Here is a 55,737-nt window from a genome sequence, read left to right as displayed (position 1 = left end):
CGCGGGTGACGCCGAGGACGAACAGCACCGCGTCCAGGTACGGGTGGGACAGCGCGGTGTCCGCGACCTCGCGTAGCGCCGGCTTGGCGTTGAAGGCGATGCCGAGCCCTGCCGCGCCGAGCATGTCGATGTCGTTGGCGCCGTCGCCGACCGCGACGGTCTGCTCGATCGGCACGCCGGCCTCGGCGGCGAACTCCCGCAGGGCACGGGCCTTGGCGGCGCGGTCCACCACCTCGCCGACGACGCGGCCGGTGAGCTTGCCGTCGACGATCTCGAGCGTGTTCGCCCGGACGAAGTCCAGTTCGAGTTCGTGGGCGAGGCCGTCGATGACCTGCCGGAAGCCACCGGAGACGACGCCGCATCGGAAGCCGAGCCGGCGCAGCGTGCGGATGGTGGTCCGGGCGCCGGGGGTGAGCTCGAGGTTCTCGGCGACCTCGTCGATCACCGACGCGGGCAACCCGGCCAGGGTCGCCACCCGCTGGTTCAGCGACTCGGTGAAGTCGATCTCCCCGCGCATCGCGGCCTCGGTGACGGCGCGGACCTTGTCCTCCACGCCGGCGTGCGCGGCGAGCATCTCGATGACCTCGCCCTGGACGAGGGTGGAGTCGACGTCGAACACGATCAGCCGCTTCGAGCGGCGGGCGAGACCGGCGCGCTCCACGGCGATGTCGACACTGAGGCCCGCGGCGACCTCGGCGAGCCCGGCGCGCAATCGGACGTCGGCCTCGGCGCCGGGGTCGGCCGCGGTCACCATGAGTTCGAGACCTGTCACCGGATAGTCGGCGATGCCCCGGATCGAGTCGATGTTGGCGCCCTGCCGCGCGAGCTCACGACCCACCGAACGCAGCGCCCGGGCGCTGACGGGACTGCCGAGGACCACAACGGCGTGGGTGGACACGGTCGAGCCGATACCCGGCTCGACACCGGTCTGCACCTGGGCGTGCATGCCGATGGTGGCCATGGCGGCCTCGATCTCGTCCTGCAGGGCATCGGGATCGGCGGGGCAGGAGACCAGCACACCGAGGGTGAGCCGGCCCCGGATCACGACCTGCTCGACGTCGAGCAGATCGACCTCGTGCCGGGTGAGCGCCGCGAAGAGCACAGAGGTCACGCCGGGATGGTCCGGCCCCGTCACAGTCACCAGCATCGCGGTGTCAGACGCCACCTACGTCTCCGATCCTTCGTCCGTCGCGGCACATGCTCACTCATTGTGCCAGGTGAACGGGGTGCCGAACGAGCAGGGGTCCACCCCGGAAGAATGCGCGAGGCCCCGCCCGTCGGGACGGGCGGGGCCTCGGGAAGCGTCGATCCGGTGTGCGGATCAGCGGTCGGCGGGGGTCCTCTCGGCACCCTCGCTCAGCGCCACATGGTTGTGCTTGTTGCTGCCCGGACCGACGTGCGCCTCGGCGCGGATGCGGTCCACCATGTGGGGGTAGTGCAGCTCGAACGCCGGGCGCTCGGAGCGGATGCGCGGCAGCTCGGTGAAGTTGTGCCGCGGCGGCGGGCAGCTCGTCGCCCACTCGAGGGAGTTGCCGTAACCCCACGGGTCGTCGACGGTCACGACCTGGCCGTACCGGTAGCTCTTGAACACGTTCCACAGGAACGGCAGGGTCGAGGCGCCGAGCACGAAGGCACCGACGGTCGAGATGATGTTCAGGGTGGTGAACCCGTCCGAGGGCAGGTAGTCGGCGTAGCGGCGCGGCATGCCCTCGTTGCCCAGCCAGTGCTGCACCAGGAACGTGGTGTGGAAGCCGAGGAAGGTCAGCCAGAAGTGCCACTTGGCGAGACGCTCGTCGAGCATGCGTCCGGTCATCTTCGGGAACCAGAAGTAGATGCCGGCGTAGGTGGCGAACACGATGGTGCCGAAGAGCACGTAGTGGAAGTGCGCGATGACGAAGTAGGAGTCCGTCACGTGGAAGTCGAGCGGCGGGCTGGCGAGGATGACGCCGGACAGGCCGCCGAACAGGAAGGTGACGATGAAGCCGACCGAGAACAGCATCGGCGACTCGAACGTCAGGTGGCCCTTCCACATGGTGCCGATCCAGTTGAAGAACTTCACGCCGGTGGGCACCGCGATCAGGAACGTCATGAAGGAGAAGTACGGCAGCAGCACGGCGCCGGTGGCGTACATGTGGTGCGCCCACACCGCGATCGAGAGCGCCGCGATGGCCAGGGTCGCGTAGACCAGGCCGGTGTAGCCGAAGATCGGCTTGCGCGAGAACACCGGGAAGATCTCCGAGACGATGCCGAAGAACGGCAGCGCGATGATGTACACCTCGGGGTGGCCGAAGAACCAGAACAGGTGCTGCCACAGCATGACGCCGCCGTTGGCGGGATCGAAGATGTGCCCGCCCAGGTGGCGATCGACGAAGAGGCCGAAGAACGCGGCGGTCAGCAGCGGGAACGCCAGGAGGATGAGCACGCTGGTGATGAGGATGTTCCAGGTGAAGATGGGCATCCGGAACATCGTCATGCCGGGGGCGCGCAGGCACACGACGGTGGTGATGAAGTTGACCGCACCGAGGATGGTGCCCAGACCCATCACGCCGAGGCCGAGGACCCAGAAGTCACCACCGACGCCGGGCGAGTGCAGCTCACTGGTGAGCGGGCTGTAGGCAGTCCAGCCGAAGTCGGCCGCACCACCGGGGGTGATGAAGCCGGCGGTCACGATCGTCGCGCCGAACAGGTACAGCCAGTAGCTGAACGAGTTCAGACGCGGGAACGCGACGTCGGGCGCGCCGATCTGCAGCGGCAGGATGTAGTTCGCGAAGGCGAACACGACCGGGGTCGCGTACATCAGCAGCATGATCGTGCCGTGCATGGTGAACAGCTGGTTGTACTGCTCGTTCGACAGGAACTGCAGACCCGGGACCGCGAGCTCGGTGCGGATGAGCAGAGCCATCACGCCACCGATGAGGAAGAACGCGAACGAGGTGACCATGTACATGATCCCGAGCATCTTGGGATCCGTGGTCGTGATCATCTTGTAGAAGAACGAGCCCTTGGGTCCCTGCCGCGGCGGGTACGGCCTCGCTGCAGCTATCTCCGGGACTGGCTGGGGCGCTACGGCAGTCACTAATCCTCCTGATTGCGCGCTCGACTCGCAGTGCGAGACGAACGTTCTCTGGCTTGCGCTGATCGAATCGTAGACGGTGCGACCACCGCACGCTCACCGGGTCCTACTCAGTGTCGTACTCGGCGGTCGAGCATACCGGCGGGGGTCTGTGACCCACGCAACCCGGGGCCGTGGCACACCTCACCGAGCACACGGTTTCGCCCGCACACTAAGGTAAGCGTTCCCTAACTGTTTGCGATCCCGAGAGACGAGGTCCACCGTGTATCCCCTCCCCCTGCGCCGCGGCATCGCCGCCCTGGCGGCGTCCCTGACCGCGGCCGTGCTGCTCGCGGGCTGTTCCTCCGGCGAGACGGCCGAGCAGACCCCCGCCACCGCGGGCTTCCCACGCACCGTCGAGCACTTCCGCGGAACGACCACCGTCGAGTCCCAGCCGCTGCGGGTCGTCGCGCTCGACACCAGCTACGCGGACGCGACGCTGCTGCTCGAGTCCGACCTCGTCGGCTACGTCGACTACCGCACCGAAGGACTGCCCGACTACCTCGGTGACAGCCGCCGGCAGTTCGCCGCCGAGGCCACCTCCGTCGGTGCGGTCTCCGACGCGAGCCTGGAGAAGATCGCCGCGCTGCACCCCGACCTGATCCTGTCCGCCGACGTGCGCGACGGCGAGAACTACGACAAGCTCTCCGCCATCGCGCCCACGGTCTTCTCCGAGAGCACCGGGCCGACGTGGAAGGACAACATCCGTCTCGCCGCGCGGGCCCTCGGCAAGGAGGACCTCGCCGAACAGAAGATCGCCGACTACGAGGCCCGGGCGAATGCCATCGGCGACGAGATCAACGCCACAGCCGGCAACCCCACCGTCTCGGTGGTCCGCTTCGCCGGTGAGCCCACCGCCCGCCTCTACCGCACCACGTCGTTCAGCGGCATCGTCCTCGAGGACGCCGGCCTGGCCCGCCCCGCGAGCCAGGGACCCGACCCGGCCGATCCGAGCAGCATCATGAACGCGATCAGCCCCGAACTCATCGGCGAGGCGGACGCGAATGTGATCTTCGTCAGCATGTACCGCGACGGGGAGGGCAAGTCCGAGGCGGCGGCGCAGCCGTTCCTCTCCAACCCGCTGTGGCAGAACCTGCGCGGCCGGAAGGTGGACGTGGACGACAGCCTGTGGATGACGCCGGTGTCCATCCAGGGCGCGCACGAGATCCTCGACGACCTCGCCGAGGCGTTCGGGGTCGATCCGCACACCAGTTAACCTGGACCGTCCCCTAGACAGGAGTGGTCGTATGCCCGCAGCGTCCCGGTCTCGCGCCGTCACGTGCACCGTCGCCCTCGCCGCCGTCGCGGCACTCGGGTTGGCGGGATGCGCGGAGGCGACGGACGATCCGGCGAGCAGCATCGTGCGCACCACCACCCGCATCGCCGGGGCGGCCGTCGTCGGGATCGAACGCGACACGACCACCGCGTGCGCGCTCCCCAGCCCCCCGGACCCGGGGCAGCCCGCCGGCGGCACCCGGTCGGTGATCCACACCGGCGGCGTCTCCGAGGTGCCCGCCGACCCGCAGCGGATCGTCGTGCTCGACGCCGCCGCGATGGACGCGGTGTGCGCCCTGGGCCTGTGGGAGCGGGTGGTCGGCACGACCACCGACGTCGCCCGGGCCGAGTACCTGGGCACGGGGATCGCGACGCTGCCGTCGGTGGGCACCACATCGGCGCCCGACGTCGCGCTCATCGACGGCGTGGAGCCGGACCTCATCCTCGGCTCGTCCGCCGACCCGGAGCTCTACCGCCGGCTCGGCACCGTCGCGCCGACGGTGCTCGTCGGCTCCGACCCGGTGTTCTGGCGGCAGCAGTTCCTCCGCGCCGGCGAAACACTCGGACGCTCGCAAGCGGCCGGCCGCGTGCTCGACGACTACCGCGCGACCGCGACGGACGTCGGCAAGGCGGTGACCGCGTCGCAGACCCAGGCGTCGATCGTGCGGTTCACCGGCGACGGCGCCGTCGTCGAGGGCACCGCCTCGTTCGCCGGACAGGTCCTCGCCGACGCCGGCGCCGCGCGCCCGCCCGCACAGCGGTTCGGTGTGCAGGACGGGCGCGCGGACGCCCCGCTCGACGAGGCCGACCCGGCCGCCGCGGAGGGCGACCTGATCTACGTCCGCTTCGCCGGCGAGGACGGCGTCGCGCACGGCAGCGAGGTGATGGACTCCGAGGCGTGGCTCGAGCTCGGGGCGGTCACCGACAGCCGGCTGTTCGCGGTGGACGACCTGGTGTGGTCCACGCCCGGCCCGGTGGCCGCGAAGGCCGTCCTGACGGATGTGCGCAACACCCTCAACGGCTATTCCAACTGAGTCGACCTCGTCGAAAGGCGCCCGGGGACATGCCTATTCCGGAGTTCGTCGCGCAACTGCGCGCACAGGTCGGTCCCGCGCCGCTGTGGCTGCCCGGCGTCAGCGCCGTCGTCGTCGACCCCGACGGACGGGTGCTGCTGACCCGTCGCGCGGACAACGGCCTGTGGGCCGTGGTCTCGGGCATCCTGGAACCCGGCGAGGAACCCGCCGTCGCGGCCGTGCGCGAGGTGCGGGAGGAGACCGGCATCGACGCCGAGATCGTCCGGCTCACGAGCGTGGACGTGACCGCTCCGATCACCTATCCCAACGGGGACGTCGCGCGGTACCTGGACGTGTGCTTCCTGATGCGCCCGACGGGTGGCGTGGCCCACGTCGCCGACGACGAGAACCTCGAGGTGGCCTGGTTCGCGCCGGATTCGTTGCCGCAGAACATGACCGCCACGTCGGTGCTGCGCCTGGAGAAGGCGCTGCGGGACGTGCCGGAGGCGTGGTTCCGCCGCCCCTGACGGTGCGCCTGACGCCCACCTGACGGCCGAATGTCACACGTGCTCGATCAGATCGAACGCGTGTGACATTCGGCCACAACAGGTGGACCGTGGGGTCAGAAGTCCCAGTCCTCGTCCTCGGTGACGACGGCCTTGCCGATCACGTACGAGCTGCCCGAGCCGGAGAAGAAGTCGTGGTTCTCGTCGGCATTCGGGGACAGCGCGGACAGGATCGCCGGGTTCACGTCGGTCTCGTCCTTGGGGAACAGCGCCTCGTAGCCGAGGTTCATCAGGGCCTTGTTGGCGTTGTACCGCAGGAACTTCTTGACGTCCTCGGTGAGCCCGGCCTCGTCGTAGAGGTCCGCGGTGTACTGGGTTTCGTTGTCGTACAGCTCGAACAGCAGATCGAAGACCCAGTCCTTGAGCTCGTCGCGCTCGGCCTGGGTGACCTGCTCGAGGCCGCGCTGGTACTTGTAGCCGATGTAGTAGCCGTGCACGGCCTCGTCGCGGATGATCAGCCGGATCATGTCCGCGGTGTTGGTCAGCTTCGCCCGCGACGACCAGTACATCGGCAGGTAGAAGCCCGAGTAGAACAGGAACGACTCGAGCAGCGTCGAGGCAGCCTTGCGCTTGAGCGGGCTGTCGCCCTGGTAGTAGTCGAGGACGATCTGCGCCTTGCGCTGCAGGTTGTCGTTCTCCTCCGACCAGCGGAACGCGTCGTCGATCTGGCGGGTGGAGCACAGCGTCGAGAAGATGCTCGAGTACGACTTGGCGTGCACCGACTCCATGAACGCGATGTTGGTGAGCACCGCCTCCTCGTGCGGGGTCACCGCGTCCGGGATCAGCGACACCGCGCCGACGGTGCCCTGGATCGTGTCGAGCAGGGTCAGACCGGTGAACACGCGCATGGTCAGTTCCTGCTCGTACTCGGTGAGCGTGCCCCACGACGGGATGTCGTTGGACACCGGGACCTTCTCCGGCAACCAGAAGTTGCCGGTGAGGCGGTCCCACACCTCCGAGTCCTTCTCGTCCGGAACGCGGTTCCAGTTGATCGCCGAGACGCGGTCGATCAGTTTGACGTGGGCGCCGTCGGCCGGCGAGTGCGCGCGGGGTGCGGAGGTCATCTGTCTTTCCCTACCTGAGTTTCGATGTGTACCGGCAAGATTCGTCACAGCATGCAGGAGACGCAGCCCTCGACCTCGGTGCCCTCGAGCGCCATCTGCCGCAGCCGGATGTAGTACAGCGTCTTGATTCCCTTGCGCCAGGCGTAGATCTGCGCCTTGTTCACGTCGCGGGTGGTGACGGTGTCCTTGAAGAACAACGTCAGCGACAGGCCCTGGTCGACGTGCTGGGTGGCCGCCGCGTACGTGTCGATGATCTTCTCGTACCCGATCTCGTACGCGTCCTGGAAGTACTCCAGGTTGTCGTTGGTCAGGTAGGGAGCGGGGTAGTAGACGCGGCCGATCTTGCCCTCCTTGCGGATCTCGATCTTCGACGCCACCGGGTGGATGGAACTGGTGGAGTTGTTGATGTACGAGATCGACCCGGTCGGCGGCACGGCCTGCAGGTTCTGGTTGTAGATGCCGTGCTCCTGGACCGACGCCTTCAGCGCACGCCAGTCGTCCTGCGTGGGAATCGCCACGTCGGCGTCGGCGAAGAGCTGCCGCACGCGGGCGGTGGCCGGCTCCCACACCTGGTCGGTGTACTTGTCGAAGAACTCGCCCGAGGCATACTTCGACTCGGGGAAGCCCTTGAAGTACGTGCCCCGCTCGATGGCGAGCCGGTTCGACGCGCGCAGCGCGTGGAACAGCACGGTGTAGAAGTAGATGTTCGTGAAGTCGACGCCCTCTTCGGAGCCGTAGAAGATGCGCTCACGGGCGAGGTAGCCGTGCAGGTTCATCTGTCCGAGGCCGATCGCGTGGGAGTCGTTGTTGCCCTGCTCGATCGACGGCACCGAGTAGATGTGGGTCTGGTCCGACACGGCGGTCAGCGCCCGGATCGCCACCTCGATGGTGTGCGCGAAGTCCGGCGAGTCCATCGCCTTGGCGATGTTCAGCGAGCCGAGATTGCACGAGATGTCCTTGCCCACATGGCTGTAGGACAGGTCCTCGTTGAACGTCGACGGCGTGGAGACCTGCAGGATCTCCGAGCACAGGTTCGAGTGGGTGATCTTGCCCTGAATGGGATTGGCCCGGTTGACGGTGTCCTCGAACATGATGTACGGGTAGCCGGACTCGAACTGCAGTTCCGCAACCGTCTGGAAGAACTCGCGCGCCTTGATCTTCGACTTGCGGATGCGCTTGTCGTCGACCATCTCGTAGTACTTCTCGGTGACGTCGATGTCGGCGAACGGCACACCGTAGATGCGCTCGACGTCGTACGGCGAGAACAGGTACATGTCCTCGTTGCGCTTCGCCAGCTCGAACGTGATGTCGGGGATGACGATGCCCAGCGAGAGGGTCTTGATGCGGATCTTCTCGTCCGCGTTCTCGCGCTTGGTGTCGAGGAAGCGGTAGATGTCGGGGTGGTGGGCGTGCAGATACACCGCGCCGGCGCCCTGGCGGGCCCCGAGCTGGTTGGCGTAGGAGAAGGAGTCCTCGAGCAGCTTCATGATCGGGATGACGCCGGAGGACTGGTTCTCGATCTGCTTGATCGGCGCCCCGTGCTCTCGGATGTTGCTCAGCAGCAACGCAACCCCGCCTCCGCGCTTGGACAGCTGCAGTGCCGAGTTGATCGAGCGGCCGATGGACTCCATGTTGTCCTCGATGCGCAGCAGGAAGCAGGAGACGGGCTCGCCGCGCTGCTTCTTGCCGGAGTTGAGGAACGTCGGGGTCGCGGGCTGGAACCGGCCGGAGATGATCTCGTCGACGAGGTGGGTCGCGAGCTGCTCGTCGCCGGCGGCCAGGGTCAGGGCGACCATGCAGACGCGGTCCTCGAACCGCTCCAGGTAGCGCTTGCCGTCGAACGTCTTGAGCGTGTACGAGGTGTAGTACTTGAACGCACCCAGGAACGTCGGGAAGCGGAACTTCTTCGAGTAGGCGTGCTCGAAGAGCTGCTTGACGAACGGGCGGGAGTACTGCTCGAGCACCTCGGGCTCGTAGTAGTTCTCCTCCACGAGGTAGTCGAGCTTCTCCTCGAGGTTGTGGAAGAACACCGTGTTCTGGTTGACGTGCTGCAGGAAGTACTGGCGCGCGGCGGCGACGTCCTTGTCGAACTGGATCTCGCCGTTGGGCCCGTAGAGGTTCAACATCGCGTTGAGCGCGTGGTAGTCGAGTCCCTTGAGGGATTCGTCGATCTTGGCGCTCGCTGCCGGCGCGGCATCGGTGACGGTCACGGTGCTTGCTCCCACTGTGAGTAGACGGGTTCGCCGCGCACCCGTATCCCCGACGGTGACGCAGCGTTGATGGAGTGGACGAGTGTGGGTGAGGTCGCGGTTACGCCGACTGCAACGCCTGCGCCCAGAACTGTGCCAGGCCCTCGCGGACGCGCTCGACGTCCTCGGCGGTACCCATCAGTTCGAACCGGTAGAGGTACGGGACCTTGCACTTCTGGGAGACCACATCCCCGGCGTAACAATAGGATTCGCCGAAGTTGGTGTTGCCGGCGGCGATGACCCCGCGAATCAGCGCACGGTTGCGCGGATTGTTGAGGAACCGGATGACCTGCTTGGGCACGAAGTTCGTGTCCCGGCCGGTCGCGGTGGTGCCGCCGCCGTAGGTCGGCAGGATCAGCACGTACGGCTCGTGCACCTCGAAGGTGCCGTCACGGTCGTGCAGCGGAATCCGGGTGGCCGGCAACCCCAGTCGCCGGACGAATCGGTGCGTGTTCTCCGATGTGCTCGAGAAGTACACCAACGAGGTCATGGATGTCTCACATCACTTCGCTCGGGTCCGGCGACCGGCCGCAGGGGCGGTGGGTCGGCGCGCGACGGGTCAGGCGGCGACGGCGAGGGCCTTGATCCGGTCCGGGCGGAAGCCGGACCAGTGCTCGTCACCGGCGACCACCACGGGGGCCTGCAGGTAACCGAGGGCCATCACGAAGTCCCGCGCTTCCGGGTTCTCCGAGATGTCGACGACGGCGTACTCGATACCGGCCTTGTCGAGGGCACGGTAGGTGGCATTGCACTGAACGCAGGCAGGCTTGGTGTAGACGGTGATGTTCATGGTTTCCCCTTTTCGACAACCTGACGACTGACTGCACAGCAGTGCCTCGAGGCCCGTCGTACCAGCACGATCCCGCTTCCCCGAGGGACCGGAAACGATCAAGCCTTCCAGCGCTCTAGACACTACACCTAGTGGCCGACAGATTCATAGAACGCGAGATGTTGTGAGTTACAGCCGTGATATTCCCAGGTCGTTATTCACCGCGCGGGGCTGTCGGGCAGGTACGGGAGCACGTCCTCGAGGTGCACCGGAAGCCGGCGCACCCGCGCCCCGGTGGCGTGCCGGAGGGCATTGACGACCGCCGCGGCGCTGCCGACGATGCCGATCTCCCCGACCCCGCGCGACCCCATCGGTGTGGCGTGCAGGTCGTCCTCGTCGAGCCAGGTCGCGTCCACGTCGCCGACGTCGGCATTGGTGGGGATGTGGTACTCCGCAAGGTCGTGGTTGACCACGTGGCCGGTGCGGGGATCGCGGATGCTCTCCTCGTGCAGGGCCATGGAGATGCCGAAGCACATCCCGCCGATCAGCTGCGAACGGGCGGTGCGGGGGTTGACCACCCGGCCCACGGAGAACACGCCGAGCATCCTCGGCACCCGGATCTCGCCCGTGTCGACATCCACCCGCACCTCGGCGAAATGCGCGCCGAACGACTGGATGCGGTAGTGCTCGAGCGCGGGATTCTCCTCGGCCGTCGCCGATGCCTCGGCACCCGGCTCCGGTCGATCCCCGTGCCGCTTGCGGAACGCGTGGGCCGCGGCGACGATCGCGGTGCCCCACGACGAGGTACCGGAGGATCCGCCGGCGACGGTGGCGTTCGGCAGGGCCGAGTCACCGATCTCGAGATGGATGTCCTCGGGCCGGCAGCCGAGCGCGTCGGCCGCGACGAGGGTGAGCGTGGTCCATGCTCCGGTCCCGATGTCCGCGGCGCCGGTGCGGACGGTGAAGCGCCCGTCGCCGTCGTGCCGGACCGCGACCTCGGTGCCGGGGTTGACCAGGTGCGGGTAGCTCGCCGCGGCCACTCCGGTCCCCACGAGCCACCGGCCGTCGCGGCGGGTGCCGGGCGTGCGGTCGGCGGCGTCCCAGCCGAAACTGCGACTCCCCTCCCGCAGGCACTCCACCAGCCGGCGCGAGGACCAGGGCCGGCCGGACTCGGGATCGGCGGGCGGGTCGTTGCGGACCCGCAGTTCGATCGGGTCCATGCCGCACGCCACCGCCAGCTCGTCCATCGCGACCTCGCCGGCGAACATCCCGGGGGCCTCCCCCGGCGCACGCATCCAGTAGGGCGCGGGCACGTCGAGCGCGACGATGCGGTGCGAGGTGCGCCGATACGGCGAGGCGTACATCCCCCGTGACGACACCGCCGTCTGCTCCGCGTACTCGCGCACGTGCGAGGACTGCGAGAAGGCCTCGTGCACCATGGCTTCGAGACGCCCTTCCCGGCTCGCGACGAGGCGGACGTGCGAGACGGTGGGCGGCCGGTAGCCGACGTACCCGAACATGTCCTGCCGGGACACGGCGAACTTGACCGCCCGACCGGGCAGCAGGCGCGCCGCCATCGCCGCCACGACGTCGTGCGCGTGCGGCGCCCCCTTGGACCCGAAACCACCCCCGACGTAGGGACTGATCACCCGCATCTGCTGGGGGCGCAGACCGAGCACGGGAGCCAGCGTGGAGACGACGCCGTGGGCGCTCTGCGTGGAGTCGTACAACGTCAACGACTCGCCGGACCACTCGGCCACGACCGTGTGCGGTTCGAGGGGGTTGTTGTGCTCCTCCGGGGTGGAATACCAGCCGTCGACCACGACGCCGTCGCGCTCCGCGGCCTCGGCCGCTGCGGCATCGCCCTGTTCCGTGTCGGTCGGATATCCGCCGTTGGCCTGTTCCGGGGCATAGCTGCGCGGGTGGTCGTGCCGGAACGCGACGTCGTGCGGCGCGGACTCGTACTCCACCCGGACCAGTTCGCTTGCGTGTCGCGCGATCTCGGGCGTCTCGGCGACCACGGCGGCGACGATCTGCCCCCGGAAGGCGACGTCCGGGCTCTGCAGGACCGCGTACTCGGCCTCCGAGGTGTCCGCCAGGCGGGGGGCACTCCACGGGGTGAGAACGACGAGCACGCCGGGCAGGGCCTCCGCCTCCGCGGTCTCGATGCGGGTCACCGTTCCCCGCGCCACGGTTGCCGTGACCGGGACGAGGTAGGCCGGGTCGTCGACCGGATGCTCGTACGCGTAGGGCGCGGTTCCGGCCACCTTCTGCGGGCCGTCCACCCGCGGCGTCGACGTGCCGATCGGGCGCTGGGCCGAGTGGGTCATGCGACTGCCTCCGAGGTGAGTTCACGCAGTACCGAGACGAGGGTGCGGCGCAGCAGCGGCACCTTGAACTCGTTGCCGTCGAGGGGCCGGGCATCGGCGAGTTCCGCGTCGGCGGCCGCAGCGAAGACGCCGTCACCGGGGGCGCTCCCCAGCAGGACGTGCTCGGCGCGATGGGCGCGCCACGGCCGGTGCGCGACGCCGCCGAGGGCGATGCGGCATCCGGTGACGACGCCGTCGGCGACCGTCAGGTCCGCCGCCACCGAGACGAGCGCGAACGCGTACGACGCCCGGTCGCGCACCTTGCGGTACGTCGAGACGGCGCCTTCGGGCGCCGGGATCTCGACGTCCAGGATCAGCTCGTCGCGCTCGAGCACCGTGTCGTACTCGGGGCTTTCGCCGGGAAGCCGGTAGAGCTGCTCGACGGGGATGCACCGCTCCCCCTGCGATCCGAGCACCGTCACCTGGGCGTCGAGCGCGAGCAGCGCCACCGCCATATCCGACGGGTGGGTGGCGACGCACTGTTCGGAGGCGCCGAGGATGGCGTGGTAGCGGGTGTAGCCACCGATCGCGGTGCAGCCGCTGCCCGGGGTGCGCTTGTTGCACGGGGTCGACGGGTCCCGGAAGTACACGCAGCGGGTGCGCTGGAGCAGATTGCCGGCGGTGGTGGCCATGTTGCGCAGCTGCGGGGAGGCGCCGGCCAGCAGGGCCCGGGCCAGGACCGGGTACCGGCGGCGGACGATCGGGTGGGCGGCCAGGTCGCTGTTGCGCACGTTGGCGCCGACGCGCAGCCCGCCTTCGGCGGTCTCCTCCACGATGTCGAGCGACAGGCGGGAGACGTCGACGAGGACGTCGGGCGCGGTGACGCCGAGCTTGAGGTGGTCCACCAGGTTCGTGCCGCCGGCGAGGAAGGCGGCACCCGGGTGGCCGGCGACCGCGGCGACCGCGGCGGCGGGATCGGCAGGCGTCTCGTAGCGGAACGTCTTCACGAGCAGTGCCCCTCCCCGCGCGCGACGTGGCGGAGCGCTTCGACGATGTTGGGGTAGGCCGCGCAGCGGCACAGGTTTCCGCTCATGCGTTCGCGGATCTCGTCGTCGGTCAGTTCCGGGTCCTGTGTGAGGTCCGCGGTGACGTGGCTCGGGGAACCCTTGGCGGCCTCGTCGAACATCCCGACGGCGGAGCAGATCTGGCCCGGTGTGCAGTAGCCGCACTGGAAGGCGTCGCATTCGACGAACGCCTGGGGCAGGTGCGAGGGACCGTCGTCCGCGATGCCGGCGGCGGTGACGACGTCGGCGCCGTCGTGGGCGACCGCGAGCGACAGGCAGCTCACGATGCGCCGGGAGTCGAGCAGGACCGTGCACGCGCCGCACTGGCCGTGGTCGCAGCCCTTCTTCGGGGAGTAGATCCCGAGCCGGTCGCGCAGGGCATCGAGGAGCGTGGTGCGCACGTCGACGGTGCAGCGGCGCTCACGGCCGTCGACGCGCAGGGTGATCGTGTGCTCGTGTTCGCCGGGACTGTCGCTCTCGTGCGCCATGGGCTCCTCCGTCGCGGTGGGGACTGGCGAGGTATTCCCCGCAGCATGCCCCGGCAATCACGGCTGCGGGCGCGAATGGGGTACGGACGGTGACGGCCCCGGACCTGGCGTGGTCCGGGGCCGTTCGGTGTGCGGCCGGCTCAGGCGTCGACGAGTTCCCGGCGGGCGTCGGCGAGCTGGGCGAGCAGCGCGGAGATCTGCTCGGCGACCTCGGCGTTCTCCTTGGGGTGGGCGTCGCCGAACTTGTCGATGGTGCCGCCGATGGACAGCTGCAGGCCCGTCCGGCTGCCGGCGATGCCGAGCGCCTTGACGGTCTCCTCGAGCGCCCACTTCGCGCCGTTGCCGCTGGGCGAGGCGCTGATGACGGCGACGGGCTTGCCGGCCAGGGCGCCGGCGCCGTACGGGCGGGAGAGCCAGTCGATGGCGTTCTTGAGCACGGCGGGGATGGTGCCGTTGTACTCGGGGGTGACGAGCAGGAGGGCGTCGGCCTCGCTCGCCGCGACGCGCAGCGCCCCGGCGGCGACGGGCGCGCCGGTCTCGCCGTCGAGGTCCTCGTTGTAGAAGGGCACCTCGCCGAGGCCTTCGTACACGGAGACCTCGACGCCCTGCGGCGCGACGGCGGCCGCGGTCTCGGCGAGGCGGCGGTTGACGGAGGCGGAGCGCAGGCTGCCGACGAGAGCGAGAACGCGGGTCTGGGACATGGGGGTGTTTCCTTCGGTTCGGGTGTCCGGGTCTGACTCCACTCTAAACGGACCGCGGTCCACTTCCATTCCCGGGCGGTACTGTGACGTGGTGAACATTCCGCTGCTGCCGCTGGTCGGGGACGAGGGCGTCGAACGGTGCGACGCGGCCCGCAACCGGCGCCGGCTCCTCGAGGCGGCCTCGCTCCTCGTCGCCGAACGCGGCGTCGACGCGGTCACGATGGACGCCGTGGCCGCGCGCGCCGGGGTCGGCAAGGGCACCGTCTTCCGCCGCTTCGGCTCCCGTGCGGGACTCATGCGCGCCCTGCTCGACCATTCCGAACAGGCCCTGCAGCAGCAGTTCCTCACCGGTCCCCCGCCGCTCGGACCCGGCGCCGATCCCGTCGACCGGCTCGTCGCGTTCGGTCGTGCCCGCATCCGTCTCGTGGAGGTGCAGGGCGAGGTGCTCCGCGCCGCGGAGAGTTCCGCCGAGGCCCGGTTCAATGCCCCGGCACGGGCCGTCAGCCTGACCCACATCGAGGTCCTGCTTCGCGCTGCGGGTGTCGACGGCGACCTCCCGCTGCTGGCCCAGGCCCTGTTCGCCCCGCTCGAGGCCACCCTGGTCCTGCATCAGTGGCGCGATCTGGGGTTCTCGCTCGACCGGCTCGCCGACGGGTGGGCGGACCTGGCCCGCCGCGTCGTCACGGCGCCGCCCGCCGCCGGGCGGGCGGTACCGTGACCGGCATGCGGCGGACTCTCGGGCTCTCGATTCTCCTCGCGCTGGCCGCGACGACGGCCGCCTGCGCGGGCGACGGCGCCGCCGCCCCGCCCCAGGACCCGGCCGTGCTCGTGGGGCGGGCGTTCGTCTCAACCGCCGTGTCGGGCCCGCAGATTCCCGGCGGCGGCCCACTGGTCGTGGAGTTCCCCGATGCGGGCCGGATCGCCGCCACCGCCGGCTGCAACCGTTCGTTCGGGTCGGTGGAACTCGGTGACGGCGTGCTGCGCGCCGATCGGCTCGGCAGCACTCTCATGTCGTGCCCGCCGCCGCTCGACCGCGCCGACACCTGGCTGTCCGATCTGCTGGCGTCGGAACCGCGCTGGCGTCTCGACGGCGACGTACTCACCCTCGACGGCGGCGAAGTGTCCGTCTCACTGCTCGACCGCACGGTCGCCGACCCCGACCGTCCCGTCGTGGACACGCACTGGGTGCTCACCGAACTCGTCACGGCCGACGCGGTGTCGACCTCCCGCGCCCTCGAGGACGCCGCGCCCACCCTGACCGTCGCCGGCGACGGCACGGTCTCGGGCAGCACCGGCTGCAACCGGTTCACCGGTACCGCCACCGTCGGAGACACCGTGGTCACGTTCGGGCCGCTGGCCACCACCCGCGCGGCGTGCCCCGACCCGGAGCTCGCGCGGATCGAGTCGGCCGTCCTGGGAGTGCTGTCCGGCGAGGTGCGGTACACGGTCGAGGGTGCGGCGATGCGGCTGACCGCCGCCGACGGTGTCACCGGTCTCGGATACACCGCCCGCTGACGAGCCGGCTTCGGCTCAGTACCGCTCGACCAGCCACTGCGCGAGTGCGCGGGCACTGGCATCGACCTTGGCCGGCCAGTCCAGGGCGGTCTCGTCGGCGTGGTCGCTCACGTGCTTGACGAGCCGGCACTGCGCGCCCATGCGGGATGCGGCGAGCGCGACCGCGAAGCCCTCCATGTCGACGAGGTCGGCGCGGGCGGCGAGCGCGTCACGCACCTGCGCGTCCGAGACGAAGGAATCGCCCGTGGCGAGCACCGTCCCGTCCCCGTCGTCGAGTTCGAGCACGTCCTCGACCGGGTAGCCGAGGCTGCGCAGCACCTCGCTGCTGATGTCGTGATTGATCACCGCCGAGGGGACGTAGAGGCCGCCGTGGTGCAGGTGTAGCGCCCCGGCGGTCCCGATGTTGACCACCACCGGCGGGGTCCCGCGCCGGTGCCGCGCCAGCGCCTCGGTCACCGCGACGGCCGCGTGCACCTTGCCGATGCCGGTGATCACCGTCTCGTAGTGCGCCGGCACGTGCGCTGCCTCGGACTTCGTGGCGGCGACGACGAGGATCTCGGTCAACTCTTCTCTCCCAGCGCGAGGGTCGCGAGCGCCGCCCGGTGCAGCGCCCGCCCGTACCCCGCACCGTAGCCCGCCGCGTGCACCGCCAGCGGATGCAGCTGGTGCATCGGCACGCGCTCGCGCCATCCGGAACGCAGCGGGCACGTGGCGTCGTAGGCCGCGACGATCTCGTCGAGCCGGGGGCAGCCGAACAGTGCCAGCATCGCCAGGTCCGTCTCGCGATGACCGCCGTGCGCCGCCGGGTCGATCAGCACCACCCCCGCGGCGGTCCACAGCACGTTGCCGTTCCACAGGTCGCCGTGCAGGCGGGCGGGGGGTGCACCGTCGTCGAACTCCCCGGCGGCGACGCGCGCGCAGGCCCGCTCGACGTCGGGCAGCTGCGCGGCGGTGACGCTGCCGGCGTCCACCGCGATCCGCAGGAACGGCTCGACCCGTTCCACCACGTAGAACTCGCCCCAGCTCGCGTGGACCGTGCTACTCATCGGCCGCTTGCCGATGAACAGCTGGCCGTCGAATCCGTCCGGTGCGCAACCGAATCCGGCGGCGCCCGCGGCGTGCATACGCGCCAGGCGAGCGCCGAACTCCCGAGCCGCCGCGGCGGTGGGGGCCGCCTCGGTCAACCGCTCGAGGTCGATGTGGTCCACCCCGACGTCGCGGACACCGGCAACGGGCATGCCGGCGTCAGCGAGCCAGGCCAGCCCGGCGGCCTCGGCGCGGAAGAAGTCGGGGTGAGCCCCGGCCCGGTGCTTGCGGAAGACGTCGCTGCTCATCGCCACGAGTGTGCCCGCGGCGCGCCGCGCATGTCACCCGAGCAGACCGTCGGGCGTCCCGCTAGGGTTCGGAATATGGCGAACCTTCGCGAGCAGATCATCGAGGAACTCGGCGTCCGGCCGACGATCGACCCCCGGGCGGAGGTCCGGTCCCGCGTGCAGTTCCTGAAGGACTACGTCGTGTCGACCCCCGCCAAGGGGTTCGTTCTCGGCATCAGCGGCGGTCAGGACAGCACCCTCGCCGGCCGGCTCGCCCAGCTCGCGGCGGAGGAGCTGCGGGCCGAGGGCCGCGAGGCCGAGTTCGTCGCGGTGCGGCTGCCCTACGGCGAGCAGGCCGACGAGCACGACGCGCAGGTCGCGCTGGGGTTCATCGGTCCCGACCGCTCGTTGCGGATCAACGTCAAGCCCGGTGCCGACGCCTCGGCCGCCGAGGTCGGGCAGGCCATGCACGAGATCTACGGCAACGGATCGCAGCTGAGCGACTTCGTGCGGGGCAACATCAAGGCCCGCGAGCGGATGATCCTGCAGTACGCGATCGCCGGCGAGCTCGGCTACCTGGTGGTCGGGACGGACCACGCCGCCGAGGCGGTGACCGGGTTCTTCACCAAGCACGGCGACGGCGGGGTGGACCTGACCCCGCTCGCCGGCCTGACGAAGCGGCAGGGCGCAGCGCTGCTGCGCGAACTCGGGGCTCCCGACAGCACCTGGCAGAAGGTGCCGACCGCGGATCTCGAGGAGGACCGGCCGGCCCTTCCGGACGAGGTGGCCCTGGGTATGACCTACGCGGAGATCGACGACTACCTCGAGGGCAAGGACGTCACCCCGGAGCTGGCCGAGAAGCTCGAGCGGACGTTCCTGAACACCCGGCACAAGCGGACGGTGCCGGTGTCGCCGTTCGACACCTGGTGGCGCTGACAGCCACCCCGCCCGGCGGCCGGGCCGATCCGCTCAGCCCGGCGGCCGGGCCGATCCGCTCAGCCCGGCGGCCGGGCCGATCCGCTCAGCCCGGCGGCCGGGCCGATCCGCTCAGCCCGGCGGCCGGGCCTGATCCCGTCAGCCGCCGGCGAACGGCGGGAGGACGTCGACCGTAGGTCCGGCGGCGCGTCCGAGGTCGCGGGTGAGTTCGGAGTCGATGAGGAACGCGGCCACCGACAACACCCGCGCCATCTCGGCGCCGTGACGGTCGATCAGGGCGGTCTTGAGGGTGCCCAGATCCACCGACGGCGCCAGCGCCACCGTCTCCTTCTCCACTCCGGCCGCGTCCGCCGCCGCCGCGAAATACCGCACCTCGATGCCCGTCACGGTCTCACCCACCGATAGCTCCCATGCTGCGCTGCGGCGGGGTGAAGTCCGCCGCGTCGATGCCGTGTCCGGCCCACTTGTTCCACATTGCACCACGCCACAGCGCGGCGAGCTCGTCGTCGTTCGCGCCGCCGCGCAGCGCCGCCCGCAGGTCGGTCTCCCGGTCGCTGAACAGGCACGAGCGCACGGTGCCCTCCGACGTCAGGCGGGTGCGGTCGCAGTCCGAGCAGAACGACCGGGTCACCGACGCGATGATGCCGACCGTCGCGGGCCCGCCGTCGACCGCCCAGCGTTCGGCCGGCGCCGACGGGTCCTCGCGGCCGACCTCGGTGAGGGCGAAGCGGGCGGAGAGCACGTCGAGCAGCCGCTGCGCGGGCACCATGTTCGCCCGGGCCCACTCGTGGTCGGCGTCGAGCGGCATCTGCTCGATGAACCGCAGCTGCACGCCCTCGTCGAGGCACCAGGCCAGCAGGTCCGCGGCCCCGTCGAGGGTCTGCGGCATGAGCACCGCGTTGACCTTCACCGGCGCGAACCCGGCCGCCTTGGCCGCGCGGATCCCGTCGAGCACCGAATCCAGCCGATCGCGCCGGGTCAGCCGGGCGAACCGCGCGCGGTCGACCGAGTCCAGGGAGATGTTGACCCGGGTCAGGCCCGCCTCCGCCAGCGCCCGGGCGCGATGGGCGAGTCCCACCGCGTTGGTCGTCACCGCCAGCGGGATGCCGGGGACGGCGCGCGCACACCCGGCGACGATCTGCTCGAGGTCCCGCCGCATGAGCGGCTCCCCGCCGGTGAAGCGCACCTCCCGGACCCCGAGCCGGTGCACCGCGACGGCCACGAGCCGCACGATCTCGTCGGCGCTGAGCAGCAGCTCGCGCGGGATCGCCGGCAGCCCCTCCTCGGGCATGCAGTACGTGCAGCGCAGCGAGCACTTCTCGGTGATCGACACCCGCAGGTCGCGCGCGACACGCCCGAACCGGTCCAGCAGTTCGGGAGTGTCGGGCCGGTCGGAGACGTCGTCGACAGCGGCAGGGCGCACCGCCGGGATCCCCACGTGCACCGCGGTCATCGGGCCTCCGTCCTCATGACCCTCAGTATGCCGTCGCGGGCCCCGTCGTGCGGGAGGAGCAGAAACCACGACCCGGACGAGGACGCACGGCGCCGCGAGCGATGTGCCTAGGATTGGCCCATGGCGGGCGGCAGGCGGTCGGTGGAGGAGCATGCGCGACACGTGGCGACGTTGCTCTCCCCGTTGCTGATCCGCGGTACCGAACCGGTGCCGCTGCTCGAAGCGCTCGGCCGGGTGCTGGCCGAGGAGGTCGTCGCTCCGATCGACCTTCCCACCTTCCGCAATTCGCAGATGGACGGCTACGCGGTCGACACGGCCTCGCTCACCGCGGCGCCCGCGACCCTGCCCGTGCGTGCCGTCCTCGCGGCCGGCGACGGGGTCGTCGCGCACGTGCCCGGGACCGCCACCAAGATCATGACCGGCGCGCCACTGCCCACCGGTGCCGACGCCGTCGTTCCCGTCGAGGACACCGTGCCGGTCGAGGACACCGTGCCGGTCGAGGACACCGTGCCGGTCGAGGACACCGCGGCCGAGGGGCGGGGACTCCGGGTCACGGTGTGCACGCTGCCCGAACCGGGGGCATACGTGCGCGAGCGCGGCAGCGACATCCACCGCGGTCGCACGCTGCTGCCCGCGGGCACCGTCGTCGCGGCCCGGCACGTCGCGGCGCTCGCCGCCGTCGGCCTGACCCACGTGTCCGTCCGGACTCGGCCGCGCGTGGCGGTGATCTCGACCGGCAGCGAACTGGTGCCCGGAGGAAGCGTTCTCGCCCCGGGCAAGATCCACGACTCGAACGGGCCGGCCCTGGCCGCCAGCGCGGCCGCCAACGGGGCGCTGGTGGTCTCGGTGGATCGCAGCGGCGACGATGCGGAGGTGTTCGCGGCGAAACTCGCTCGCGCCGCCTCCGTCGCCGAGGTGGTGTTCACCTCGGGCGGGGTGTCGAAGGGCGACTTCGAGGTCGTCAAGGACGTGCTCGGCCCGCGAGGGGCCGAATTCGTGTCGGTGGCGATGCAGCCGGGCGGTCCGCAGGGCACGGCACTGGTGGATTCCGTGCCGGTGCTGACCTTCCCCGGCAATCCGGTCAGCGCGCTGGTCTCGTTCGAGGTGTTCGCCCGGCCGGTACTGCGGGCCGCCGCGGGGCTGCCCGCCGTCGAGCCCGAGACCCGGCCTCTGTCAACAGGTCTCAGCTCCGTGCCGGGCAAGCGCCAGTTCCTGCGCGCTCGCCGCGACGGCGGCGCCGTGGTGGCGATCCCCGGCGCCGGGTCCCACCTGATCGCCGCGATGGCCACCGCGGACGTACTGCTCGACATCCCTGCCGACACCTCGGACCTCGAACCCGGAGAACTCGTGAAGGTACTACCGCTATGACCGAACCGCACGACCTCACCCCGCCCGACGGCGGGGCCCTGAGTCACCTCGACGACCGGGGCCGCGCCCGCATGGTCGACGTGTCCGGCAAGGCCGACACCGCCCGCGTCGCGGTCGCCGCCGGCGAACTCGTCACCACCGCGGAGGTGGTGTCGCTGGTGCGGGCCGACGACATGCCCAAGGCGGACGTGCTCGCCACCGCGCGGATCGCCGGGATCGCGGCGGCCAAGCGCACGTGGGAGCTGATTCCGCTGTGCCACCAGTTGGCGCTGTCGTCGGTGAAGGTCACCTTCGGGTTCACCGACACCGCGATCACGATCGAGGCGACGGCAAAGACGAAGGGCCCCACAGGCGTCGAGATGGAGGCCCTCACCGCCGTCGCGGTGGCCGGGCTGACGTTGCACGACATGGTCAAGGCCGTCGACCCCGCCGCGGTGCTGAACGGAGTGCGGTTGGTCTCGAAGGAGGGCGGCAAACGCGGGCACTGGCAGCGCGACGAGGCGGAGACCGCCGCACCGGCGGAGGACGAGACCGTCACGCCGGACGAGGACGACATCCTGGAGCAGGCCGGCGTGCCGGCGACGGTGCTCGTCGCGTCCACGGGTGTGGCTGCCGGTACGCGGGAGGACAGGACGGGCCCGCTGATCGCGGACTTTCTCGAGGCGCGCGGCTTCACGGTGCGGGGTCCTCTGGTGTATGCCGACGCGGACATCGCGTGGGGCCTCGAGGACGCGCTCGCCGGCGACCCGGCCCTGGTGATCTCCACCGGCGGGACCGGCGCCTCCCCCACGGACGCGACCCCGGAGGCGACGCTGGCGCTGCTGGACCGCGAGCTGCCGGGGGTCGCCGAGGCCATCCGCCTGCGCGGCCTGCAGGCCACCCCGCACGCCTCGCTGTCACGCGGCGTGGCCGGGCTGGTGGGCCGCACGGTGGTGGTCAATCTGCCCGGCTCACCGGGTGGCGTGAAGGACGGGCTGGCGGTGCTCGAGCCGATTCTCGGCCACCTGCTGGCCCAGGTCGCCGGAGGAGGCGCGCATGAATGAGCTGCTGGCACGGATCTCGGCCGAGCCGCTCGACCCGGCGTCGGTGGACGCCGCGGTCGCCGGCCCCCAGCACGGGGCGGTGGTGCTGTTCAGCGGGGTGGTGCGCAACCACGACGGCGGGCGCGCGGTGAGCGCGCTCGAGTACCGGGCGCACCCCGAGGCGGAGCGATTCCTGCGTCGCTGTTGCGAACAGGTGGCGGCGGAGTCGGGACTGCCGGTCGCCGCGGTCCACAGAGTGGGCGATCTCACCATCGGCGATCTCGCGCTGGTGGCGGCGGTGGCGGCACCGCACCGGGCCGAAGCCTTCGCTGTGTGCGCCGAACTGGTCGAACGCATCAAACGCGAGGTCCCCATCTGGAAGCGGCAGCGATTCGAGGACGGTCTGTCCGAGTGGGTCGGCCTCGACGCGTGCGCCGACGAGCATCCCGGCGTGGGGTAGGCTGCGGTAGTTCGGGCATCACGACGATGCTCACCGTCGTGGGATACCGGCGGGCCGGGATCGTGCCCGGTTCCGCATGCAATACCGGCATCGGCTTTCCTTGCGGCGATCCACTGCGCCCTCCGAGATCGTCTCGGGGTGCGTGCACGCTGCATCGAAAGGCAGTTCTGTACCTATGACCGTTTCCTTCTCCGACCTCGGCGTCCCCCGGACCCTGGTGGCCTCCCTGGGCGACAGCGGCATCACGAGCCCGTTCCCGATCCAGGTCGACACGCTGCCCGACACGCTGGCCGGCCGTGACGTGCTCGGCCGGGGCCGCACGGGCAGTGGCAAGACGCTGGCGTTCTCCATTCCGCTCGCCGCGCGCCTGGCCGGCCGCGCCACCCGCGAGGCCGGCCGCCCGCGTGGGCTGGTGCTGGCTCCCACCCGCGAGCTGGCCACGCAGATCGCCGCGGTCGTCGAGCCCCTCGCGCGGGTCGCCGGGCTGCGGGTGACCACCATCTTCGGCGGAGTGTCGCAGAACCGGCAGGTCGACGCGCTGCGCCGCGGCGTGGACATCGTGATCGCCTGCCCGGGCCGCCTCGAGGACCTGATGCGGCAGAAGTTCGTCACGCTCGACGCGGTGGAGATCACCGTGCTCGACGAGGCGGACCACATGGCCGATCTCGGCTTCCTGCCCGGCGTGACGCGCATCATGAACGCGACCCCCAAGGACGGTCAGCGCCTGCTGTTCTCGGCCACGCTGGACAACGGCGTCGACAAGCTCGTCAAGCGGTTCCTGCGCAACGAGGTGCTGCACTCGGTCGACGAGGCGCACTCCCCGGTGGCGGCGATGACCCATCACGTGTTCGACGTCGACAACGCCGACACGAAGAAGGACCTCGTGCGGACCCTGGCGTCCGGTACGGGCCGGCGAATCCTGTTCATGCGCACCAAGCATCAGGCCCGCAAGCTCGCCCGTCAGCTCACCGAGTCCGGCATCCCGGCGGTCGATCTGCACGGCAACCTGTCGCAGAACGCGCGCGACCGCAACCTCGCGGCGTTCTCCTCCGGTGAGGCGCGTGTGCTCGTGGCCACCGACGTCGCGGCCCGCGGCGTCCACGTCGACGACGTGGAACTGGTGGTGCACGTCGACCCGCCGGCCGAGCACAAGGCGTACCTGCACCGTTCGGGCCGTACGGCCCGCGCCGGGAGCACCGGCGACGTCGTGACCGTGGTGCTGCCCGAGCAGCGCAAGGATCTGGCCGTCATCATGCGCAAGGCCGCGATCAAGGTCACTCCGGTGCGGGTGACGGCGAAGTCGGAGCACGTGCTGGACCTGGTCGGCGAGATCGCCCCGCACGTGAGCCCGTCGGTCAAGCAGGCCGCACCGGCCCCGTCCGGCGGTGGATCGCGACGGCCGGCCCGGCGCAGCGGCAGCGGGGCCGCCGCTCAGCGCGGCGCCCGGCAGCACGGCGGCGGGGCCGCCCGGCAGCACGGCGGCGGGGCCGCCCGGAAGCAGGGCGCGTCGCGGCAGGAGCAGCCGGCGGCCCGGCAGGAACGCGCCGGCCAGGCCGGGGGGCGCCGGCGTCGCCCGAATCACACGTCGGCGACCGCCGCACGGTAGGTAGGTCCCCGCTTCCGGACCCGCTCAGCGCGGGGTGAACCGGTGCACGGCCAGCATCGCGTCTGCCGGCACCGGTTCGGTCGGGACACATTCGGCGAGCCGGGCGCGTACCGCCTCGGGGTCCAGATCGGCGCCGATCACGACGAGCCGGGTGGTGGCAGGGACGTCGCCCGTGCGCCGGACGGGGTCGAAGCGGATGTGGTCGCCGACGGTGTGCAGCAGGTAGGTGCGCGTGCGTCCCCCGGCGACGACGTGGACGTACCCCTTGATGCGGAACACCCCGGCCGGCTGGTCCTCGAGGAAGTCGACGAGGGCACGCGGGTGCAGCGGGACGGGGGACTCGAAGTCGACGGCTTCGTAGCCGTCGTGCAGGTGCGTGTGGTCTCCGTCCTCGTCGTGTTCCTCGTACAGCAACCGGTCGAGGCTGAGTTGTTCGCCGGGTTGCGGCTCGGGGCGTTCGGGGATGTCGAACAGCAACGCCGGGTCGATGCGCCCGTGCACGGTGGACACGATCGCGGCGCGGTCGTTGAGGCGGCACAGCAGTTCGAGCAACTCGTCGTGGGCGTCGCCGTCGATGCGGTCGGTCTTGTTGAGCAGCACGAGGTCCGCGAGCGCGACGTGCTGATCGAGTTCGGGATGCCGGTCCCGGACGGTGCCGAACTCGGCGGCATCGACGACGAGGACGAGACCGCCGTAACCCACGTATTCGTTGCCCGAGCCGACGACGAGCCGGATCATGTTGCGCGGCTCGGCGAGTCCGCTGGCTTCGACGACGATGACGTCGATGCCGGAGGTACGGTGCGCGAGCCGGTCGAGCATCGCGTCCATGTCGGCGACGTCGACGGCGCAGCACAGGCAGCCGTTGCTCAGCGAGACCATGGAGTCGACCTGCCCGGCGACCATCATCGAGTCGATGTTGACCGAGCCGAAGTCGTTGACGATCACGCCGATTCGCGCGCCGCGGTTGTTGCGCAGCAGGTGATTGAGCAGGGTGGTCTTCCCGGAGCCCAGGAATCCTGCGACGATCACCACGGGGATCCGCTTGTTCGCCATGAGGCGAGCCTAGCGGTGCGTCCCGCCGGCCGGTCCGGGACGGGACGCACCACGGGCCTCGTCAGTTGCCCCGGCGGATCCATTCCTCGAGATGCGGGGACTCGGTGCCGATCGTCGTGCCGTCGCCGTGACCGGTGTGCACCTTCGTCTCGGCGGGCAGGGCGAACAGCTTGTCGCGGATCGAGCCGATGATGGTCGGGAAGTCCGAGTACGAGCGTCCCGTCGCACCGGGACCGCCGGAGAACAGGGTGTCGCCGGTGAACAGCTCGCCCGCCTCCGGCAGGTACAGGCACGTCGAGCCGGGCGAGTGCCCGGGGGTGTGGATGACCTGGATGTCGGTGCCCGCCACCGCGATCCGATCCCCGTCCGCGAGCGGCCGGTGCGCGACACCGGGGTGGGTCATCTCCCACAGCACGTCGTCGGCGGGGTTGAGCAGGATCGGGGCGTCGAGCTTGTCGGCCAGCTCGGGGGCAACGGTGACGTGGTCGTTGTGCCCGTGCGTGCACACGATCGCCACCACCTTCCGGCCGCCGACGGCGTCGATGATCGGCTGCGCGGTGTGCGCGGCATCGATCACGACCACCTCGTCGTCGTCGCCGACGAGCCAGATGTTGTTGTCGACCTCCCACTCGCCGCCGTCGAGGGCGAAGGTGCCGTGGGTGACGACCCGATCGATACGCAGGCGGTGCCTATCCCCCGTCGCTCCGCTCGCCCCGGTCACAGGACCACCACCGAGCGCAGCACCTCGCCGCGGTGCATGGTCTCGAACGCCTTCTCCACCTGGTCGAGGGCGATGCGCTCGGTGACGAACTTCTCGAGCGGCAGCCGGCCCTGCTGGTAGAGGTCGACGAGCATGGGGAAGTCCCGCTCGGGCAGGCAGTCGCCGTACCAGGACGACTTGAGGGACCCGCCGCGGGAGAAGAAGTCGATCAGCGGCATCTCGAGGGTCATCTCCGGGGTGGGCACCCCGACGAGGACGACGGTGCCGGCCAGGTCGCGGGCGTAGAACGCCTGCTTCCACGTCTCCGGGCGGCCGACCGCGTCGATGACCACGTCGGCGCCGAAGCCGCCGGTCAGCTCCTGGATCGCCTCGACCGCGTCGACCTCGGCCCCGTTGATGGTGTGGGTAGCCCCGAGGTCGGTGGCCCACTCGAGCTTCCTCGGGTCCCGGTCGACCGCGATGATCTTGTTGGCGCCGGCGAGGCGGGCGCCCATGATCGCGGCGTCGCCCACGCCGCCGCAGCCGATCACCGCGACGGAGTCGCCGCGGGTCACCCCGCCGGTGTTCACCGCGGCACCGAGGCCGGCCATCACCCCGCAGCCGAGCAGGCCGACGACGGCCGGGTCGGCGCTGGGGTCGACCTTGGTGCACTGCCCTGCGTGCACGAGGGTCTTGTCGGCGAACGCGCCGATGCCCAGGGCCGGGGTCAGCTCGGTGCCGTCCTCGAGGGTCATCTTCTGCGTGGCGTTGTGGGTGTCGAAGCAGTACTGCGGGCGGCCGCGCTTGCAGGCGCGGCACTGCCCGCACACGGCCCGCCAGTTGAGGACGACGAAGTCCCCGACGGCGACCGAGTCGACGCCCGCACCGACGGACTCGACGACACCGGCGGCCTCGTGCCCGAGCAGGAACGGGAACTCGTCGTTGATGCCGCCCTCCCGGTAGTGCAGGTCGGTGTGGCACACGCCGCACGCGGCGATCGCAACGACGACCTCCCCCGGCCCCGGGTCGGGGATGACGATCGGCACGACCTCGACGGGAGCGCCCTTCGCGCGGGCGACGACGCCCCGGACCTGCTGTGGCATGACGGTGTCTCCTTCTTCTCGTGCGGTGCTCGCGCGACGTCGGCGACGTATCGCGGTATGCGCACACGCTATCGGCGGCGCGGCGCCCCGGTACCTGATCGAAGGAGTGGATCGACCTGACCGAAAGACCAGTCCCGCACTTTCGACCCCGAAATGCCGAAGTGTCGTTGATCGAGTACGGAAGTCCGGCTAAGCTTCGGTATGACCGCCCTCACAGGGCGCAGCGTCCAGGCGAGGCGACCCCTCGCAGGCCCGAGGAGTGCAATGTCGATCGCCAACACGGTGACCCTCCCCCACCCCCGCAGCGAAAGCTGGGACTGGCAGCTGCACGCGGCGTGCCGGGGCCACGAGTCGTCGGCCTTCTTCCATCCCGAGGGGGAACGTGGCCGCGCACGCGAACTGCGCGAGTACCGCGCCAAGCTCGTCTGCGCCCGGTGTCCGGTTCTCGAGCGCTGCCGCACCCACGCACTGGAAGTCGGTGAGCCGTACGGCATCTGGGGTGGCATGTCGGAGTCCGAGCGCCGCTCGCGCCGCGCCGCCGTGGATCGGTCGGCCCGGTGGGGCATGCTGGGGCGCTGACGCGACCCGCCTGCGCCGCGACGCGACGCAGGCGCCGACCAGGGAGGCACGAATGGACTCACCCGGCCACCCCGGCCCGCCGATTCTCGTCGTCATGGGGGTGTCCGGCTCCGGCAAATCGACCGTCGCGGCACTCGTCGCCGAGGCCACCGGATGGGACCTGCTCGAGGGCGACGACCTGCATCCGCGTGCCAACGTGGAGAAGATGGCCGCCGGCCGGCCGCTCAGCGACGCGGACCGGGCGCCGTGGCTCGCGGCGGTCGGCGCGTGGATCCGGGACCACACCGGCCGGGGCAGGCCGGGGGTGGTGACGTGCTCGGCGCTGCGCCGCCGCTACCGGGACGACCTCGCCGGCGAGAACGTGGTCTTCGTGCACCTGGCGGGCACGCGCGAGCAGATCCGGGAACGGCTCCGCACGCGGCGCGGCCACTACATGCCGGCCGACCTGCTGGACTCGCAGTTCGACACGTTCGAGCCGCTCGAACCCGACGAGGCGGCGATCGTCGTCGGCATCGACGCCGAGCCCGCCGACGTCGCCGCCGAGATCGTGGCGCGGGCGGCCGAGTGGACGCGCGGGACGGACGTCAGCCCGCGGCCTTGATCCCCGCCTCGGCGCCGAGCGCGGCCGCCTCGCCGCGGGTGCTCACCCCGAGCTTGCGGAGCACCGAGGCCACGTGGAACTTGACCGTCGACTCGCTGACACCGAGCCGCTCGGCGATCACCCGGTTCCGCCGGCCCGCGACGAGGTGCTCGAGCACCTCCACCTCGCGTGGCGCGAGGACCGCCAGCGCCTCGAGTGCGGGGCTGCCGGCCACGGGTGCGGGCATGTCGAGCGGTAGCCGGGCCGCGACCCGGCAGCCCCAGCCGGGCGTGGACTCGGCCTCCACGGTGCCGCCGAGGGTTTCGGCCCGGTCCCGTAGCTGCCGCGCGAGGTCGGCGGCGTCGGCCTCGCCGTCACCGTCGTCCCGGATGTCGATCAGCAGGTCGGTTCCGTCGCAGTTCCAGGCGACCCGGACGCGGCCGAGGTTCGCCTGCGCGGACATCGCGAGGACCGCGCCGCGGGCGAGGGCCCGGGCCGCATGCGCGACCTCGCCCGGCAGCGCCCGCCCGTCCACCGGCGGGGCGACCATCTCGAGGACCACCTCGCGGTGCCGGAGCAGACCGCGCAGTTCACCGTGCAGCCTAGCGAAGGCGGTGGTCACCGCCTCCTCGGCGAGTTCGCGGTGCCGGTCGACGGCCGAGCGCAGCCCGATGAGGGCATTGGTGGCGGTTTCGCGTGCGGTGATGCGGGCCCGGGTGTCGTCGAGGTCCCTCGACCGCAGCGTCGCGAGGATCGACTCGAGCGTCATCGCATGGGCCTCGGTGAGCTCGGCAACGGTCCGTGCGCGTTCGGAGGAGGCGGCGCGGGATTCGGCGAGGTACGCCGGGCTGGCGTTGCGGACCTGCAGCTGGATGCCGGTGGCCACCACGGCGAACAGGGCCCGGACCAGCTCGAGGGGAATCGAGCCGGTGCGGGCACCGCCCGGGACGAGCACGAGCAGCGTGTCGGTGGCGTCGAGGATCGCCCACACGTCGCGGTCCCGGCCCGCGATCCGGGCCGGGCCGCGACGGATCTGCCCGGTCGCGAGTTCGCTTCGGACGCGGTCGAGTTCGGCGATGGTCACGCGGTCGACGATCGCCGGGTCGCCGGCCACCTTGCGGGGCCGGCCGGTGCATTCCCGCGTGAAGATCACCAGGGCGGTGTGCGGGACCAGGTCGGTGAGCAGCGCCGAGAAGCGCTGGCCGATCTCGGTGAGCGGCCCGACCAGTACGTCCCGCAGATTCGTGATCAGCGTGTCGGGGGCCGGGATCGGGGTGTTCACTCCGGTCACGATAGCGCGCGCGGCCCGGCGACCGGCCCCGCCGATCAGTGTGTGGCCACCGAGGCGGGTGTGTCGGCGGACCGGGCGTCGGCGGTGTGCGCCTCGAACCGCAGCCGTCCCACGGCGACGGCGGCGAGCACGAGGGCGCCGGCGACGAGCAGGTAGAGCTGGGTGGGCGACCAGTGCAGGTCGAGCAGCGCACCGGCGACGATCGGCGAGGCGATGGCCCCGAGCCGGCCGACGCCGATGCCCCAGCCGACGCCGGTCGCCCGCACCGACGGCGCATACACCGAGGGCGTGATCGCGTACAGGCCCGCGATGCACCCGTTGACGAACACGCCGATGAGGGCGCCGAGGGCGAACGCGACGACCACCGCGACGGTGGCGGGGACGAAGACCACGAGCAGAGCGCCGGCGATCACCATGTACGACGCCAGGACCCGCTTCAGCGCGAATCGCGCGGACAGCGCGCCGAGCAGCGTTGCGCCGAAGATGCCGCCGAGGTTCAGCAGCACGCCCCCGGTGATGCCCTGGTCGGCCGACAGGCCCGCTTCGACGAGCAGCTTCGGCGTCCAGCTCGTCACGAAGTAGAAGGCGAACATGGTCAGGAAGAACGCGGCCCAGACGAGCAGCGTCGAGCGACGCTGCCGCGGTGCGAGGAGGCTGCCGACCCTGACGCCGGACCGCGGCCCGGAATCGTCGGCCTGTCGCGGCGCGGGCAGCGCGGCGAGCGGCTGGTGCCCGGCGCGGACCGCGAACGCGTTGATGCGGGCGAGGGCGTGGGCGGGCCGCCGGGCGAGCAGGAAGTCGAGGGATTCGGGCAGGCGGAGGTACACGACCGGGATGATCACCGCGGTGCAGACGCCGCCGAACAGGAAGACGGATCGCCATCCGTAGGAGTTCTGCAGCACGACGGCGATGATGCCGCCGACGGTGGCGCCGACGGCGTAGCCGGTGGAGTTCAGGCTCACCGCCAGCGCGCGCCACCGGTTGGAGGCGTACTCGCTGGCGATGACGTTGCTGCTGGCGAGGATTCCCCCGATGCCGACGCCGGTGAGGGCGCGCAGCAGCCCCAGCTGCAGGGCGCTCTGGCTGACCGCGGAGGCAAGCATGCCGATCGACGCGATCCCCAGGCAGAGCAGGATCATGCCGCGGCGGCCGATCGTGTCGGCCCACGGCGCGAGGAACAGCGAGCCCGCGGCCATGCCGAACAGGCCTGCGCTGAGCAGCAGGCCGAGCGCCGAACCGGACAGGCCCCACTCCTGGGACACCGACTGGGCGGTGAAGGCCATGACGAGCACGTCGAAGCCGTCGAGGACGTTGAGCAGCACGCAGATCGCCACCGCGCCCCATTGGAAGCGCGTCATCGGGCTGGTGTCGATGCGTTCACGTAGATCGATTGCCATGTATCGGGCCCCTGTTCGAAGGATGTGAGGCGAGTCACCTGCGAGGAGCGTGATGGATCGGATCACAACGAATCCACCCTCCTTCCGGATACCGGAAGGGCACCGCCCGACTTTCCGCCATCCGGAAGTCGGGTGGCGCCCGTCACGTGCCGCCCGTCACGGTGGAGGCATCCGCCGGTCGCTCGGACCGGAACCATCCCCGTGGAGACGAGACAACCATGACGAAGATCGCCCGGAACCAGTGGTATGTGGCCGCCTACGGCCGCGAGATCGACCGGGAACTGTTCGCCCGGACCATCTGCGACGAGCCGATCCTGTTCTGGCGCACCGAATCCGGTGAGGTCACCGCAATGTCGGACCGGTGCGTGCACCGCCGCTTCCCGCTCTCGCAGGCGCCGAGCCGCCTCGCGGGCGACACGGTCGTATGCGGCTACCACGGCTTCACCTACGGGTCCGACGGCGGCTGCGTGGCCGTGCCGGGCCAGAAGCGGGTGCCCCGCACCGCGCGACTGAAGTCGTACCCGGTGGTCGAGCAGGACTCGTTCGTGTGGATCTGGATCGCCGACCCGGACCGTCCGGCCGAGCCCGATCCGACCCGCATCCCCCGGGCGCCGTGGCTCGACGCGCCCGGCTACGCCGTGGCCTCGGGCATGGAGCCGCTGCGGGCGCGCTACAGCCTGCTCGTCGACAACCTGATGGACCTCTCCCACGAGACGTACCTGCACGGCGGCTACATCGGCACCCCCGAGGTGGCCGAGACCCCCATCACCACCGAGGTCGACGACGAGGCCGGGATCGTCTACGTCTCCCGGCACATCGCCGACGCGGAATGCCCGCCCTTCTACGCCGAATCGACCGGCCTCGAGGGCCGCATCACCCGGTGGCAGGACATCGAGTACCACCCGCCGTGCCTGTACCTGCTGCACAGCCGGATCGCGCCCGTCGGCGTGCTGCCGCCCGAGACCGGACCCGACAGCGACGCGTTCCACGTCGAGGTGGTCTACGCGATCACCCCGGAGACCGAACACTCCACTCACGATTTCTGGTCGGTGGCAAGGGATTTTGCGCTCGAGGACGAGAAGGTCACCGAGTTCCTGCGCGAGAACAACCGCACCGTCGTGCTGCAGGACGTCGTCGCGCTCGACCGGCTCGAACAGGTGCTCGCCACCGAACCAGAGGGGTACCAGGAACTGAGCATCAACATCGACGCCGGCGCTCTGGCCGCGCGGCGGATCCTGCAGGCGATGACGGCGGGCGGCACCCTCGCCGAGACGAGGTAACCGATGTCCTCGCAACCGAACCGGATGCTGCGCGGGCCCAACGTGATGCGCGTCGTGTGGCTGCCCGGCTCCGACCGCCTCGAGGGAACGTGCCATTGCGGTGCCCGGCACGTCGCCGAGGATCCCGTCACGCTGTGGGACTGGCTGCTCGCTCATCCCGTCGGCCACGCCGACGCCCTCCCCCGGCCGCCCGAACCGACCCGCGAAGTCGCTCACGCGTAAGGACCCGACCATGACATTTCCGGAAAACAACTCCCCGGCAAACGAATTCGGCACCGACCTCGAAATCGTCGAGCGGACGGAACCCGCGGACGGCGTCGTCGCGTTGCGCCTGCGGCACCCGGACGGCGGGCCCCTGCCGCCGTGGAGTCCCGGCGCGCACATCGATCTCGTGCTCGACGAGGACCTCGTCCGTCAGTACTCGCTGTGCGGCGACCCGGCCGACACCGGGACGTGGCGCATCGCCGTCCTGCGCGAGGCCGACGGCCGCGGCGGCTCGCAGTACGTGCACGACAAACTCGCCGTCGGTGACCGCGTCCGCGTTCACGGACCCCGCAACAACTTCGACCTCGCCCCGGCGCCGCGCTACCTCTTCCTCGCCGGCGGGATCGGGATCACCCCGATAGTGCCGATGATCGCCGCGGCCGAGGCGGCCGGCGCCGACTGGTCCCTCGTCTACGGAGGCCGCCGCCGCGCCTCGATGGCGTTCGCCGACGACCTCGTCACCCGCTACCCGGGCCGGGTCACCCTCGTGCCGCAGGACGAACGGGGCCGGCTCGATCTGCCGTCGCTGCTCGGGGACCCGCGTCCCGGCACCCTCGTCTACTGCTGCGGCCCCGCCGGGCTGCTCGACGCCGTCACCACCGCCTGCGCCGACCGGCCCGCCGGGTCGCTGCGGATCGAACGGTTCGCCGCGAAGGAACAGTCCGCTCCGGTACGCTCGGACGGCTTCGAGGTGGAGCTGGCCCTGAGCGGTACCACCGTCACCGTCGCGCCCGACGAGAGCGTCCTGGACGCCGTCGCCGCCGCGGGTGTGCAGGTGCTCTCGTCCTGCCGCGAAGGTACCTGCGGCACCTGCGAGACCACCGTGCTCGCCGGCACGGTGGACCACCGCGACTCGCTGCTGACCCCCGAAGAACAGGCCGCGCACGACACCATGCTGATCTGCGTGTCCCGCGCCGCCTGCCCCCGCCTGGTTCTCGAACTCTGACTGCCCGAATCCCGAGGTGACCGCCGTGACCGTCGCAATGCACCCGCCCACCCTCGACGACGACCCGTTCGACGACGCCGTCCTCGCCGACCCGTACGAGTTCCACGCCCGGCTGCGCGCCGCCGGACCGGTGGTGTACCTGCCCCGATACGACGTGTACGCGATGGGCAGGTTCGAGGAGGTCCACGCCTGCCTCACCGACTGGCGCACCTTCGTCTCCGAACGAGGGGTCGGCCTCGCCGACTTCGCCCACGAGACGCCGTGGCGTACCCCGAGCCTGCTGCTCGAGGCCGACCCGCCGGACCACACGGTGGTGCGGGCGGCCATGGGGGCCGTCGTCTCGCCGCGCACCGTGCGCGCGCTACGCGCCGGGTTCGAAGCCGAGGCCGACGCCCTGGCCGACGCGCTCGTGGCCCGTGGTGAGTTCGACGCCGTCACCGATCTCGCCGAGGTGTTCCCCCTGCGGGTGTTCCCGGACGCGGTGGGGATCCGGGAGGACGGCCGCGAGCATCTGTTGCCGTACGGCGCCATGGCGTTCAACGCCTTCGGGCCCCGCAACGACCGCGTGGAGAAGGCACTCGCCGCGTCCGGGCCGACGCAGGAGTGGGTCGCGGAGTCGTGCCGGCGGGAGAATCTCGCGCCGGGCGGGTTCGGCGCGCAGATCTGGGCGGCCGCCGACCGTGGTGACATCACCGCCGAACAGGCGCCTATGCTCGTTCGATCCCTGCTCACCGCCGGCGTGGACACCACCGTTCACGGCATCGCCAACACCGTCTACGCCATGACGCGGTTCCCCGGGCAGTGGCAGGCGCTGCACGCCCGGCCGGCGCTTTCGAAGTTCGCATTCGACGAGGCGCTGCGCTGGGAATCGCCCGTGCAGACCTTCTTCCGCACCACCTCCACCGACACCGAGGTGGCCGGCGTCCCCATCGGCGAGGGCCGCAAGGTCCTGCTGTTCCTCGGCGCCGCCAACCGCGACGAACGGCGATGGGGACCCGATGCGCACATCGTCGACATCCACCGCTCCGCCGGCGGACACGTCGCGTTCGGCATGGGCATCCACCAGTGCGTCGGTCAGCCGATCGCGCGGCTCGAGGCCGAGGTGCTGCTCACCGCGCTGGCACAGCGGATCCGGCGGATCGAACCGGCCGGGGATCCGGTGCCGCAACCGAACAACACGCTCAAGGGCTGGGCTAGCATTCCGCTCAGAGTCGAACCGGCCTGACCGGAGCAGTTCCCGAGGAAGGGGTGAGCACACCGTGACCCCCACCGGCGCCGCCCGCCCGGCCACCGGTTCCGTCACGGTACGCGCGCTCACCCTCCTGGAGGCGTTCACGCGCGAGCAACCCAACCTGACCCTGAGCGAGATTTCCCGGCGCACCGGCCTGCCGCTCACCACGGTGCACCGGCTCGCCGGGGATCTCACCGAGTGGGGCGCGCTGGAACGCGACTCGTCCGGCCGATTCAGCATCGGCCTCCGGCTGTGGCAGGTCGCGGCGCTCGCGCCGCGCGGCACGCTGCTGCGTGAGCTGGCGCTGCCCGTGATGGAGGACCTGTCGCAGATCACCCAGGAGAACGTGCAGCTCGGTGTGCGTGAGGGGACCGAAGTGGTGTTCGTCGAACGCCTGCGCGGTCAGCGGGCGGTGAAGACCCTCACCCGGGTCGGCAGCCCCTTTCCCATCCACGCGTCCGGCCTGGGACTCGTGCTGCTCGCGTTCGCACCGCGCTCCGTTCAGGAGGAGGTGCTGGCCCGGCCGCTGGAGCGGTTCACCGAACGCACCCTCACCTCCCCCGCCGAGCTGCGCCGGGTCCTGGCCGAGGTACGCCGCTCCGAGATCGCGGTGAGCGACCGGCAGGTGACGATGGAGGCGGTCTCCGTGGCCGCACCGATCTTCGAGCGGCCCGGCGTCGCGATCGCGGCGCTGTCGATCGTCGCCGCCGCGGACACCGCGCAGGTCACCGCACTGTCCCAACTGGTCCGCACCGCGGCCCGCGCGATCGGCCGCTCCCTGCGGCCCGGCGGATTGACGAGCAGCGATGGGTGAACCGGCCCGCACCGTGCCGCGGCTGCTGCTCGACAGGGTGGCCCGCACGCCCTACGCGGAGGCATTCCGGCACCCCAGCGGCGACGACTGGACGAGCGTGTCGTGGACCGAGGTGGCCGGCCGGGTCACCGCCCTCGCCGCCGGGTTGATCGGCCGTGGAATTCGCCCGGGCGCGCACGTCGCCGTCTGCGCCGCCACCAGCTACGAGTGGATCCTCGCCGACCTCGCGATCGTGTGCGCCGGGGCGGTCACCGTGCCGGTCTATCCCGCCACCCCGCCGACGGAGGTGGTGGCACTGCTCCGGCACTCGGGCAGCGTGCTGACCTTCACCGACCGGCCGCTGCCCACCGCGCCGGTGCTGCACCTGGACCGGCTCGGCGAACTCGAGGCCGAGGGCCGACGGCTCCTGGCCGCCGATCCCGGAGCGGTCGCGGCCCGCATCGCGGGCGTGACGCCCGACCACCTGGCCACCCTGATCTACACCTCCGCCTCCGACGGCACCGCCAAGGGCGCGTGCCTGCCGCACGCCGCCGTCACCTACGAGGCCCGGGCCATGGCCCGCCTGGGCATGCTCACGCCCTCGGACCTGCAACTGCTGTGGCTGCCGCTCTCCCACGTCTTCGGACGTGCGCTGCTGTTCGTGGGCGTGCACCTGGGCGTGCCGACGATCGTCGACGGCCGTGCCGATCGGGTCGTGCAGCGCCTCGGCGAGGTCCGGCCGACATTCCTCGGGTCCGTTCCCCACGTGCTGGGCAAGATCCGCGCCGGCGTGGAGTCCGGTGCCGCGGATCTGGGCCGGTTGCGGTTCGTGATCTCCGGCTCGGCGCGGCTCGACCGTCCGCTGGCCGAGTGGTTCGAAGGGGCCGGCGTGCCGGCACTCGAGGGATACGGCCTCACCGAGACCGCGGGTCCGTGCTGCGTCAACCGCCCGGACAGCCGGCGCCTCGGTTCGATGGGCCGGCCGCTGCCCGGCACGCAGGTGCGCATCGCCGCCGACGGGGAACTGCTCGTCCGCAGCCCCGCCGTCATGTCCGGATACCACGACGACGCCGAGCGCACCGCCGCGGTCCTCGACCGCGACGGGTGGTTCCACACCGGCGATCGCGCCGTCGTCGACGACGACGGTTTCGTCACCCTGCGCGCCCGCAAGAAGGAGGTGTTCAAGACCTCCACCGGCAAGTACGTCGCGCCGGTCGCCGTCGCACGCCGGTTCCGGGCACTGTTGCCCGGCGCGGACCTCGTCGTGGTGGGCGAGCACCGCCCCTACTGCGTAGGACTGGTGGTCCCCACCTCGGGCCGGGCGATCCCCCCGGCCGAGGCCGCGGCCGCCGTCGCCCGGCTCAATGCGGAGCTCGGCCGCTGGGAACGCATCCGCCGGTTCACCGTGCTGCCCGCACCGCTGCCGCCCACGGAGGTCGACGCGCACGGACGCCCGCTGCGGGAGCGGGTGCTCGCGCGCTGCGCCGAGGTGGTGCGCCGGCTGTACGAGGGTTGATCAGGGGCGGTAGCCCGGCTCGGTGCGACCGGCGTCCCAGGTGCGATCGGCGTCCCAGGTGGACACCGCCCAGATCACCACCACGTCGATCGCGATGATCGCGAGCGACCATCCCGGGTAGTAGGGCAACCACAGGAAGTTCGCGATGATCGACAGCGCCGCGATGACGATCGCGGCGACGCGCGCCCACGTGGCTCCCGTGACGAGAGCGAGACCGATCACGGCCACGAGGATGCCCAGGATCAGATGCACCCAGCCCCACGCCGAGACGCTCCAGGAGAAGGTGTACTCCTGGCCGACCACGATGATGTCGTCCTTGGCGATCGCGGCGATACCCTGCAGAACCTGCAGGACGCCGACCGTCGCGAGCAGGATGCCGGCCGCGATCGACGTGCCCGCGGCGAAGCCCTGCTTCAGGCCGGACCCCGTTGCAGGTCCACTGTCGTGGCGGACCGCGGCGGGGCCGCCGGCCTCGTGGGCACCACCACCGTGGCGCGCGGACGCACCCGCCGCTGCCGTGGAACCTGCACCGGCGGTGGCACCTGCACCAGCCGTCGAACCTGTGCCGGCCGTCGAACCTGCACCGGCCGTGGCACCCGCACCGGTTGGAGAACCCGGGGTAACGCTCGAACCTTCGGACACGACAGCTCACCTCTCCCGTTTTCGAAGCGATCCTTCACAGTGTGCGCCGCCGGACGAGAGCGTGGAGCAGGTTCCGAGGGTGAAAAATGTCGGCATTGCCCGGAGAAGGGGGCCGCCGCGGTGGGAGAAGAATCCGGAGAGAGCCGGAGGGAGTGGAGCTAAGGGGACTCGAACCCCTGACCCCCACACTGCCAGTGTGGTGCGCTACCAGCTGCGCCATAGCCCCGTGCAGAACAATCGGGCCACCCGCGGTGGCCTCTCACGACGAGAGGCGAGAGCATTCACTCTCGCCTCTCGCGGTGATGGTGGAGCTAAGGGGACTCGAACCCCTGACCCCCACACTGCCAGTGTGGTGCGCTACCAGCTGCGCCATAGCCCCGTACTTGGATCGTCACCCGGGATTCACTCCCCGGTGCGAGAAGAAAATTACACCATCGCCGTCGACGACAACAAATCGCCTGGTCAGCGGCGACAGTGCGGGCGACGGTGGTCGGACGGCCGACCACCGTCGCCGCCGCCTCAGCCGAGTTCGGCCACCCAGTTGTCGTTGCCGAGGGCGTCGATCACCGTGCCGTTGTGCACCACCGCGGGGGTGCCGGACGCGCCCGCCGCCGCGAGCGCCTGCCGTCCCGCCTCCGCGTCGACGGCGGCCTGCTCGACGCGCGCGCCGTCGGCGACGCACTGCGCCGCCTCGTCGGACGCCCCGGCGTCCCGCGCCATCTGTGCCAGCTCGGCGTTGGTGAGGTCGCTGTCGCTCCGCTCGGCGGGCTGGTTCTCCGGCGAGAGCAACGCGGCGTGGAACGCGGAGAACGCCGTCGCATCACCGGTCTGGGCGACACACTGGCCGGCCGCGACCGCGCGGGTCGAGTAGTCGCCGCTCGCGGAGAGCTGATCGAGGAACGCGAGCATGTGGTACCGCACGGCGACGTCGCCGGCGTCGACCGCCTGCGCGAGTTCCTGGCCGTGCTTGTGCTCGAGCTCGGCGCAGTACGGACACAGCGGATCCTCGAACAGGTCGATCGTGGTCGCGGCGTCGGGAAGACCGAGCACGATGACACCGTCGTCCTGCAGCTCCACCTGCACCGCGGTGTTCTGCACCGTCCCGTAGCCCTCGTTGCGGGCCTTGCCCCGGTTCGACTGCCACAACACCCCCCCGATGACCAGCACCGCGATGACCAGGACCGCGATGCCGCCGAGGATGAAGGTGGACTTGCTCGACGTCGGCTCCGGCGTGTACTTGACCGGTTTGACCTTCTTCGCGCTCACGGAATCTGCCCTTCGCTGCTCGGGGATCGATGCGGGATCACTCTGCCATCGCGGGCTGAGTGCGTGCTGAGAGCCTCGCCCGTGAGCCGAGACCGAGCGCGAACGGACTGCGTGGGAACACCGTCAACCACCCGGCCAGGGCGAGGAAGCCGAGGTCTCGTGCGATCTCCCCGGCGTAGTCCCAGCCGTTCACGTCCGCCGCTCCACCGCCGCCGAAGCATCCGCAGTCGATGGACAGGCCGCGGGCCCAGACCGAGGCGATCACCGCGATCAAGGTCAGCAGCGCAGCCGCGCCCACGACCGCTGCGGCGCGCACCGCGAGTCCGATCAGCAGCAGCAGGCCGAGCACGAGTTCGAGGATCGGCAGACCGGCCGCAACGGGCCGTACGAGCGCCTCGGGCAACAACTGGTATGCGCGGACGGCCACGACGGTCTGTGACGGATCGGCGAACTTGATCCATCCGGAGATCAACCACACGGCAGCGAGACCGAGCCGGGCGATCAGGCTGAACAGGGGAATCCACACCCCTTCGACAGTACCGACGACTGGGGTCAGATCTCCGTGGCTTCGGTCACTGTGGGTTTCCGGGCGGGCCGCGGCGCCAGCGCCCAGGGCACGGCGACGAGCAGCATGACGGCGCCGGTCACGGCGAAGGCGGCCCCGTACGACACCTGCTGCGCCAGGATCCCGGCGGCGACCGGTCCGATCACCGCCCCCACATCCGCGGTCATCTGGAACGTCGCCAGCACCGGGCCCCCGCGCGCCCTGCTGCCGACCACGTCGGCGACGGACGCCTGCTGGGCCGGGTTCATCAGGCCGGACCCGACGCCGGCCAGCAGCGACGTCGCGAAGAACAGCGCGAGGTTCGTGGTGAGGCCCATCGCGATCGTGCTGGTCCCGCACACCACCAGCCCCAGCAGGACGAACGGGCGGCGGCCGAACCGGTCGGACAACCGCCCGGAGACCATCAGGACCAGGGCATTGCCCACGGCGAACACCGTCAGTGCCACCCCGGCGAGGCCGGCATCGCGCCCGAGGACCTCCACGACGAACAGCGGCACCATCGCCACCCGCACGCCGAAGACGACCCAGCCGTTGGCGAAGTTCGACCCGAGCGCGGCCCGGTACACCGGCGACCGCAGAGCCTCCCGCAGCCGCATCACCGGCATGGCGCCGCCGGAGTCCGGCACGGCAAGCGCGGAGTGACGCAGGCTCACGAACACGACCGCCGCCGCGACGAGCAGCGCCACCGCATAGATGAGGAACGGTGCCCGCAGGCCCAGCCCGACCAGGGCGCCCCCGGCGAGGGGGCCACCGATGTTGCCGAGCAGGAAGCTCGTCGCGTAGAGCCCCGACACCCGGCCCCGCGCGTTCGGCGGCGAGATGCGAATCAGCAACCCGAGCGCCGAGACGGTGAACATGGTGGAGCCGATGCCGCCGAGCGCCCGGAACAGCAGCAGCTGCCAGTAGTCCGTCGCGAAGGCGCAGGCGCCGGTGGACAGCGCCACGATGAGCACACCGGCGGTGTACACCGGCCGCTCCCCCAGCCGCTGCACGAGGTTTCCGCTCGCGGGGGCGAACAGCAGGCGCATCGCCGCGAACGCCGAGATGACGACGGACGCCGCGGTGACCCCCACCCCGAAGCTGCGCGCGAACTGCGGCAGCGCGGGTGCGACGAGACCGAAGCCGAGGGCGATGACGAAGGCCGCGCTGACCAGGACCCAGATCTCCCGCGGCAGGGCGGCGTCGCGTGTTCGCATGATGGCCTGATGTTAGCGACGCGCACGACCGGGAGGGCGGGCGCGTCCCGCCGGTGCGGGCTCAGCCGAGGACGTGGGACACCAGGTCCCGCGCCGCGTCCTGGACGCGGGCGAGATGCTCCGGGCCGAGGAACGATTCGGCGTAGATCTTGTACACGTCCTCGGTGCCGGAGGGCCGGGCCGCGAACCACGCGTTCTCCGTCGTGACCTTCAGGCCCCCGAGCGCGGCACCGTTGCCCGGCGCGGCGGTGAGGGTCGCGGTGATCGGCTCGCCGGCGAGTTCGGTGGCGTCGACCTGGCCGGGCGAGAGCTTCGCCAGGACGGCCTTCTGCTCGCGCGTCGCGGGCGCGTCGACCCGGGCGTACGACGGGTCGCCGTAGCGCTCGGCGAGCTCGGCGTAGCGCCGGGAGGGGGTCGTGCCGGTCACGGCGGTGATCTCGGACGCGAGCAGGGCCAGCAGGATGCCGTCCTTGTCGGTGGTCCACACCGAGCCGTCGCGCCGCAGGAAGGAGGCGCCGGCGCTCTCCTCTCCACCGAAGCCGAGGCTGCCGTCGAGCAGGCCGGGAACGAACCACTTGAAGCCCACCGGCACCTCGAGCAGACCCCGGCCCAGGCCCGCGGCCACGCGGTCGATCATCGACGAGCTCACGAGGGTCTTGCCGACCTTCGCCTCGGCCGACCATCCGGACCGGTGCCGGTACAGGTAGTCGATGGCGACCGCGAGGTAGTGGTTCGGGTTCATCAGCCCCCCGTCGGGGGTGACGATGCCGTGCCGGTCGGCGTCGGCGTCGTTGCCGGTCGCCAGGTCGTAGCGGTCGCGGGCGCCGATCAGCGACGCCATCGCGTTGGGCGACGAGCAGTCCATCCGGATCCTGCCGTCGGTGTCGAGGGTCATGAACCGCCAGGTGGCGTCGACGAGCGGGTTGACGACGGTCAGGTCCAGCCGGTGCCGCTCGGCGATCTCGCCCCAGTAGTCGACGCTGGCGCCGCCGAGCGGATCGGCGCCGACGCGCAACCCGGCGTCGCGGACGGCGTCGAGATCCACGACGTTCGGCAGGTCGTCGATGTAGGCGGCGAGGAAATCGTGCCGGCCGGCGTCGGCGAGCGCCCGGACGGCGGGCACCCGGCGCACCCCGTTCAGCCCCGCGGCGAGCAGTTCGTTGGCGCGCGCCGCGATCGCCGACGTCGCATCGGTGTCGGCGGGCCCGCCGTGCGGCGGGTTGTACTTGAAGCCGCCGTCGCGGGGTGGATTGTGCGACGGGGTGACGACGATGCCGTCGGCGCGGGCACCGGATCCAGCGCCGGCGTTGTGCCGCAGGATCGCGTGGCTCACGGCCGGGGTCGGCGTGTAGCGGTCGCGAGCGTCGATCACCACGTCGACGCCGTTGGCGGCGAGCACCTCGAGTGCGCTCGTCCACGCCGGCTCCGACAACGCGTGGGTGTCGCGGCCGAGGAACAGCGGACCGGTGATCTGCTGCGCCGCCCGGTACTCGACGATCGCCTGGGTGGTGGCGAGGATGTGCTGCTCGTTGAAGGCGCCGTCGAGGCTGGAACCGCGGTGACCGGAGGTGCCGAAGGCCACCTGCTGCATCGGATCCTGCGGGTCCGGCGTCACCGTGTAGTACGCGGTGACCAGGTGCGCGAGGTCCTCCAGATCCTCCGCCGCCGCCGGTTGTCCCGCTCGTTCGTGCGCCATGTGACCTCCTCGTCCACCCGACCTTGCCCTGCTCATCTTGCCCGCCCGGCGTGCCCGGCGCGCGCCGATCGCCGTCGTTCAGGACGTGAGGGCATACCCGGCCCAGGCCGCGGCCGTGCCGGCGAGCACGCTCACCGCCGCATACACCGTCGCGGTGACCGGGCGGCGCACCCGGACGAGACCGACCGTCTCGACGGCGAACGTCGAGTAGGTGGTCAGGCCCCCGCAGAACCCCGTGCCGAGCAGCGCGAACGTCGAGGGCGCGAGCGCAGCCCCGGACAGCACACCGAGCAGCAGGCAACCGAGGACGTTGACGGTCAGGGTCGCCACCGGGACGCTGCGGTAGGAGCGGACGTGCCGGCCGGCAAGATAGCGCAGGACCGCTCCGGCACCGCCGCCCAGGGCGACGAGCAGGACGGTCATCGGGCCGTCCGGTGCCGCCACGCCTCGCCGGCCGCCATGCCGGCGCGCGCCGCCGCGAGTGCCCCCACGAGCGTCACGGCCACATAGACGACGGCAGTCGCGGGGTGGCGGACCGCGTCGACGGCGAACGTGGAGAAGGTGGTGAACCCGCCGAGCACACCGACGCCGAGGAACAGGCGCCACAGCCGGTCGGGACCGAGCATTGCTGCGACGACGCCGAGCAGCAGCGAACCGGCGATGTTGATCGCCGCGATCGTCCAGATGCCGGGGAATTGCACGGACAGCGCGTATCGGGTGACGGCACCCACCGCGCCGCCCGCGGCGACGACGGCCGTCGGCTTGTACTCCATGCCGGTAACCGTAGAGGTCCGGCATATGCGAAGGACCCCGGCCGGGTGGCCGGGGTCCTTCGCGTTTCCGGTGGAGCTGCCGGGAATCGAACCCGGGTCCTCCGCCGCCTCGCCAGGGCTTCTCCGTGTGCAGTTCGCTATGTCTCTACTTGGATCTCCCGGTCCCGCGAACAAGCCGAGATGACGATCCCAGTCGCTGTTTGTTGTCCCGTCCGGCTCCGCGACCGAGCCGTACGGTGGAGCTCCCTAGTCGATGCCAGGATCCGGGGCGGGAGCACACCCGGTCTGACAGAGACGCACTCGCTTAGGCAGCGAGGGCGTACTCGCGCTGAGTAGACTCGGCGCTTATTGGTTTGCAGCGACGCTTACGGTGGTCTCTTGCCTGCACCGACACGCTTCCCCTAGCTCAACGTACGCAGTCGAAACCGTTCAGCCCCGTACGTACCTGCGGCCTTCGCAGGACTACCCACTCTAACGCGCGGACCCCCCTCCGTCATTCCCATTTCCACCGTGATGCGAATGACGTGGCTCACAGCCCTCAGGCGGCCGCGGTGATCATGCCGACGGCGGTGAGGGCGAGCACCATTCCGGTCATCTGGCCCCGCCCGATGCGCTCGCCCAGCACGACCATCGCCAGCAGCACGGTCGCCGCCGGGTACAGCGCGCCGATGACGCTCACCAGCGACAGCATGCCGCCCTGGAAGGCGAACATCAGCGCACCGTTGGCGATCACGTCCAGCACCGCGACCGCGATGATGTGCGGATAGACCCGGCTCGGCGGCCGGATCATCTGCCGCACGCCCAGGGCCACCGCCCACACGACGAGTGTCGCCGTGAGCCGGGACATGCCGAGGGGCCACAGGCCGGTGCCCGCGGGGACGCGGTGCAGCGCGACGAACATCAGCGCGAACGCGACTCCGGAGCCGACGGTCAGCCACGCCACGGTCGCGGTGAATCGGGGTTGCTCGTCCCCGGCGACGCCTTCCTTCGATTCGCGACTGACCAGCACGACGGCGACGAGGGCGATCGCGATGCCGGCGTAGGCGACCGGTCCGGGCCGCTCCCCCGCCGCGATCCCGACGAGCACCGGGATACCGGCCACGAGCACGGCGGTGAGCGGGGACACCACCGACATCGGGCCCGCGGCGAGCGCGAGATAGAACCACCAGATCGCGAGCCCGCCGGCGACACCGGCCGCCGCACCCCAGCCGAGGGACTCGGGGGTGAGGTCGCCGCCCACGAGCGGCGCGACGGCGAGCACCAGCAGCAGCGACAGCGGGTACGAGACGATCACGAACCGCAGCGCCGCCACCCGGCGGGACGCGACCCCGCCGAGGAAGTCGCTCACCCCGTAGCCGACCGCGGCCACCAGGGCGAGCACGATCGCCGTCAGCGCATGCCCTTCACCCGCCGGCCGAGCTCGCGGGTCACCTCGCGCTCGGCGGTGCGACGGGCCAGGTCCTGCCGCTTGTCGTAGTCCTGCTTGCCCTTGGCCAGCGCCAATTCGACCTTCACCTTGCCGTCGGAGAAGTACATCGACAGCGGGACCAGGGTCTGGTTGCCCTCGCGGGTCTTGCCGACGAGGTTGTCGATCTCCCGGCGGTGCAGCAGCAGCTTGCGGGTGCGCCGGGGCGCGTGGTTGGTCCACGTGCCGTGCCCGTACTCGGGGATGTGCAGCCCGCGCAGCCACACCTCGCCGTCGTCGACGGTGGCGAACGCGTCGACGAGCGACGCCTTGCCCTCGCGCAGGCTCTTGACCTCGGTGCCCAGGAGCGCGACTCCGGCCTCGTACGTGTCGAGAATGGTGTAGTTGTGCCGTGCCTTGCGATTCGTGGCGATGACCTTGCGGCCCTTTTCCTTCACTTTCGGGCCCCTCCGGTCCTCGATGCGTCCGACAGATCTGTGTACAGCATAGGTAGCGGACGCAACGAGATATTCCCGCGCACCGACGCGCGGCTATTCACGCACGTACAGGCGCAGGGTGACGTAGGCGGTCAGGGCCGCCATGCCGACGCCCACCAGCACCAGGATCGGCGAGACCAGCAGCACGTCGCTGTTGGAGATGCGGGCGACGATGTTGGCCTCGTAGACCTCCGAGAGCACCTCGTCGACGAAGGCGCCCTTCGCGACGAACAACCCCGCGATCGCCAGCGCCGCGCCGATCACGGCCGCCACGACGGCCTCGAGCAGGAACGGCAGCTGGGTGTACCAGCGGGTGGCGCCGACCAGCCGCATGATGCCCACCTCGGTGCGGCGGGTGAACGCGGCGATCTGCACCATGTTCGCGATGAGCAGGATCGCAGCGACCGCCTGGACCGTGGCGATCGCGAATGCGGCGTTGCGGACGCCGCCCAGCACGCTGAACAGCCGCTCGACGAGGTCCTTCTGATTGAGCACGCTGTCGACGCCGGGACGGACGGCGAACTGGTCCTCGATCACCCCGAAGCGGTCGGGATCCGAGAGCTTGATCTTGAACGAGGCCGGGAAGCTCTCGGCGCTGACGAGCTCGGCGAGCTCCGGCTGGTCCTTGAAGACCCGCTCGGTCGCGTCGGCGACGGCGTCCTCGCGGTTGAGGTACTGCACCGACACCACCGCCGGGGTGTTCTCGAGGTCCGAGCGCAGGGTGCGGCAGATGTCCTGTTCGCAGTCGGGGTCGAGGGTCGAGATGTCGTCGGTGAGGAACACCTGCACCTCGACCCGGTCGAGGAAGATCTGCTGCGTCTTGTCGGCCATCTGCACGACGAGCAGACCCGCGCCGAACAGGCCGAGGGAGATCGCGGTGGTCAGGATCATCGCGACGGTCATGGTCAGGTTGCGGCGCAGGCCGGTGACGACCTCGCTCAGGATGAAGCTGGCACGCATGGAGTGTCGAAGTCCTTCGGTTGCCGGAGGGGCGAGAGCGATGGGAGCGGGAGAGCGCGGTCAGCGACCGACGCCGTAGACGCCGCGCGCCTCGTCGCGCACGACCCGACCGAGATCGAGCTCGACCACGCGGCGCCGCATGGAGTCGACGATGTGGTGGTCATGGGTGGCCATGAGCACGGTGGTGCCCGTGCGGTTGATGCGCTCGAGCAGCATCATGATGTCCTGGCTGGTGTCCGGGTCGAGATTGCCGGTCGGTTCGTCGGCCATGAGCACCAGGGGCCGGTTCACGAAGGCCCGGGCGATCGCGACGCGCTGCTGTTCGCCGCCGGACAGTTCGGTGGGCAGGCGGTCGGCCTTGCCGGACAGGCCGACGAGGTCGAGCACCTCGGGCACGGTGCGAGCGACGACCGAGCGGGGCTTGCCGATCACCTCGAGCGCGAACGCGACGTTCTCGGCCACCGTCTTGCGCTGCAGCAGCCGGAAGTCCTGGAATACGCAGCCGAGGTTCTGCCGCAACCTGGGCACCCGGCGCGCCGACAGGCGGTTGACGTGGAAGTCCGCCACGTGGATGTCACCGGAGGTGGGCGTGTCGTCACGCAGGAGCAGCCGCAGGAAGGTCGACTTCCCGGAACCGGACGGGCCGATGAGGAAGACGAACTCGCCCTTGTCGATCTCGACGCTCACCTTGTCGAGGGCGGGCCGGGTCGACGTCTTGTACGACTTGGACACATTCTCCAGGCGGATCACGCCGCCATGCTAGCCGTTATCGGACGGTGACCTAAGGAACCGACTCGCCGGTAGGTTCGGCGGGGGACGAATCGCCGAGGCCGGGAATCGGAATCTCGGGCAGCCGCAGGCCGGGCTGAGTCGTCGTGGTCGTCGGGGCCGGGGCCTCGGGAACGGTGCGCGAACCCGCTCCGCCGGGCGTGGATCCGGTCCCGGTCGGCGCCGGCGTGGTCGTCGTCGGGGTCGGCTCCGTACTGGTCGGCGTGGGGCTCGGTTCGGCGGTGGTGGGCTCGGGCACGTACGGCACGTACGGCGTCTCGCTGACGACCACCGCGCCCGGCGGCGCCGTCGCCGTGCCCTGTTCCTCCTCCGGGTTGAGGTACAGGTAGAGCACCCACAGCCCCAGCCACACGAGGCACAGGGCCAGGGTGGCGGTACGCAGCCGGCCGCCGAAGACGTGGTCCGGGATGTGGAACCTGCGAGGCTCGCTCACCGCACCGCCTCGATCCCGTGGATCGGGGTGGACGTGTCGAGCTGCGGATGGACGGTGAGGCCCTGCCGGCGCAACGCGAGCGCGACCCGCACGCGCAGTTCCCGTCCCACCTGGAACTGCTTGCCGGGCAGGGTGCGCGCGACCATACGAACGCTGACCTGGTCGACCTCGAGGCTCTCGACGCCCATCACGGTGGGCTCGTCGAGCAGCAGTTCCTTCAGCTTCTCGTCCTCGAAGGCATTGACGCCGACCTCGTGCAGGATGTCGTTGACCTCCGCGATGTCGGCCGTGACCGGGATCGGCACGTCGACGACCGCGCGGGCCCAGTCCTTGGAGAGGTTGACGGCCTTGTTGATCTGCCCGTTGGGCACGGTGATGACCTCGCCGGCGGCGTTGCGCAGCTTGGTCACGCGCAGGGTGACGTCCTCGACCGTGCCGACGGCGTCGGCGGAGGCCCCGGTGACCGAGATCTGGACCGTGTCACCGAACCCGTACTGCCGTTCGGTGATGATGAAGAATCCCGCGAGAATGTCCTGGACGATGCGCTGGGCGCCGAAGCCGAGCGCCGCGCCGAGGACGGTCGCGGGGGCCACCAGGCTGCCGATGGGCAGCGCGAGGTAGTCGAACACCTTCAGGGTGGCGACGATGTAGACGAACGTGATGACCACCCAGGTGATCACCTGCGCCACCGAGTGCCGGTGTTTCGTCACCTCCGAGCGCACCAGCGCGTCGGACTGCTGATACGTCTCGTCGATGCGGCGGGTGATGCGGCCGCCGGTCCAGCTGACGAACCGCGCGACGAGCACAGCGCCGAGCACGGTCAGGGCGATCTGCAGACCGCTGGTCGACAGCCAGTCGAGGAGCCTGGTACCGGGAAACAGGGTGGATCCTCCGTAGCCGTGTTATTGATTCTGCTTCTGGTTCTCGCGCATGCGCCACCGGATGCCCTCTTCGAGGAACCCGTCGATGTCGCCGTCGAGGACGGCGGCCGGGTTGTTCACCTCGTACTCGGTGCGCAGGTCCTTGACCATCTGGTACGGGTGCAGGACGTAGGAGCGCATCTGGTTGCCCCACGAGCTGCCGCCGTCGCCCTTGAGCGCGTCCATCTCCGCGCGCTCCTCCTGCCGCTTGCGTTCGAGCAGCTTGGCCTGCAGCACGCGCATGGCCGAAACCTTGTTCTGCAACTGCGACTTCTCGTTCTGGCAGGTGACGACGATACCCGTGGGGATGTGGGTCAGGCGCACCGCGGAGTCGGTGGTGTTGACGGACTGCCCGCCCGGGCCGGACGAGCGGTACACGTCGACGCGGATGTCGTTCTCGTCGACGTCGATGTGGTCGGTGGTCTCGACGACCGGCAGCACCTCGACCTCGGCGAACGACGTCTGGCGGCGGCCCTGGTTGTCGAAGGGGCTGATCCGCACGAGCCGGTGGGTGCCCATCTCGACCGACAGGGTGCCGTACGTGTAGGGCGCCTTGATCGCGAAGGTCGCGGACTTGATGCCGGCCTCCTCCGCGTACGAGGTGTCGTACACCTCGACCGGGTAGCCGTGCTTGTCGGCCCACCGGATGTACATGCGCATGAGCATCTCGGCCCAGTCCGCGGCGTCGACGCCGCCGGCGCCGGCGCGGATGTTGACCAGCGCGTCGCGCTGGTCGTACTCGCCGGACAGGAGCGTGCGCACCTCCATCGCCTCGATGTCGGTGCGCAGGCCGGCCCGCTCGGCGTCGGCGTCGGCCATGGCGGCGGCGCGGTCCTCACCCTCCTCGCCCTCGGCGAGTTCGTAGAGCACCGGTAGGTCGTCGAGCCGGGAGCGCAGCTCCTCGACGCGGCGGAGTTCGCCCTGGGCGTGCGAGAGCTGGCTGGTGACCTGCTGCGCGTGCTCCTGGTCGTTCCACAGCTCCGGGTCGGCGGCCTGGTGCTCGAGTTCGTCGATACGCCGACGCAGCTCGTCCACGTCGAGAACCGCCTCGACGGTCTCGAGGGTGGTCGCCAGTTCGGCCAGGTCTGCGGAAACATCGGGATGCACGATTCCCAAGGTTACCGGGTGTGCGGCGGTACCTCGCCACCGCTCGGGGCCCGGTGGGCTCTCGGCTAGCGTCTGAGGCATGAGCACCGACCTCTCGGCCGATCTGGACCTCGCCCTGCGCCTCGCCGACGAGGCGGACGCCATCACGCGCACCCGGTTCGGCGCCCTCGACCTGACCGTCACCGACAAGCCGGACCTGACACCGGTGTCGGATGCCGATCTCGGCGTCGAACGCGCCGTGCGCGGCACCCTCGGCGCCGAGCGCCCGGGCGACGCGATCCTCGGCGAGGAGTTCGGCGGCGACGCGGTGTTCACCGGCCGGCAGTGGGTGGTCGATCCGATCGACGGGACGAAGAACTTCGTGCGCGGCGTGCCGGTGTGGGCCAGCCTCATCGCCCTGCTCGACGACGGCGTGCCCGTGGTGGGGGTGGTGAGCGCCCCGGCGCTGAACCGTCGCTGGTGGGCCGCGGCGGGCGCGGGCGCGTGGGTGGCGTACGACGGCGCAGAGCCGCGCCGCATCGCCGTCTCGCAGGTCACCGACCTGTCCGCGGCGTCGCTGAGCTTCTCGAGCCTGTCCGGCTGGCGCGATCGCGGTCGGCGCGACGAGTTCGTCGCGCTCACCGACGAGGTGTGGCGGGTGCGGGCCTACGGCGACTTCTATTCGTACTGCCTGCTCGCGGAGGGTGCGGTCGACATCGCCCTCGAGCCCGAGGTGTCCCTGTGGGACCTGGCCGCGCTCGACGTGCTGGTCCGGGAGGCGGGAGGCCGGTTCACGAATCTGGACGGTGCGGCCGGCCCGCACGGCGGCAGCGCGGTAGCCACCAACGGGGCGCTGCACGAGGGCGTGCTCACGCGCCTGCGGTGATCCGCGCGGCTCCCGCCCACCCCGAACTTACTCGATAGTAGACACCTACCTTACTCCGGAGTAAGGTAGTGGTGTCCGTCCCCACATCGAGAAACTTCTGGTGATCATGAGCAAGCAAGAGAGTGTGGCCCGGAACACCCCTCGCGACACGTCCGCGGTGGGCCTGAATCCCCTCCGACGGGACGCCATGGGCGCCGCGATGCGGGTGCTCACGCGGATCACCGGTTCGGAGCTCGCGGACCGGTACAACCTCCGGCAGGCCATCGACCGGGTGACCTACCAGTCCACCAAGACCGGCTTCAAGACGCTCGGCGCCGCCACCCGCACCTTCAAGAAGGTCACCGGCGGCAACGCACCTCAGCGCCTCGACCCCGCCGTCCGCACCGACCTGTTCGACCTGACCCCCACCGACGATCAGCAGATGATCGCCGAGACCGTCCGCGAGTTCGCCGCCGAGATCCTGCGGCCCGCCGCGCACGACGCCGACGAGGCGGCCGCCGCCCCCACCGACCTCCTCGCCCGGGCCGCCGAACTCGGCATCACCCTCGTCAATGTGCCCGAGGCGTTCGAAGGAGCCGCCACCGAGCGGGGCGCGGTCACCAACGCGCTCGTCGCCGAGGCGCTCGCCCACGGCGACATGGGGCTGGCCCTGCCGATCCTCGCGCCGAGCGGCGTCGCGGTCGCCCTGACCCAGTGGGGCACCGAGGAGCAGCAGCGGACCTACCTGCCGGCGTTCGCCGGGGACGACGTCCCGCAGGCCTGTGTCGTGATCACCGAGCCGCGCGCCCTGTTCGACCCGTTCGCGCTGCAGACCAAGGCGGTGCGCTCCCCCAGCGGTTACCGGCTCAACGGCGTCAAGTCCCTCGTGCCGGCCGCCGGCAGCGCCGAACTGTTCGTCGTCGCCGCCGAGCTCGACGGAAAGCCGTCGCTGTTCCTGGTCGAGTCCGACAGCAAGGGCGTCGCGATCGAGGCCGACCCGTCGATGGGCCTGCGTGCCGCCGGGCTCGGCCGGCTGCATCTGACCGACGTCGCCGTCCCGCAGGCCGCCCTGCTCGGCGACGCGGACGCCGACGCACGCGCCGAGCAGTACGCGGACGCGGTCCGCCTCGCCCGCCTGGGCTGGGCCTCCCTCGCCATGGGTACCGGGCAGGCCGTGCTCGACTACGTCGTCCCCTACGTCAACGAACGGGAGGCGTTCGGCGAACCGATCAGCCACCGGCAGGCCGTCGCCTTCATGGTCGCCGACATGAAGATCGAGCTCGACGGCATCCGGCTGGTCACGCTGCGCGGCGCGGCCCGCGCCGAGCAGGGCCTGTCCTTCGCCCGGGAGGCGGCGCTGGCCCGCAAGCTCGCCACCGACAAGGGCATGCGGATCGGCCTCGACGGCGTCCAGCTGCTCGGTGGCCACGGCTTCACCAAGGAACACCCCGTCGAACGCTGGTACCGCGACCTGCGCGCCGTGGGCGTCGCCGAGGGCGTCGTCCTCGTCTGAGCCGCCCGATCCGGCAGCGTCACCTCACACCTAGGAATCTGTGATGATCAATCTCGAACTTCCCAAGAGGCTCAAGGCGTCGGCGAACCAGGCGCACCAGGTCGCCGCGCAGATCTTCCGTCCCGTCTCGCGCAAGTACGACCTCGCCGAGCACGTGTACCCGGTCGAGCTCGACACGATGGCCGCGATGGTCGAGGGGTTGAACGACTCCGGTCAGGGCGCCTCGGGCGCGGCGCTCGGCCGCGGCGACGAGCCGAAGAAGCAGGCCGGCAACGTCAACGGCGGCAACATGGCGTCGCTGCTCAATGTGATCGAAACCTGCTGGGGCGACGTGGGGCTCACCCTGTCGATCCCCTACCAGGGGCTCGGCAACTCGGCGATCGCCGCCGTCGCCACCGACGAGCAGCTCGAACGCTTCGGCAAGGTGTGGGCGTCGATGGCGATCACCGAGCCGAGCTTCGGCTCCGATTCCGCCGCCGTGACCACCACCGCCGTCCTCGACGGCGACGAGTGGGTCCTCAACGGCGAGAAGATCTTCGTCACCGCCGGCGAGCGCTCGACCCACGTGGTGGTGTGGGCGAGCGTCGACAGGTCGAAGGGGCGCGCGGCGATCAAGTCGTTCGTCGTCCCGCGGGACGCCCCCGGCCTGAGCGTGGCGCGCCTCGAGCACAAGCTCGGCATCAAGGCCTCCGACACCGCCGTCCTGGTGCTCGACAACTGCCGGATCCCGAAGGACAACCTGCTCGGCAGCCCCGAGGTGAACGTCGAGAAGGGGTTCGCGGGGGTCATGCAGACCTTCGACAACACCCGCCCGATCGTCGCCGGCATGGCCGTCGGCGTCGCCCGCGCGGCGCTCGAGGAACTGCGCGGCATCCTCGCCGAGGCCGGCGTCGAGGTGTCCTACGACATCCCGGCCTGCAACCAGCACGCCGCGGCCGCCGAGTTCCTCGCGCTCGAGGCCGACTGGGAGGCGGCCTACCTGCAGGCGCTGCGGGCCGCGTGGATGGCCGACAACAAGCATCCCAACTCGCTCGAGGCCTCGATCTCCAAGGCCAAGGCCGGCCGCACCGGCACCGCGGTCACCCTCAAGGCCGTCGAACTGGCCGGCACCTACGGCTACTCCGAGCGTCCGCTGCTCGAGAAGTGGGCGCGCGACTCGAAGATCCTCGACATCTTCGAGGGCACCCAGCAGATCCAGCAGCTCATCATCGCGCGACGGCTGCTGGGCCTGTCGAGCGCCGAGCTGAAGTAGCAGGTCACAAACCACTTCTCCGAGGGGTCGGGCCCCCGCCGTACGCACCGACGGTGGGGGCCCTCTCGCGCTCCGGGGGCGGTCCGCTACACGCGAGAGCCGGCGGAATCGTCCTCACGTGCGCGGCGGAGATCCTCGCGAAGGGCGACCACCTCGGCCGTCAGCGCGGCCACCTGCGCCCGTGTCGCCGCCTGGCTCGCCTCGTCCTGCTCGCCCACACGCTCGACCGGCCAGGACGCCGACGTGGCCGTCACGACACCGAGCAGGGCGATGCCCGCGATCATCAGGGCGGCCGCGATCAGCCGGCCGGTGGCCGTGACGGGGGCGAAATCGCCGTAGCCGACCGTGGTGACACCCAGGTGAGCACCATCACCGCCTCGCCCACCCGCGCCGTGCCGTCCGCCGGCTGGGCGAGCACCAGCCATGCGTACGCGGCCAGGAACATCCCCGCCGCGGTGGCCATCGGCCATTCGGACAGGCGGCGCCACCGTTCCTCGGTCACTCGAACGCCCCGGAGGCGAGGGATCGGATCACGAACGGATCCTGCCGTCACCGCCGCGCGGGCCGGAATCGCCTCCCGTCCGGGTGCCCGCCGGCAATTCGGACGAATGTCCATGACTGTGAGGCGCGTCACCACTAGGGTTGCGGTGACGCGAATCCGGCACGAGCTCGAAGGGGACAGCATGCCCGGGCAGGACATCATCGACAGGATCACCGGTGCCGCCGGGGGGGTGACCGACACGCTCGGCGCCGTACGGGTGCTCGCCCGCTCCGGGCTGCTGCACTTCCCCCGGGTGGACCACGGGATCGGCACCCTCGTCGCGGTGAGCCGCTACGGTCCGTTCGCCGGACCGGTGCACGCCCACGCCGCGCGTGGCTTCGACGCCGTCGCCCTCGTCGACGAGCGCGGCCGGCTGAGCTACCAGGAACTCGAGGCGCAGTCGAACGCGCTCGTGCGGGCGCTGCAGGCCGACGGCGTCGCGGCGGGGGACGTGATGGGCCTGATGGCCCGCAACCATCGCGGACTCGTTCTCACCATGCTCGCCGCCGCCAAGCTCGGCGCGAAGCTGGTCATGATGAACACCGGGTTCGCTCCGCGGCAGCTCGCGGACGTCGCCGCGCGCGAAGGTGTGGGCACCTTCGTCTACGACGCCGAGTTCGCGGCGGTGGCGGCCGCCCTGCCGCCGGAGGTACGGACCTACAGCTCGTGGCCCGAGGGCGACGAGCCGGGCCCACCGGGCATCGAGTCCGTGCTCGCGCAGTTCGATGGGTCCGCCGTTCCGCCGCCGAGCACGCTGGGCGGTTTCGTTCTGCTCACCAGCGGCACCACCGGCACACCCAAGGGCGCCCCGCGCGAGCGCACGTCGCCGCTCGCCTCGGCGCAGTTCCTGGACCGGGTACCGCTGCGGCCGGGACAGACGATGCTGATGGCGGCGCCGGCGTTCCACGGGACCGGAATCTCGCAGTTCGGGCTCGCCCTGGCGTTGGGGCAGACGGTGGTGATGGAGCGACGGTTCGACCCGCTCGAGACGGTTCGCCTGATCGAGCGGCACCGGGCCAACGTGCTGGTCGTCGTGCCGACCATGCTGCAGCGGATCCTGGACCTCGGCGGCGAGACGATCGGGCGGTACGACACGTCGAGCCTGCAGATCATCTTCTCCGCCGGGTCCGCGCTGTCGCCGGACGTGTGCCGGCGTACCCGTGAATACTTCGGCGACGTGCTGCACAACCTGTACGGCTCCACCGAATGCGCGGTGGCCACGGTCGCTACTCCCGAGGACATCCGCCGGGCGCCGGGCACGGCCGGACGGCCGCCGGTGACGTGCCGGGTCGAACTGTACGACGAGGCCGGCAACCGGATCACGACGCCCGGCGAGGTGGGCCGGATCTTCGTCGCGAGCGGTCTGAGCTTCGACGGCTACACCGACGGCCGGGACAAGGAGCGCATCAACGGTCTGCTCTCGACCGGCGACGTGGGGCACTTCGACGAGGACGGGCTGCTGTTCGTCGACGGCCGAGACGACGACATGATCGTCTCCGGCGGCGAGAACGTGTACCCGCTCGAGGTGGAGAACCTCCTCGTCGAGCGGGACGACGTGTTCGACGCCGCGGTGGTCGGCGTGGAGGATCCGGACTTCGGTCACCGGTTGCGCGCCTTCGTGGTGCCGGCGGAGGGCTCCGAGCGCGACGCCGAGGAGATCAAGGAGTACGTCAAGGCGAACCTGGCCCGCTACAAGGTCCCGCGCGACGTCGTCTTCCTCGACGAGCTGCCGCGCAATGCGACGGGAAAGCTGCTGCGACGCGTGCTCGTCGACATGAAGCCCTGAGCACATGGGAAGGGCCCGGCACCGGATGATCCGGTGCCGGGCCCTTCCACTTGGTAGCGGGGACAGGATTTGAACCTGCGACCTCTGGGTTATGAGCCCAGCGAGCTACCGAGCTGCTCCACCCCGCGTTGCAAGAACGAAGTTACACGGCCCGATGAACGGAATGCAAATCGCCTGGGCGAAGGCCGTTTTCGCCCCTCATCCTGTGTCCTGGGACACACTCGCGCGACGACCCCGCTCACATAACGGTGGAATAACAATCGCGTGGCGAGGCGGCCGACCTGCGGTGCGAGAGCGGCTGCCCCGGCCGGACGCCGAGTCGTCCTCGAACCGACGGGGCCCCGCGCACCTCGTGCGCGGGGCCCCGTTCGTCGCGGAAGGGATCAGCCGCCGGTGGACTGGTACGCGTCCACGGCCGCCTGCACCCGTTGCAGCGCACGGCCGTAGGCGGCGAAGTCGCCCGTGCTCTGGGCCGCACTGAGCTCGGCCAGCGCCGCGTCGAGTTCGGCGACCGCGGCCGCCCGGTCCGCGGGAGC

Annotated in this window: 57 protein-coding genes, 3 tRNA genes, 1 other RNA gene and 1 pseudogene (2 of these 62 only partly in view); 22 read left to right on the top strand and 40 right to left on the bottom strand. The window is 70.8% G+C overall.

All coding sequences use genetic code 11. The features are described from left to right. Window positions 1-1,147, bottom strand: the 5' portion of a protein-coding gene (gene serB / locus A4U64_RS08160) for a phosphoserine phosphatase SerB (protein ID WP_170914110.1). 68 nt of this gene lie to the left of the window's left edge; 1,147 of the gene's 1,215 nt are visible here — the first part of the coding sequence; its start codon is at window positions 1,145-1,147; its stop codon lies beyond the left edge, outside the window. A 174-nt stretch (window positions 1,148-1,321) separates the two neighbouring features. Beyond that, window positions 1,322-3,076 carry an aa3-type cytochrome oxidase subunit I gene (gene ctaD, locus A4U64_RS08155; protein ID WP_075288606.1) on the bottom strand — a complete coding sequence of 585 codons (1,755 nt, stop codon included), beginning with the start codon at window positions 3,074-3,076 and terminating at the stop codon, window positions 1,322-1,324. Between the two features lie 259 nt (window positions 3,077-3,335). Here ctaD and A4U64_RS08150 point away from each other — a divergent pair, with 259 nt between their 5' ends. The 3 genes from A4U64_RS08150 to A4U64_RS08140 are packed head-to-tail and all read left to right on the top strand — an operon-like array spanning window position 3,336 to window position 5,927. Further along, window positions 3,336-4,328, top strand: a complete 993-nt coding sequence (locus A4U64_RS08150) for an ABC transporter substrate-binding protein (protein ID WP_065922432.1) — start codon at window positions 3,336-3,338, stop codon at window positions 4,326-4,328. A gap of 31 nt (window positions 4,329-4,359) precedes the next feature. After that, the gene (locus A4U64_RS08145) at window positions 4,360-5,421 is read left to right on the top strand and encodes an ABC transporter substrate-binding protein (RefSeq protein ID WP_065922431.1); all 1,062 of its coding nucleotides are present in this window, start codon (window positions 4,360-4,362) and stop codon (window positions 5,419-5,421) included. Window positions 5,422-5,450: 29 nt separating this feature from the next. After that, a complete protein-coding gene (locus A4U64_RS08140) occupies window positions 5,451-5,927 on the top strand; it encodes an NUDIX hydrolase (RefSeq protein ID WP_065922430.1) in 477 nt (158 codons plus the stop codon). A 95-nt stretch (window positions 5,928-6,022) separates the two neighbouring features. On the opposite strand, the gene nrdF is transcribed toward A4U64_RS08140, so the two are convergent. The 8 genes from nrdF to A4U64_RS08100 form a co-directional block, all read right to left on the bottom strand. Continuing rightward, window positions 6,023-7,030, bottom strand: coding sequence for a class 1b ribonucleoside-diphosphate reductase subunit beta (gene nrdF / locus A4U64_RS08135; RefSeq protein WP_043798885.1), 1,008 nt, complete (start codon window positions 7,028-7,030; stop codon window positions 6,023-6,025). Between the two features lie 44 nt (window positions 7,031-7,074). Next, the gene (nrdE, locus tag A4U64_RS08130; protein WP_206530652.1) at window positions 7,075-9,156 is read right to left on the bottom strand and encodes a class 1b ribonucleoside-diphosphate reductase subunit alpha; all 2,082 of its coding nucleotides are present in this window, start codon (window positions 9,154-9,156) and stop codon (window positions 7,075-7,077) included. Window positions 9,157-9,340: 184 nt separating this feature from the next. Then, entirely contained in the window at window positions 9,341-9,769 is a 429-nt protein-coding gene (gene nrdI, locus A4U64_RS08125) for a class Ib ribonucleoside-diphosphate reductase assembly flavoprotein NrdI (RefSeq protein ID WP_006940545.1), read from the bottom strand. Window positions 9,770-9,838: 69 nt separating this feature from the next. Further along, window positions 9,839-10,069, bottom strand: a complete 231-nt coding sequence (locus A4U64_RS08120) for a redoxin NrdH (RefSeq protein WP_006940556.1) — start codon at window positions 10,067-10,069, stop codon at window positions 9,839-9,841. Window positions 10,070-10,266: 197 nt separating this feature from the next. Next, entirely contained in the window at window positions 10,267-12,378 is a 2,112-nt protein-coding gene (locus A4U64_RS08115) for a xanthine dehydrogenase family protein molybdopterin-binding subunit (protein ID WP_029544483.1), read from the bottom strand. Continuing rightward, complete coding sequence (locus A4U64_RS08110; RefSeq protein WP_029544485.1) at window positions 12,375-13,364, bottom strand: FAD binding domain-containing protein; 990 nt, start codon at window positions 13,362-13,364, stop codon at window positions 12,375-12,377. The genes A4U64_RS08115 and A4U64_RS08110 overlap by 4 nt, the downstream gene beginning before the upstream one ends. After that, window positions 13,361-13,909: a 2Fe-2S iron-sulfur cluster-binding protein gene (locus A4U64_RS08105; protein WP_006940562.1), complete on the bottom strand. Its 549-nt coding sequence runs from the start codon at window positions 13,907-13,909 to the stop codon at window positions 13,361-13,363. Before A4U64_RS08105 ends, A4U64_RS08110 begins: the two co-directional genes overlap by 4 nt. A gap of 140 nt (window positions 13,910-14,049) precedes the next feature. Beyond that, window positions 14,050-14,610 (bottom strand): NAD(P)H-dependent oxidoreductase, encoded by a 561-nt coding sequence (locus A4U64_RS08100; protein ID WP_006940564.1) that lies wholly within the window; start codon window positions 14,608-14,610, stop codon window positions 14,050-14,052. A gap of 88 nt (window positions 14,611-14,698) precedes the next feature. Between A4U64_RS08100 and A4U64_RS08095 the strand changes: the two genes are divergently transcribed. Both A4U64_RS08095 and A4U64_RS08090 read left to right on the top strand, forming a co-directional pair. Then, the gene (locus A4U64_RS08095; protein ID WP_006940565.1) at window positions 14,699-15,328 is read left to right on the top strand and encodes a TetR/AcrR family transcriptional regulator; all 630 of its coding nucleotides are present in this window, start codon (window positions 14,699-14,701) and stop codon (window positions 15,326-15,328) included. 5 nt (window positions 15,329-15,333) lie between these two features. Then, window positions 15,334-16,125: an META domain-containing protein gene (locus A4U64_RS08090; protein ID WP_029544491.1), complete on the top strand. Its 792-nt coding sequence runs from the start codon at window positions 15,334-15,336 to the stop codon at window positions 16,123-16,125. 15 nt (window positions 16,126-16,140) lie between these two features. Here the strand turns inward: A4U64_RS08090 and A4U64_RS08085 are convergent, their stop codons facing one another. Then, window positions 16,141-16,689 carry a nucleosidase gene (locus A4U64_RS08085; RefSeq protein ID WP_006940567.1) on the bottom strand — a complete coding sequence of 183 codons (549 nt, stop codon included), beginning with the start codon at window positions 16,687-16,689 and terminating at the stop codon, window positions 16,141-16,143. Next, window positions 16,686-17,459 (bottom strand): fructosamine kinase family protein, encoded by a 774-nt coding sequence (locus A4U64_RS08080; RefSeq protein ID WP_065922429.1) that lies wholly within the window; start codon window positions 17,457-17,459, stop codon window positions 16,686-16,688. The genes A4U64_RS08085 and A4U64_RS08080 overlap by 4 nt, the downstream gene beginning before the upstream one ends. A 75-nt stretch (window positions 17,460-17,534) precedes the next feature. On the opposite strand from A4U64_RS08080, the gene nadE reads away from it, so the two are divergent. Further along, the gene (gene nadE, locus A4U64_RS08075; RefSeq protein ID WP_065922428.1) at window positions 17,535-18,374 is read left to right on the top strand and encodes an ammonia-dependent NAD(+) synthetase; all 840 of its coding nucleotides are present in this window, start codon (window positions 17,535-17,537) and stop codon (window positions 18,372-18,374) included. A 138-nt stretch (window positions 18,375-18,512) separates the two neighbouring features. Here the strand turns inward: nadE and A4U64_RS08070 are convergent, their stop codons facing one another. Both A4U64_RS08070 and moaA read right to left on the bottom strand, forming a co-directional pair. Next, the gene (locus A4U64_RS08070) at window positions 18,513-18,773 is read right to left on the bottom strand and encodes a MoaD/ThiS family protein (protein ID WP_006940570.1); all 261 of its coding nucleotides are present in this window, start codon (window positions 18,771-18,773) and stop codon (window positions 18,513-18,515) included. Further along, window positions 18,766-19,827, bottom strand: coding sequence for a GTP 3',8-cyclase MoaA (moaA, locus tag A4U64_RS08065; RefSeq protein WP_065922427.1), 1,062 nt, complete (start codon window positions 19,825-19,827; stop codon window positions 18,766-18,768). Before moaA ends, A4U64_RS08070 begins: the two co-directional genes overlap by 8 nt. Before the next feature lie 120 nt (window positions 19,828-19,947). Here moaA and A4U64_RS08060 point away from each other — a divergent pair, with 120 nt between their 5' ends. The 4 genes from A4U64_RS08060 (at window position 19,948) to A4U64_RS08045 (ending at window position 24,283) form a co-directional block, all read left to right on the top strand. Continuing rightward, window positions 19,948-21,195 (top strand): molybdopterin molybdotransferase MoeA, encoded by a 1,248-nt coding sequence (locus A4U64_RS08060; RefSeq protein ID WP_065922426.1) that lies wholly within the window; start codon window positions 19,948-19,950, stop codon window positions 21,193-21,195. After that, window positions 21,192-22,238 (top strand): bifunctional molybdenum cofactor biosynthesis protein MoaC/MoaB, encoded by a 1,047-nt coding sequence (gene moaCB, locus A4U64_RS08055; protein ID WP_006940573.1) that lies wholly within the window; start codon window positions 21,192-21,194, stop codon window positions 22,236-22,238. Before A4U64_RS08060 ends, moaCB begins: the two co-directional genes overlap by 4 nt. Continuing rightward, on the top strand, window positions 22,231-22,677 hold the full coding sequence (locus A4U64_RS08050; RefSeq protein WP_043798868.1) for a molybdenum cofactor biosynthesis protein MoaE: 447 nt from the start codon (window positions 22,231-22,233) through the stop codon (window positions 22,675-22,677). Before moaCB ends, A4U64_RS08050 begins: the two co-directional genes overlap by 8 nt. Window positions 22,678-22,852: 175 nt before the next feature. Beyond that, complete coding sequence (locus A4U64_RS08045) at window positions 22,853-24,283, top strand: DEAD/DEAH box helicase (protein WP_065922425.1); 1,431 nt, start codon at window positions 22,853-22,855, stop codon at window positions 24,281-24,283. 24 nt (window positions 24,284-24,307) lie between these two features. Here A4U64_RS08045 and A4U64_RS08040 read toward each other — a convergent pair whose 3' ends face one another. The 3 genes from A4U64_RS08040 to A4U64_RS08030 form a co-directional block, all read right to left on the bottom strand. Next, window positions 24,308-25,336 (bottom strand): CobW family GTP-binding protein, encoded by a 1,029-nt coding sequence (locus tag A4U64_RS08040; RefSeq protein WP_044476173.1) that lies wholly within the window; start codon window positions 25,334-25,336, stop codon window positions 24,308-24,310. Window positions 25,337-25,397: 61 nt separating this feature from the next. Then, window positions 25,398-26,057: an MBL fold metallo-hydrolase gene (locus A4U64_RS08035; protein WP_050035434.1), complete on the bottom strand. Its 660-nt coding sequence runs from the start codon at window positions 26,055-26,057 to the stop codon at window positions 25,398-25,400. Further along, window positions 26,054-27,139, bottom strand: a complete 1,086-nt coding sequence (locus A4U64_RS08030) for an S-(hydroxymethyl)mycothiol dehydrogenase (protein WP_006940578.1) — start codon at window positions 27,137-27,139, stop codon at window positions 26,054-26,056. The genes A4U64_RS08035 and A4U64_RS08030 overlap by 4 nt, the downstream gene beginning before the upstream one ends. Before the next feature lie 264 nt (window positions 27,140-27,403). Here A4U64_RS08030 and A4U64_RS08025 point away from each other — a divergent pair, with 264 nt between their 5' ends. Together A4U64_RS08025 and A4U64_RS08020 are read left to right on the top strand one after the other, a co-directional pair. Next, window positions 27,404-27,718, top strand: a complete 315-nt coding sequence (locus tag A4U64_RS08025) for a WhiB family transcriptional regulator (RefSeq protein ID WP_065922424.1) — start codon at window positions 27,404-27,406, stop codon at window positions 27,716-27,718. Between the two features lie 52 nt (window positions 27,719-27,770). Then, the gene (locus tag A4U64_RS08020) at window positions 27,771-28,319 is read left to right on the top strand and encodes a gluconokinase (RefSeq protein ID WP_006940581.1); all 549 of its coding nucleotides are present in this window, start codon (window positions 27,771-27,773) and stop codon (window positions 28,317-28,319) included. Here A4U64_RS08020 and A4U64_RS08015 read toward each other — a convergent pair. Both A4U64_RS08015 and A4U64_RS08010 read right to left on the bottom strand, forming a co-directional pair. Further along, the gene (locus A4U64_RS08015) at window positions 28,303-29,580 is read right to left on the bottom strand and encodes a LuxR C-terminal-related transcriptional regulator (protein ID WP_006940585.1); all 1,278 of its coding nucleotides are present in this window, start codon (window positions 29,578-29,580) and stop codon (window positions 28,303-28,305) included. The two genes, A4U64_RS08020 and A4U64_RS08015, sit on opposite strands and share 17 nt — an antisense overlap. A 44-nt stretch (window positions 29,581-29,624) precedes the next feature. Further along, complete coding sequence (locus tag A4U64_RS08010; RefSeq protein ID WP_065922423.1) at window positions 29,625-30,986, bottom strand: MFS transporter; 1,362 nt, start codon at window positions 30,984-30,986, stop codon at window positions 29,625-29,627. A gap of 218 nt (window positions 30,987-31,204) precedes the next feature. Between A4U64_RS08010 and A4U64_RS08005 the strand changes: the two genes are divergently transcribed. From A4U64_RS08005 to A4U64_RS07980, 6 genes are read left to right on the top strand one after another with little or no spacing between them, the layout of a single operon-like run. Then, window positions 31,205-32,266, top strand: coding sequence for an aromatic ring-hydroxylating dioxygenase subunit alpha (locus A4U64_RS08005; protein WP_006940588.1), 1,062 nt, complete (start codon window positions 31,205-31,207; stop codon window positions 32,264-32,266). Between the two features lie 3 nt (window positions 32,267-32,269). Continuing rightward, window positions 32,270-32,488, top strand: a complete 219-nt coding sequence (locus tag A4U64_RS08000; protein WP_006940590.1) for a hypothetical protein — start codon at window positions 32,270-32,272, stop codon at window positions 32,486-32,488. 10 nt (window positions 32,489-32,498) lie between these two features. Continuing rightward, window positions 32,499-33,476, top strand: coding sequence for a PDR/VanB family oxidoreductase (locus tag A4U64_RS07995; protein ID WP_065922422.1), 978 nt, complete (start codon window positions 32,499-32,501; stop codon window positions 33,474-33,476). A gap of 25 nt (window positions 33,477-33,501) precedes the next feature. Further along, complete coding sequence (locus A4U64_RS07990) at window positions 33,502-34,701, top strand: cytochrome P450 (protein WP_232334178.1); 1,200 nt, start codon at window positions 33,502-33,504, stop codon at window positions 34,699-34,701. Window positions 34,702-34,735: 34 nt separating this feature from the next. Beyond that, window positions 34,736-35,521 carry an IclR family transcriptional regulator gene (locus A4U64_RS07985; protein ID WP_050035440.1) on the top strand — a complete coding sequence of 262 codons (786 nt, stop codon included), beginning with the start codon at window positions 34,736-34,738 and terminating at the stop codon, window positions 35,519-35,521. Beyond that, on the top strand, window positions 35,514-37,016 hold the full coding sequence (locus A4U64_RS07980; RefSeq protein WP_065922421.1) for an AMP-dependent synthetase/ligase: 1,503 nt from the start codon (window positions 35,514-35,516) through the stop codon (window positions 37,014-37,016). Before A4U64_RS07985 ends, A4U64_RS07980 begins: the two co-directional genes overlap by 8 nt. Here the strand turns inward: A4U64_RS07980 and A4U64_RS07975 are convergent, their stop codons facing one another. The 17 genes from A4U64_RS07975 to prfB form a co-directional block, all read right to left on the bottom strand. Continuing rightward, complete coding sequence (locus A4U64_RS07975) at window positions 37,017-37,433, bottom strand: DUF7144 family membrane protein (protein WP_029544516.1); 417 nt, start codon at window positions 37,431-37,433, stop codon at window positions 37,017-37,019. A gap of 378 nt (window positions 37,434-37,811) precedes the next feature. Next, window positions 37,812-37,884: transfer RNA gene (locus tag A4U64_RS07970), tRNA-Ala, on the bottom strand. Between the two features lie 77 nt (window positions 37,885-37,961). Continuing rightward, window positions 37,962-38,037: transfer RNA gene (locus A4U64_RS07965), tRNA-Ala, on the bottom strand. Between the two features lie 140 nt (window positions 38,038-38,177). After that, complete coding sequence (locus A4U64_RS07960; RefSeq protein ID WP_006940599.1) at window positions 38,178-38,924, bottom strand: DsbA family protein; 747 nt, start codon at window positions 38,922-38,924, stop codon at window positions 38,178-38,180. A 37-nt stretch (window positions 38,925-38,961) separates the two neighbouring features. Beyond that, entirely contained in the window at window positions 38,962-39,450 is a 489-nt protein-coding gene (locus tag A4U64_RS07955; protein ID WP_006940600.1) for a MauE/DoxX family redox-associated membrane protein, read from the bottom strand. Window positions 39,451-39,476: 26 nt separating this feature from the next. Then, window positions 39,477-40,685 (bottom strand): MFS transporter, encoded by a 1,209-nt coding sequence (locus tag A4U64_RS07950; protein ID WP_006940603.1) that lies wholly within the window; start codon window positions 40,683-40,685, stop codon window positions 39,477-39,479. 61 nt (window positions 40,686-40,746) lie between these two features. Next, window positions 40,747-42,381, bottom strand: coding sequence for a phosphoglucomutase (alpha-D-glucose-1,6-bisphosphate-dependent) (gene pgm / locus A4U64_RS07945; protein ID WP_065922420.1), 1,635 nt, complete (start codon window positions 42,379-42,381; stop codon window positions 40,747-40,749). Window positions 42,382-42,459: 78 nt separating this feature from the next. Beyond that, on the bottom strand, window positions 42,460-42,804 hold the full coding sequence (gene crcB / locus A4U64_RS07940; RefSeq protein ID WP_006940607.1) for a fluoride efflux transporter CrcB: 345 nt from the start codon (window positions 42,802-42,804) through the stop codon (window positions 42,460-42,462). Next, window positions 42,801-43,154, bottom strand: a complete 354-nt coding sequence (locus tag A4U64_RS07935) for a fluoride efflux transporter FluC (RefSeq protein WP_006940609.1) — start codon at window positions 43,152-43,154, stop codon at window positions 42,801-42,803. Before A4U64_RS07935 ends, crcB begins: the two co-directional genes overlap by 4 nt. A gap of 68 nt (window positions 43,155-43,222) precedes the next feature. Further along, window positions 43,223-43,591: a transfer-messenger RNA gene (gene ssrA, locus A4U64_RS07930) on the bottom strand. A 101-nt stretch (window positions 43,592-43,692) separates the two neighbouring features. Then, window positions 43,693-44,523, bottom strand: coding sequence for a DMT family transporter (locus tag A4U64_RS07925; protein ID WP_065923435.1), 831 nt, complete (start codon window positions 44,521-44,523; stop codon window positions 43,693-43,695). Window positions 44,524-44,543: 20 nt separating this feature from the next. Next, on the bottom strand, window positions 44,544-45,017 hold the full coding sequence (gene smpB, locus A4U64_RS07920) for an SsrA-binding protein SmpB (protein ID WP_006940611.1): 474 nt from the start codon (window positions 45,015-45,017) through the stop codon (window positions 44,544-44,546). Window positions 45,018-45,110: 93 nt separating this feature from the next. Next, complete coding sequence (gene ftsX / locus A4U64_RS07915) at window positions 45,111-46,016, bottom strand: permease-like cell division protein FtsX (RefSeq protein ID WP_006940612.1); 906 nt, start codon at window positions 46,014-46,016, stop codon at window positions 45,111-45,113. A 60-nt stretch (window positions 46,017-46,076) separates the two neighbouring features. Next, window positions 46,077-46,766 (bottom strand): cell division ATP-binding protein FtsE, encoded by a 690-nt coding sequence (gene ftsE / locus A4U64_RS07910; RefSeq protein WP_029544525.1) that lies wholly within the window; start codon window positions 46,764-46,766, stop codon window positions 46,077-46,079. 31 nt (window positions 46,767-46,797) lie between these two features. Continuing rightward, window positions 46,798-47,238, bottom strand: a complete 441-nt coding sequence (locus tag A4U64_RS07905) for a hypothetical protein (protein WP_050035443.1) — start codon at window positions 47,236-47,238, stop codon at window positions 46,798-46,800. Continuing rightward, on the bottom strand, window positions 47,235-48,062 hold the full coding sequence (locus A4U64_RS07900; protein WP_373566485.1) for a mechanosensitive ion channel family protein: 828 nt from the start codon (window positions 48,060-48,062) through the stop codon (window positions 47,235-47,237). The genes A4U64_RS07905 and A4U64_RS07900 overlap by 4 nt, the downstream gene beginning before the upstream one ends. Window positions 48,063-48,140: 78 nt before the next feature. Further along, window positions 48,141-49,265, bottom strand: coding sequence for a peptide chain release factor 2 (gene prfB / locus A4U64_RS07895; RefSeq protein ID WP_029544529.1), 1,125 nt, complete (start codon window positions 49,263-49,265; stop codon window positions 48,141-48,143). Window positions 49,266-49,344: 79 nt separating this feature from the next. On the opposite strand from prfB, the gene hisN reads away from it, so the two are divergent. From hisN to A4U64_RS07880, 3 genes are all read left to right on the top strand, one after another. Then, window positions 49,345-50,130, top strand: coding sequence for a histidinol-phosphatase (gene hisN, locus A4U64_RS07890; protein WP_065922419.1), 786 nt, complete (start codon window positions 49,345-49,347; stop codon window positions 50,128-50,130). 100 nt (window positions 50,131-50,230) lie between these two features. Then, window positions 50,231-51,622: an acyl-CoA dehydrogenase family protein gene (locus A4U64_RS07885; RefSeq protein ID WP_065922418.1), complete on the top strand. Its 1,392-nt coding sequence runs from the start codon at window positions 50,231-50,233 to the stop codon at window positions 51,620-51,622. A gap of 43 nt (window positions 51,623-51,665) precedes the next feature. Continuing rightward, window positions 51,666-52,874: an acyl-CoA dehydrogenase family protein gene (locus tag A4U64_RS07880; RefSeq protein WP_006940624.1), complete on the top strand. Its 1,209-nt coding sequence runs from the start codon at window positions 51,666-51,668 to the stop codon at window positions 52,872-52,874. Window positions 52,875-52,960: 86 nt separating this feature from the next. Here the strand turns inward: A4U64_RS07880 and A4U64_RS28735 are convergent. Further along, window positions 52,961-53,227 (bottom strand): annotated as a pseudogene (locus A4U64_RS28735) (potassium channel family protein); the annotation flags it as partial. Beyond that, window positions 53,173-53,376, bottom strand: a complete 204-nt coding sequence (locus A4U64_RS28725; protein ID WP_051359198.1) for a hypothetical protein — start codon at window positions 53,374-53,376, stop codon at window positions 53,173-53,175. The gene A4U64_RS28725 and the pseudogene A4U64_RS28735, both read right to left, overlap by 55 nt. Before the next feature lie 181 nt (window positions 53,377-53,557). Here A4U64_RS28725 and A4U64_RS07865 point away from each other — a divergent pair, with 181 nt between their 5' ends. Then, window positions 53,558-55,201, top strand: a complete 1,644-nt coding sequence (locus A4U64_RS07865; RefSeq protein ID WP_029544536.1) for an acyl-CoA synthetase — start codon at window positions 53,558-53,560, stop codon at window positions 55,199-55,201. 51 nt (window positions 55,202-55,252) lie between these two features. On the opposite strand, the gene A4U64_RS07860 is transcribed toward A4U64_RS07865, so the two are convergent. Together A4U64_RS07860 and A4U64_RS07855 are read right to left on the bottom strand one after the other, a co-directional pair. After that, window positions 55,253-55,329: transfer RNA gene (locus A4U64_RS07860), tRNA-Met, on the bottom strand. Between the two features lie 255 nt (window positions 55,330-55,584). Continuing rightward, a protein-coding gene (locus A4U64_RS07855; protein WP_198163409.1) for a UPF0182 family protein crosses the window boundary here: on the bottom strand, window positions 55,585-55,737 show its 3' portion. Its footprint extends 2,835 nt past the window's final position; only the last 153 of its 2,988 coding nucleotides appear in the window; its start codon lies off the right edge, out of view; the stop codon is at window positions 55,585-55,587.

The sequence above is a fragment of the Rhodococcus sp. WB1 genome, from assembly GCF_001700945.1.
In the GTDB taxonomy this organism is placed as follows: domain Bacteria; phylum Actinomycetota; class Actinomycetes; order Mycobacteriales; family Mycobacteriaceae; genus Rhodococcus; species Rhodococcus aetherivorans.
The sequence above is the reverse complement of the archived record's forward strand: the minus strand, read 5'-3'. Positions and strand labels throughout refer to the sequence as shown.

Excerpts from the sequence above, each read along its gene's own strand:
- A4U64_RS08145 (WP_065922431.1), top strand. The coding sequence starts at position 4,360 with ATGCCCGCAGCGTCCCGGTCTCGCGCCGTCACGTGCACCGTCGCCCTC.
- A4U64_RS08140 (WP_065922430.1), top strand. The coding sequence starts at position 5,451 with ATGCCTATTCCGGAGTTCGTCGCGCAACTGCGCGCACAGGTCGGTCCC.
- nrdF (WP_043798885.1), bottom strand. The coding sequence starts at position 7,030 with ATGACCTCCGCACCCCGCGCGCACTCGCCGGCCGACGGCGCCCACGTC.
- nrdE (WP_206530652.1), bottom strand. The coding sequence starts at position 9,156 with ATGTTGAACCTCTACGGGCCCAACGGCGAGATCCAGTTCGACAAGGAC.
- nrdI (WP_006940545.1), bottom strand. The coding sequence starts at position 9,769 with ATGACCTCGTTGGTGTACTTCTCGAGCACATCGGAGAACACGCACCGA.
- A4U64_RS08120 (WP_006940556.1), bottom strand. The coding sequence starts at position 10,069 with ATGAACATCACCGTCTACACCAAGCCTGCCTGCGTTCAGTGCAATGCC.
- A4U64_RS08115 (WP_029544483.1), bottom strand. The coding sequence starts at position 12,378 with ATGACCCACTCGGCCCAGCGCCCGATCGGCACGTCGACGCCGCGGGTG.
- A4U64_RS08105 (WP_006940562.1), bottom strand. The coding sequence starts at position 13,909 with ATGGCGCACGAGAGCGACAGTCCCGGCGAACACGAGCACACGATCACC.
- A4U64_RS08100 (WP_006940564.1), bottom strand. The coding sequence starts at position 14,610 with ATGTCCCAGACCCGCGTTCTCGCTCTCGTCGGCAGCCTGCGCTCCGCC.
- A4U64_RS08090 (WP_029544491.1), top strand. The coding sequence starts at position 15,334 with ATGCGGCGGACTCTCGGGCTCTCGATTCTCCTCGCGCTGGCCGCGACG.
- A4U64_RS08080 (WP_065922429.1), bottom strand. The coding sequence starts at position 17,459 with ATGAGCAGCGACGTCTTCCGCAAGCACCGGGCCGGGGCTCACCCCGAC.
- nadE (WP_065922428.1), top strand. The coding sequence starts at position 17,535 with ATGGCGAACCTTCGCGAGCAGATCATCGAGGAACTCGGCGTCCGGCCG.
- moaA (WP_065922427.1), bottom strand. The coding sequence starts at position 19,827 with ATGACCGCGGTGCACGTGGGGATCCCGGCGGTGCGCCCTGCCGCTGTC.
- A4U64_RS08060 (WP_065922426.1), top strand. The coding sequence starts at position 19,948 with ATGGCGGGCGGCAGGCGGTCGGTGGAGGAGCATGCGCGACACGTGGCG.
- moaCB (WP_006940573.1), top strand. The coding sequence starts at position 21,192 with ATGACCGAACCGCACGACCTCACCCCGCCCGACGGCGGGGCCCTGAGT.
- A4U64_RS08050 (WP_043798868.1), top strand. The coding sequence starts at position 22,231 with ATGAATGAGCTGCTGGCACGGATCTCGGCCGAGCCGCTCGACCCGGCG.
- A4U64_RS08045 (WP_065922425.1), top strand. The coding sequence starts at position 22,853 with ATGACCGTTTCCTTCTCCGACCTCGGCGTCCCCCGGACCCTGGTGGCC.
- A4U64_RS08040 (WP_044476173.1), bottom strand. The coding sequence starts at position 25,336 with ATGGCGAACAAGCGGATCCCCGTGGTGATCGTCGCAGGATTCCTGGGC.
- A4U64_RS08030 (WP_006940578.1), bottom strand. The coding sequence starts at position 27,139 with ATGCCACAGCAGGTCCGGGGCGTCGTCGCCCGCGCGAAGGGCGCTCCC.
- A4U64_RS08025 (WP_065922424.1), top strand. The coding sequence starts at position 27,404 with ATGTCGATCGCCAACACGGTGACCCTCCCCCACCCCCGCAGCGAAAGC.
- A4U64_RS08020 (WP_006940581.1), top strand. The coding sequence starts at position 27,771 with ATGGACTCACCCGGCCACCCCGGCCCGCCGATTCTCGTCGTCATGGGG.
- A4U64_RS08010 (WP_065922423.1), bottom strand. The coding sequence starts at position 30,986 with ATGGCAATCGATCTACGTGAACGCATCGACACCAGCCCGATGACGCGC.
- A4U64_RS08005 (WP_006940588.1), top strand. The coding sequence starts at position 31,205 with ATGACGAAGATCGCCCGGAACCAGTGGTATGTGGCCGCCTACGGCCGC.
- A4U64_RS08000 (WP_006940590.1), top strand. The coding sequence starts at position 32,270 with ATGTCCTCGCAACCGAACCGGATGCTGCGCGGGCCCAACGTGATGCGC.
- A4U64_RS07995 (WP_065922422.1), top strand. The coding sequence starts at position 32,499 with ATGACATTTCCGGAAAACAACTCCCCGGCAAACGAATTCGGCACCGAC.
- A4U64_RS07980 (WP_065922421.1), top strand. The coding sequence starts at position 35,514 with ATGGGTGAACCGGCCCGCACCGTGCCGCGGCTGCTGCTCGACAGGGTG.
- A4U64_RS07950 (WP_006940603.1), bottom strand. The coding sequence starts at position 40,685 with ATGCGAACACGCGACGCCGCCCTGCCGCGGGAGATCTGGGTCCTGGTC.
- pgm (WP_065922420.1), bottom strand. The coding sequence starts at position 42,381 with ATGGCGCACGAACGAGCGGGACAACCGGCGGCGGCGGAGGATCTGGAG.
- crcB (WP_006940607.1), bottom strand. The coding sequence starts at position 42,804 with ATGACCGTCCTGCTCGTCGCCCTGGGCGGCGGTGCCGGAGCGGTCCTG.
- A4U64_RS07935 (WP_006940609.1), bottom strand. The coding sequence starts at position 43,154 with ATGGAGTACAAGCCGACGGCCGTCGTCGCCGCGGGCGGCGCGGTGGGT.
- ftsX (WP_006940612.1), bottom strand. The coding sequence starts at position 46,016 with ATGCGTGCCAGCTTCATCCTGAGCGAGGTCGTCACCGGCCTGCGCCGC.
- hisN (WP_065922419.1), top strand. The coding sequence starts at position 49,345 with ATGAGCACCGACCTCTCGGCCGATCTGGACCTCGCCCTGCGCCTCGCC.
- A4U64_RS07880 (WP_006940624.1), top strand. The coding sequence starts at position 51,666 with ATGATCAATCTCGAACTTCCCAAGAGGCTCAAGGCGTCGGCGAACCAG.
- A4U64_RS07865 (WP_029544536.1), top strand. The coding sequence starts at position 53,558 with ATGCCCGGGCAGGACATCATCGACAGGATCACCGGTGCCGCCGGGGGG.